We start from the raw sequence: 52,862 nt of genomic DNA, 5'->3' as shown, positions 1-52,862 counted from the left end.
CAGCAGGAACTCATCCGCAACCACCAGACGCGCTACCGCGACCAGGTCATACCCACCGCCTGACCGACAGCACCCTCAGAAGATCTGCACCCATCTTGGTTTGAAGGGAACGAGGGCGGCGTGCGTCGGCTGCGTGGGCGGCAGGCCACAAACTGACGGGCCGCTCATCGGTGATGGTCACAGGTGGTCTCCAAGAGGCGGGGTGCCGTCCCACGTAGCGCGGTGGGACGGCACCCCGGAGGGCGGTGTCAGAAGTTTTCGTGGTGCGTGTCGGGAGTGCCTAGGTCTGGCATGAGGTGCGGCCAAACGGCCCCTGCAAACGTGGCCAGTGCCTCCACAGCCGGGCCGCTCATCACGTCCGCGTCGCCGATGGACAGGCCCAGCGCGGCGGTGTCGGCGCTGCGCTTCTCGACGGGTACGAGGTAGTGGCGACCGTGCCGATCGACGACACTGGCAAACCGCTGGTGGACTCGGCCCGGGACGTCCGCCGGGGACGGTATGGAACCGCTGGCCCAGTACCGGCGAATCACCTCGTCGGCCTGCGGGCTGGCGCCCGACGTGATGGCCAGCCCTTCATAGCTCAGAGCTATGGCAACGGCGTTGGCGGTGACGGCTCCGCCGAGCAGGACGGCGGCGTCCGCGAGGGCAGTGATCACCGTGTCCGGCGGGTATTCCTCCCACAGCCTGTCCGGCACTGGGAGCTGCTGGACCGTCAAGCCGCTGCTGCCGTGCCGTTTCAGAACAAGCACTTCGACGGCCTTGCTGTCCTGGTGCGCCTGCATCGACAGGTGCGCCCGGCACGCCTCGACGATCTGGTTCTGTTCGGTGGTGGTCATGATCGTTCCCCGTGCTTTCAGGAGTCGGCTGACGAGCGGGCGGCGCTGGATGCAGCGCGCTTAGCGGTGGGGCGCCTGCGGCGCGTGATGACCGCCCCTTCCCCGGCCGTGTCCTGTTCCTCCGGCTCTGGCTCCGGCCGGGCCTGGGCCCGCTTGCGCGGTATGGCCTTCTTCTTCGGCGGCGCCTTCTCGGCACCCGGCTCGCCGGACTCCTCCGGCTCCTTGCCCTCTTCAAGGCCCGCCGCCGCCCGCAGCCGCTGCGTGGTTTCCTCGGCTTGGCCCACGACGGTCTCGGCGTCGGCCTGTGCCATCTCCTCGTCCACATACACGCCGGACAGATCCTGTGGCGCGGCCATCCGCAAGGAGCCTGCCTCCGCGCACTTGCGGATCATGTGAGAGGCCATCTGCTGCCACATCTTGGCCAGGACGTACTGGCCTTGCTTGCTGTCCCAGTACGTAGGCGCGAACTCGTCCCAACGTGCGGTGAAGGGGAAGCGACTGGCCCCGCGGAGGACGGTGACCTTGACGGCCGCCGGGGGGCCGGAGGCCAGCCAGACACCGTGGGCGCCGCCATCGGCGTCGTAGTAGACGGTGTCCTCGTAGGAGATGCGCTCCCCGGTCCGCTCGGCCGCGCGGTGCGCGATGGTGCGGAAGCCGTCAATGCCCGTCTGGATGGTCCAGTTGACAGGGTTTTCCTCGCGGTCCTCACCGCGGTTCTTGCGGCCGATCATGTAGATCTGGCGGGCGAACGGGTCCAGGCCGGAGCGGACGCAGTAGTGGAAGAACACTGCGAGTCGCGGGCGTGAGGCGTGTTGGAGGCCGGGGCTGATCAGCGACAGGGCGGAGACCTGGCGTTGGTCGAACTCGGTCTGGTCGGCGCGCAGTACGACGGCGCTCGCGGTGATGGCGCGCTCAGGCTGCCTGTCGGTGGGATCCGGTGCCTGGGCAGCGGATGCGATCCCGCCGCCATCCTGGTCGGTGGGCTGGTTCATGGGTGATTCGTCTCCAAGAGGGGTTGTTCAGTCGGTGCGTAGTGCGCGGACCTCGAATGCGGACTCCCACTGCGGGTGACGCTCGATGAGCAGCCGGACGTAGCGGGAGCGGAAGTTGTTGTTGAGGCGGAACTCGTCGCCTTCGGTGGCCATGGCGTAGCGCCAGCGCAGGACTTCGAAGAGCATTCCGATGCCGACGCGGGCGGCGCCGCGCCGGAGGTACTCGGCGGTCAGGCTTTCCAGTGCATGCAGCACCCACGGGTTGAGCCGGTGGAACGCCTCGAACTGCGCCTGGATCGTGCCTGCTTGGCCGTCGGGCTGCCGCACGGTGTGGATCACCAGGCCGGGAATCTCGTCCTGGACGCCTTCCATGCCCCACCACCCCAAGAACGTCTTCAAGTGTTCCACCTATCTTGAGTGGTGGGCGCCCTGCGATCAACCCTGCTTGCGGCAGGTGTTAGCCCGCTTTGTCGCGATCGGGTTCAGGTGCGGCCTGATCGGCCAGACCTTCCATGCGAGCCTCCCGCTCCCCGTTGACGCGGGAGACGTCCGCGAGCATGCGGACGGCGAGAAGGGCATCCGGACTCTCAAGCACGTAGCGCGACAAGGCCAGCTCCAGGACCAGCACTTCCTTCCCCTCCGCGACGGCGACATCGTCGCCGGAGGGCGTCTGCATGAATTGCGCGCCATGCCTCCTATGCGAATTACCCCTTTAGGGGGTGGATTTACCTATATCTTATTCGCATTTGAGCTCTGCGTAAAGAATTTGTGCAGGTCAGGTGCCTTTTCGCGCGTGCCGTCCCCGCGTGAGGACTTCCGAGCCGGGGCCGTTGTAGGTGCCCTCACGCAGAGCAGCCGCCACCTTCTCGTCGATGTCCCAGCGGAGGCTACGTGCGCTCGCGCGCAGCGCGGGCGCATCCTCCAGCACCGTCTCCAGCAGCCACAGCCTCGACCCGGACAGCTGCCAGTCCTCTTCGGGGAAGTTGCCTGCAGCGATACGTGCCGCCAGGGTGCCCTGCGACGGCAGGCGGAACAGCGCGATGATTTCCTGCTGCCCGACGATCGGGGGCAGTTGGTCCAGCGAGTCGGCTTCCCAGCCCTCACCTTGCTCCGCCATCAGCCGTTTCTTGTACCAGAGATCCAGCGCCTTCGGCCTGGCGGTCATCGTGCCGAAACGGCAGGCGAACCCCAGCGGCCAGTACCTCACCCCCGACACGACAAGGGCGGTCGCCGGATCCAGTACACGCCGGCTTGGCGCCAGCCACTGCGACACCATCTGCGCCTCGACGCTGTACAGGGCAGCGAATTCCTGGTGCCCCACCAGGTATGGCTTCAGCCGATGCATCGCCCTGTCCTCCGCCGTATCGCCTCGCGCCTGACCGGGCACGAGCGTATCCACACTGCTGCGCGGCCGACCGTCTCGCGATGCTGATACGGTCGGCGCCGGTCCGATTCTCCAAGAGGGCCTGTGGCCCCCGCTGCGGCGGGGGCCATTTTAGTTTCCCCAGTGGGCTAGGTTCCGCGCCGACCGGACGTGCCCCAGCAGCTATTGCGCTCCGGAAAACTTCCGCTGCGGGCTCAGCACGGCCCGAAGTCATCGGAGGGCAGGCGAGTGGGCAAGGAGCGTTACTCGGGTTTGGGAGACGGCGGATTCAACTCGGCATTTTGAGACTGGGGTGTCGTTCCTGGCTGCGGCGTGCGAAGACACTGCTCGATGTGGTCGCTTGTTCGCATGATGGTGATGTCAGTCGGTGGTGCAGGCCACGTGATGATGAGATAGTCCTCCACCGGCTCCATGCTCACCCCGTCAACGTTGAGCGCACGGCCACGGGCGTGCACCCGCATCCGGTACCAAGCAGGCCCTGCGGGGCTGAGCACCGTGGAGCCGTCTGCAGGCGGGCCGAGTTCGAGTGATTCCAGCGAAAGCTTGCCCATGGGAGCATGCACGCTGGCCTCGACGACCTCTTCCCAGTCGTCAACGGTTTGGCCTGGTGTCTGCTCGTTTGGCCCCTGGATCGTCACGCGTACCAAGCCGGTGTTGATACCGGTAGCGATCAGAGCGCCTTCGGTCATGGGAGCGACGAAGCCGTTTGACCAGTCAGCTGATTGAGCTGGGATCTCTCCCGCGTCCAGAAGACCAAAAACGCCTTCGTTGACAAATACATCGTGAGTAATAGTGACCAAGGCGATCCTTTCCGATGGGCGCCATACATGAAGGACGGAATGCCTGCCGCAGGAAGTATTGGAAGTAACGAGGAACGACGCGTCGGCTGATGTTCACGTGCATGTCCCGGGGCGTGACCGGGTGTGCCCGTGTCACGCCCCGAGACGAAGGACTAGGCTGCTGTCAGGATACGGAAGGGGTCACCGTCCAGTACCCGCTCGGCACGGTAGAACTGAGTGTTCGAACCGCCCTGGGAGTTGTTCTCGCCTTCCGGAATCATGCAGGCACTAGCGCCTGACGGCCCAGTTCTCTGCAGTACGTTGGGCAGGTCGCATCCGTCGAACGAACGGCGAGCTCCACCGGAGCTCATTCCGTTGCGAGATGTGGCGACGGGGTACTCGTCGCAGGACTTGCCCTCGACGGCAGGGTCGCTTGCCGGGCATGCCTTCAAGCGGTTGATGCCGATTGTGTAGGTGTCAGTTGTGCGTGTGAGGGGTGCGTCGAAGGTTGCGCCGGGTAGTCCAGATCCCTGAGCGAGCTGCACATGCCGGACCAGGTTGGGCGTGCGGGCCTTGCTGTACGTGAGTGCGGACGAGTACCAGGGCACCACACAGCCGACGTAGGCTCGTCCGGCTGTCGCGTTGTCGCAGCGGAAGTCACTCATGTGATATTCGGTGACGGCTGGGACGTAGGGTGCATTGGTAAAGGTCAGGTACCAGGAGGTGGTACAGGTGCCGATGTCTCCGTCATTGGTAGCGGTGGTGTCGAAGAACGCCTCGCCCAGGCTCCAAGAGTTGACGGGTGTGAGGGGCTTTGCAGGGAAGGACGCACTGTTCCTCTTGCAGTCACCGGACATGGTGGCCTGTCCGTCGATTGTCGCCTTCATCGCGTCGCCCCAGCCGCTGTATGCAGAGGTTTCGATCTGGTGCGCGAACGTGGGCAGTCCGGTTTCCCCGTAGCTGTAGTTGAGAACGAGCATGTTCGCCTCGCCGGTCACGGTGGTCACTCCGTTGACCGTCCGGCGGGTTGTGTAGGTGAGTCCGCTCCAAACACACGCGGCGGTGCGGATCCCTAGAATCTTTCCTTTGGCGTCTTCACACCACTGGGGCGCATCCGCCCCGCCGGCTGCGGTGGCACCAGCGGCGGCGCCCGAGTAGGCGGAGGTGGCTGGAGGGGCCACTGCTGTAACGCAGGATGATTCGCCGTCCTCAACCGGCTCACTGCATGACGAAGTAGCAGAGACGAAGGCTTCGGTTGAAGCGTCTGATCCTGGCTTTTCGGCCGGCTGGTCCGAACCGGGTGTCACCTCCGGCACAACAGGCTTCGTTGCCGGACCCTCAGTTGTGACAGATGCGGTGGCCGCATCCTCCCGCGCCTGCGCTGGAGAAATACCGGTCGCCAACACCATGAGAAATGTTCCCAAGGCTGCGATGTGCACAAGTCTCTTGCGTTTATGTAACACGGAGATTCCCCCTCCTGAGCCTGCATCACCTTGCGGCGCTGTGATCATCACACTATGCGATGAGATCGCCGTACGGGAGCAAATTAACGAGTGCATGTTCGGACGGTTAGGTATTCAGCCACACAAGAGCGTCCGAAAATCGTGGTTGCCACGAAAGGCAGGCATGGGGCCAAGACAGAACGACAAGCTGGGGATTTCGAAGGGGTAGCGATCGAGTGACGGGAACCGTGGACACAACGCCCACTTCCCATGCTGTTCACCCTCGGGTCAGGCCAAGCACCGTCAGCGCCACGGCCGTGATGCTGGCCAGAACCGCGATTGTCGGCAGCGGCCACCTCCCCCTTTCCAGGGAGGCAACGCGTTCCTCCAGATCTGCGACCGCTTTGTCAGTCTGGTCGCTGCGCTGCACGAGCAACGCCAGTTGGCCGTCGATGCGGGCCAGACCGACCTCCAGGGCGCTGCGCAGTTCGGCCAGGGCCAGCGCGATCTCACCCTCTGGCACGGATGCCTCCCCATGTCCAACTACGGGTCACTACTTCGGTGTGGCCGGATCGTGGTCACTGGGCAGCCAGGATGCGGTGCCAGCACGCCCGAGCACGGTGCCGAGCGTGGACTTCAGCGCCGACAGGGCCGCGGGCGCCGCGGCGACGGCGGCGGCCTGCCAGGCGGACAGCGTCACCAGGTCGGTCGCATTGGAGGCGGCCATCAGGCCCAGGAGCGACTGAAGGTAGGTGGCGATGGTGCGCTCCGCGATGTCGGCGAGGGCTTGCGGCATAGGGTCGTGCTCCTGTCCTGAGGTCGTGGTCTGCGTCGCGGCGGTGCGCGGGACATGCAGCGCCGCCCAGGTCTCCGGCCCGGGGATACCGTCGGCGGCTGCACCGTGGTGTCCACGCTTGATCTGCCAGGCGGCGTACGAGCGGCGATGTGCCTCGTTCCACACCGGGCCCGGCGGGATGTCGTAGGAGTCGCAGCCCTCCGCGATCAGCCGCTTCGCTATTGCCTCGATCACGGGCGAAGACCGGCCGTCGTAGAAGAAGCCCTCACCGGGGTACGCGGCGTACGCCGGAGCCGGCTTGGGAGTTGGCTTCGGCTCCGGGACGGGCTCGGGTGTCGGCTTGGGCTTCGGCTTGTCCGGTATGTGGCCGCTGTCCTTGAGGTGGCGGGCGACACGAGCGCGGAAGTCGTTCATGTCGATGCCGCCGGGGTCCGGCTTGCCGGGCTGCCACTCCTTGTGGCCGATGACGCTGTGCTCGTTCCAACCGTGGGCCCGGCATATGGCCGCGGCGGCGCGGGCCATCGCGTCCAGCTGCGCGGACGGCCAAGGCAGGCTGCCTGTGCTGATGCACTCGAAGCCGTAGAAGTGCCGGTTGGCGTCGGTGTCTGCTTCGTTGTCATTCGGCAGACTCTTTTTCTCGGCGATGACAGCGAGCAGGACGTCTGTATCGCCCATGCCGGCGTGGTTGGTCCGGCCGTAGCCGACCAGGTGAATCGTCCCAGAACGGTCGATCACGCCGTGGCAGAGAGGGCCGGGGAGATCCTGATAGCCGACGCGGCAGAGCTCCACCATGTCGGCCTCGGAGCTGTAGGGGCCGGTGTGGTGGATCATGACCCCGTTCACGGGGCCCCAGTTGCCGTGGGTGTTTCGGTTGTGGGTACGCCACTTGCCGTGCTCGACGACGCCGAGGCCCGCGTTTTTCAGCACGGATAGGAATGTGTCTGCACTCAACGGAGTTGCCACGCTTGCTTCGCTCTCTCCCCTGCGCCATATAGCAGTCGGCCGGGCCCTGCTGGTGCGGGCCGGTCCCTCGGGAGAGTGCCGCGAAGCGAGGGTGGAGGGTCACCCGGTTGTCATGGTACCGAGCGGCACGACGCCTGTGGTGGCGCGCGTTGCAAACCACGCCGTCCGTAATGATCACGGCGGATGCCAGCTAGCGGGCATCAACTCCAAGGGGTTGTCAGTGGTGGCCTGTAAGGTCACGGCGACTTGCGGCTGTGATCCGTCGGTTGGGGCAACGAAGGGTGAGGTAAGGCACGTTGGACTGGGCGAAGGTAAATCCCCTCACGGCATCGGGGCATCTCCGGATGCGGCCAGGAGACTTTCAGGAGAAGAGTCGTCTCGTCGAGACGCATATCGTCCACTTGATAACGGGCATGCTCGCGGGGTCGAAGGCTGCACACGTCGGCTTGAAGACCCGTAACGCTTGGAAGTGGTGTGGTCACGGATGGCGACCAAACGGTTTCTATTACTACCTGGGCGGATCGCGCCCCTGGGACAATGACCGCTTCATTGCAGAGGCTGAACGGGGTAAGCCGATCCATCTCTTCGATATGGGTGGACAGGTGTATCGATACATCGATGAATTCACACTGGAGGACGTTTGTACTCCAGTGGCCCTTACCCATCGCGACGGTAAGCCAGTAGATGTACCGGTGTTCAAGCTGCGTCCGACCGAGACTGTTGCACACGTGCCCGGCCAGCTTGAGCGCCTCTGTGATCCTGAGGTAATCACGCTGAAGTCAGTCGAGCGAAGCGACCTTATGCTCAGCAGCGGTGCAACTCGTCAGCGGCTCCGCCCTGAGAATGAACTGGTTCTTCGGTTCTGTGAGTTTCTGGCAAGGCAAGGGCACGCCACCCAGCGGATCCAGATTCGGCATACCGTCGACCACGCACCGTTGTTCACTGACATCTGGGTGGACTCCGCGTTCCTCCTTATTGAGGCAAAGGTGCGACCGGAGCGCCAGGCGGTCAGGGACGCGATCAGTCAGATGGTCGACTACACCCGCTTTCTCCCCAACCCGCAGCGCGCCATCCTCCTGTCCGGACGTCCTAAGGCCGATGTAATCGAGCTCGCGCATAGCGCACGATGTGCCGTTATCTGGCCTGCGGGACACGCCGGATGGCAGTCGAGCGTGGGATGGCTCGGCGACCTCGGCATCCGACTGGCGATGCCGTGAGAGCCTTGGAGAGCACGTACGAGGCGACCACTGCGTCCCCCTGGGGCTGAGGTGCCTACCTCGCATCGTCACCATCAATTCGGCATGAGGCACTGTCGAGACTGAGCCAGGTGGCGTTGACGCTGCCGCCGTCCTGGACCCGCAAGGTCACCTGACCCGCGGCGTTGAGGTCGAGGTGGAGTTCACGGTGCGCCGCATCGGAGGCGACCGGAACGGTGCGCGGTCCGGCGGGCCAGAAGCCCTCCGGCAGGAAGGCGACGACCCCTTCGTCCACGGCCCGGCGACCCGGAAGTCCAATCCGGCCGCTGAACTCCAGGGTGTCCCACGGGTTGGCGCGGATCTGCGGCGGCTGCGCGGCGTCAGGGACTGCCGTGTCTCCGGTCAGGGGCAGGTCCCGCCACGGCGGGTACGGCGCGCGCCGGGCCCGCTCCAGAACGGTGACCCGTCGCTCCAGGCCGACGAGGCGGCGGGAGAGTTCGGCGATCGTGTCCGGCATCTACTGCTCCTCGATGTCGTCGCCCTCTGGCCTGAGGGTGCGTTCCAGCTTCAGCGTCACGCGCTCAGGGCTCTCGCCTCCGCCCGGCCGCAGGGTCCAACCGACGATGCGGTTCCAGGCGTCGTAGGCAGTGTGCGGCTCGTCCAGCCGGATCCGTACGTCGTCGCCGACGCGCAGCTCCTGGATCGGCGCGGCGGGGTGGTCGGTGATCTCCAGCTCGGTGAGCGTCGGCAGGATCTGCCGGGCCAGCCGTTCACGGCGGGCGCGCTGCTTGAGCTTGGTCTCGTCCTTCTCGCTGGTCTCCAGCTTGGACTCCAGGCGTAGCCGCCCGTTGCGGACACCGTCAACCACGACCTTGCGCTTCGTTCCCTCGCCTGCGCCGAGCCCGATGACCCACTGGGCGTAGGTATCGGCGTCCTTGACGACGTGGGGTTCGCCGACCACGTTGGCGCCGGTGGTGAAGGTCAGGTCGTCACGGCGTCGGCCGAGGGTGGGAGCGCCCAGGACAACGCGCCGCTCGGCCTGGTGCCCGCGCCAGGAAACTGTTTCGGTCCACTCCAGGCCGTCATCGATGTCGGCTATCTCGTCCACGATCTCCCCCAGGTTGCGCGGATCGGACTTGGACGTGGCGTAGGGGTCCTTCGCCGTCCCGGTCTTCCCCTGCGAGCGCGTGTCGTCCACCACGACCTGTAGGTCGCCGCCCGGCTGCTCCTGCGCGTACGCCCACACGTCGCGGATCACCTGACACGGGTCGGCCTCGACGTACGGGCCGCGCCCGTCCAAGTTGCCGTGGAGGTCGAAGCGGCGGTGGAGGTAGCTGGTGAATCCTGACGCCTCGAAGGGGAGCTTGACGCCCTCCGGTTCCGCCCGCCACAGCAGCCCTCCCCAAATCAGCCGGGAGTTCCGTTCGACGAGGATCACTGCGTCGCCGGCGTCGTTGAGCATGTCGCTCAGCGAGGGAGCGAACGGAGGGGTCAGAGTCGCCGTGAGCGAGCCGGGCCCGGACTTCTCCGGCCCGAACTCGACCTCGGTCAACGGCAGATTCCAGTTCAGGACCTCACCGGTGGCAGCGCGGGCGAGGATGTAGCGGTAGTCGGGCATCACACCGGGCTTTCCGTGAACTGGACATCGGTGGTCACCGTGGTGCCCCTGGCCACGGTCAGGTCGCCGTCGCCGTACTTGTCGATCTGGTTGATCTGTACGGACAGGTGCTGACGGGTGCCCCGGTAGGCCGACGGCAGGGTGAGGGTGTCGGCGAGGGTGACGCTGGAGCGGCGGGTGGTGGTGCCGTCGTCGTCGACCACGGTCGGCGCGGCGTTGTGCTCGCCCAAACGGGTGCGCAACTCTGCGTAGATGTTGCCTGCCTCGGCACGCAGCCCGGAGAGCGTCACCACGGTGATGGCCTTCGTCGCCCAGGACGGGATGTCGAGTTCCCAGGCGGCTTCCTTGGGCCAGTTCGCCCACTGGCCGTGCTGAGTGGGTGCTTTCTCGGTGTCCGTCGGGTGCACCGTGTGCAGGGTGCGCTCGGTGCGCGGATTGGCGAGCCGCCGCAGGTCCGTGATCATCTCGGCGGTGACCGCGGCCGTGTTGCGGGGCAGGGTGATGCGGGCGAGCGGTATGGCCGTCATCTCGCGCAGCACGCTTGCGTCTTGGTCCATGCCCTGAGCGAGGTGGAAGTAGCCGATGTCTTCGCGGCACGGGTCGCGTTCGCCCTCGTACTCGGGGTCTTCGATGCGCAGGACGAGCAGGTCAGTGCGGGCGAAAGGCCCGGTCGGCGGGACGTCGACCACCGCGTCGCCGATGTTGGTCTGGGTGTAGGCCCCCTGCCATGGGCGCACGCCGTGGATCAGGGCGGAGCCGTTGCCGACGCGGACGCCGGGGCCGGGCGTCTGAAGCGGACGGACCTTGAGGTCTTCGGCTTCGGCGACGCCCTGTCGTCCGCGCGCCAGGTCGCGGATCATCAGGCGCATCGCGCGGGCGGAGTGGTTGCCGCCGTGCACCATCAGCGGGGGCTGGACAAGGGTCACTGGTGTTCTCCGTTCACAGGGCGGTGTACGCCGACCGCCACGACACTTCGAGGCGTGCGGTTCTGGTGAGGTCGTCGCCGCTCCAGCCGACCTCGGAGCGGCCCTGCGGGATGGTGAACAGGTCGAGGCGTGACTGCGGGGTGAGGTCGGCTGCGACGTTGGCGTTGCCGTTGCGCAGGGCCCAGCAGGTGCCCGGACGGGTCTCCATCTCCACCCACTCCCCGGCGCGCAGCGTCAGGCGCAGTTCGAGGACGTGCCCGGTGACGGTGTTCCAGACCCGCGGGTTGGCGACCGGTCCGTGGACACGGAGGCTGGGCCAGGTCGATACGTTGCCCTGGTTCGTGACCCATCCGGGGCGGTCGTCCGGGTCCGCCTGGCCGCGCCCGGCAGGTACGTACAGGACCTGGTCCGCGGCTTGGTCGCCGTTCTTGTGCTGCGCGGCTTGGTCCAGGCCCAGCGTGAGCTGTGACAGTTCGTCGTCGTACCAGCGCGGGTCGAGCCCGGCGAACTCGATGTCGAGGGGGATCCACCCGTTGATCGCCGTGGCGGTGCTGGTGGCTTCCATGCGGCGCAGCCGCCCGTACAGACGACGCGTACGGTGGCCGGGCCAGCGGCCCCGCAGCACCGCACGTCCCTCGGGCCGGGTACGGGCGGCCGGGTTGTCGACGGCCAGTTCGAGGCGGGACAGCAGGTCGGTGGCCGCGGTCGGATCGCCGGGGGTCTTGATGCCGGCCTCGAAGCGCAGGGTGCGGGGTCCGTAGAAGTCCTGGCCCGGGAACGTGCCGTCGCCGGTGGGGTTGTCCACGTCCTGTGGACGGGTGGCGGGCGAGCCGAGTCCTTCGATGTTCCCGATCGGAATGCGGGTCCCAGCGCCGAGGACGACACCGCCGATCTCGAACTGCCAGGGAGCCAGCTCGATGGATGAGGGCTGCGCTGCTGGTGGGGTCTTCAAATCCTTCCGCCTCTCTGGGCGTTGCGCAGGTTGCGCATCATCTCGTTGCCGATCTGCTCGGGCGTGGCGGAACTGTCGGTGACGGTGACGGGCATGGTGCCGATCAGCGGCTGCTGTTCGCGTACGACGACGACCTGGACACGGCCGCCCGAGCGGGCATCGACCACACGCGTTGGGGCGGAATCGCTGCTGGTGCGAAGGTCGAATGCGCGAACGACTCCGGCCAGGACCTGGGCGTTGCTTGTCTGCTTGAAGGTGCCTGCCAGCATGGGGGTGTAGTCGTAGCGGTTGCGTGCGGTGATTCCTCCGCCTGCGAACCACTCGACCTGCCCGCCGAAGCGGCCGACCACTTCCTCCACAACGGCCTTGCTGCGGTCGCGCTTGGCGGGCGTAAGCGGTACGTACGCTTCTCCGCCGGTCTCGGGCTCCGCCCAGACGCGCCAGCTCCCGGCCGGGGCGATCTGCGCGACGCGCTGTTCACGAAGGCCGGCACTGGTGGTGCCGCCCTCGGCGAAGTAGTCGACGACGCCTCCGTCCGCTTGCTTCCGCAGGTTGTCGGCCTGCTGGCGCAGCGCATCTGCGGCGCTCTTGGAGGGCTGCTGGACGAGCGTGTCGAGGATGGTCGTGTGGCGCGTGGTGACCGTGACCGTCTTCCCGTGCAGCGCGTCGATGCGCTGCTGTATGGAGTCAGCGGCCTTGTGGGCGCCGCCGGTCGGCACGCTCACCCTGACGTTCTTCGAGCCGGGAACCTTCTCAATCCGGAAGCCCAGCGCCTCCAGCTCCTTGCGTGCCTGTGTCGTGGGCGCACGCACGATGACGGACTTCGCTGAGGGAGTTGCCCGGATCTTGGCCTGTACCGCCTCCAGACTCTTGATGGCCTCGGCGGCCGGCGCGGATACGCGGACGCTCTTGCTGCTCGGCGTCCGGCCGAGTTCGGCGATCAGCCCGTCCAGGTTCTTGCGCGCCTGCTCGGTCGGCGCAGTGATCTCGATCTGGCGGGTGCCGGGAACTGTCGTCACAGCGAACCCGAGTTCCCTGAGTTTCTGCTGGGCGCCGTCGCTCAGCGAATCGACCTTGATCGTCTTGGCGTTCGGCAGCCGCTGCAGCTCCGCCTGGACCGCGATCAGGTTCGCAAGCGTGCTGTCCATGCCGTTGGTCTGGAGCAGCAGCGAGACCTTCGACGGCAGCAGGCCCAGGCTGTCGGCCACGCCCTCGGCCTGGACGCGGCTAAGCCCGTAGCCCCGGGCAGCTTTGATCGCCTCCTTGCGGGCCCGGCTCATCTCACCGCGGGCCTTGGCCAACGCCGCCGGCAGCGCCTCCCCGTTGCGCTGGGCCAGGTCGTACGTCGCCATGGAGGCGTCTGCCGCCGCATCGGACAAGGCGGTGAGCTGCGTGTAGAGCTGCTGCCCGTTCCGGGTCGTGGTGTTGAGGGTCTTGTCCTCGTTGACCAGCTGGCTGCCGCCGAATCCCTGGCCGCGGTTGGGTTTCTGGCTGCCCTCCCGTAGATCCAGCACCGCGGAGTTGACCTTCGCCTCGGCGGCCTGAAGCGTTATCTGGCCGCCGGAGAGCAGGTCGAGGGCGCTCTTGAGGGAGCGCGTGCGGGTGTCGGCGTCGGCGGTCTCGTCGGCTAGGCCGCCGACCGCGGCCTTGAGGCGATCGTAGGCTGAGGTGCCGTCCCCGGCGCCCTTGGTGGCCTGGGCCAGCTCCCGGGCGTTCTTGACCGACTCGGCCATCTCGCCCTTGACACTGCCGAGGGCGTCCGCAGCGTCCTTGTACTGCTGGCCGATGTCCGTGTAGTCGAGGACCGATGCCTTCCCGCCCGCCACGTCCCTGTACGCACGGTGCGCGTTCGCGGTGGCCAGGAGCTGTTTCTGCAGCGCCTCAAGCGATGTCCCGTGCCCCAGGTAGGCGTCTGTCAACGTCGCCAGGGGCACGCCGGCCTGGTCCAGGACCTTGGTGAGCTCGCCCTGACTGGTCTTGGTGTCCAGCAGGGCCTGGGCGGCCTGCTGGCGCACATTGCTGTCGATCTGCCCGCCGGACTCGCGCAGCGCCGAGGTGAGTGAGGAGATCCGCTGCTGGTGCTCGGCCGCGGCCTGCGCCGCACGCTGCTGGCGAGCGGCCAGCAGGCCGAGACCGACGGAGACACCGGCCATGACGACACGAACGGACCGCCGAGCGCAGTGGTGACACCGCCAAGAGCGGCGCGCAGCCCCGAGCCAGCAGCCCGGGAGAGGCCGCTCAGGGTACCGGTGAACGTCACTCCGGCGCTGTTGGCGCTGCGGAAGGCTGCCGTCATGGTGCCGAGGAACCCGACACGCGCCTGAAGGGTGGCCCAGGCGGCGCCGTACCGGGACAGTATGACGCCGGACGCGGCAGCGAGGTTCTGCTGTACCCGCATCTGCTGGGCGAAGCTCTGGAACCCGCTGCGCACCGGACCGGTGACGGTGTTCGCGATGCTGGTCAAGGTCGGCTGGACACGGCGAAACAGCAGCATGGCCAGGGCGGCGGACTGGATCGGCGCGGGCAGCGCGCCGAAGGCACTGACGAGTCCGCCGACAAGCTGTCCGACCGGGACGAGTACTGCGGAGAGGCCGGAGACCGCGTCCAGGGCCAGGTTCGCGACGGTGGCGATGATGTCGAGCGTGCCGGCCGCGGCGCCGCCGTCCTCGCCGAGGCCGGCGAGCGCGGACACGACGGGTTGCGCGCCGTCGGCCGCACGGCGCAGGACCTGGCCCAGTGTCTCGGCGGCGTTGATGAGCAGGTTCAGGCCCGTGGCCAGCGTCTGCTCCCCGAGTTCCTTCAGCGGACCGACGAAGCGTTCCGCCTCGTCGACCAGGCCGCCGAGCCCTGCTCCGGCTTTCGCCTTCAACTCGGGGCCGTACAGGACGGCGAGGTTGCGGCCGTATTCCAGCACGGTGGTCAGGTACGGGGTCGCCCCGGCCATCCCCCGGGACAGCAGCCGGGTGACCCACTCCAGCCCCGGCGCCATGCCCTCGTAGAGCGCGATCCCGGTCTGTTTCGCCTGCGTGCGCAACTGTGTCATCGCGCCGGACAGTCCCTGTCCACGTGAAGCGGTGACGCTCGCTGCGGCACCCGTCTGGCGTACGGCCATCGACAGGTCGTCGAAGGACTCGGTGCCCTGGTGCGCGAGCGCCACGGCTCCGCTGAGTGCAGGTTTACCGAAGGCGCGGGTGACGCCTGCCGCGAAGTCCCGCTCGGACATGGCGTGTTCGGCCTTGGAGAGCCCGTCGATCACGACTCTCAGCCCGCGGAACTTCCCCTGCGCATCAAAAGCCTCGATCCCAAGGTCCTTGAGCGCGCTGCGCATCTGCGGGGTGGGCGCGGCGAGGTTCGCGAAGATCCCTCGCAGGCTCGTTCCGGCCGTCTGGCCGAGGATGCCGCTCTTGCCGAGCATGCCGACCGCCGCCGCGGTGTCCTGCAAGGAGACACCGAGCGCGTTGGCAACCGGCCCGGCGTACCGCATCGAGTAGTAGATGTCAGTGATCGAACCGGAGGCGCTGTTGGCCGTGCCCGCCAGCGTGTCAGCCGCCTTGGACGCCTGATCAGCGCCGAGGCCGAACTGGTCCATGATGTCGCCCAGGTACTTGGCCGACGTGGCGGCATTCACATCGGCCGCAGCCGACAGCTGTAGTGAGGCGCGTACGGCGTCGATCGACTGATCGGCACGGAAGCCCGCTTTGCTCAGCTCGACCATGCCTTCGGCGGCGTCGGCCGCGGTCGAGCCCGGAAGGCTCAGGTCGCTGCCGAGTTCCTGCGCGACAGCAGCGGCCCGCTTCATCTGCCCTGCTGTGGCATCGGTGACCGCGCCGAACAGGTTCATCTGCCGTTGGTAGCGGTTGCCCTCCTCGATCATCTCGCCCGCACCGAGCAGCAGGCCACCTCCCGCAAGCAGGCTGGTGGTCGCGATGCCCTGCCTGCCCGCGCCGGCGACAGTGCGTTCCAGGCGGGACAAGGACCGGGCTCCGTCGTCCCCAGCCGCGCGGAGGCTGGCGCGGGCGGCCGACGCGCGGGCGGTGATCTGGTTCAGCTCGCCGACAGCCGATCGGGCGGAACGGCTGAGCGCGGTGAACTGGGTGGCGAGGCTGGCGCCGTTCGCGTCCAGACGGGCCAATGTGCGGTTGGCGGCGTCGGTGCGGCCGGCGAGAGTCCTCATCTGGCCGGAGGCAGCGCGGGTTCCCGCGATCAGGTCGCGGACCTCGGCACGCATCGCCACGGTCAGGGTGAACCCGGCCACAGCAGCCAGCCTCCTCACATCATGGTCGTTTGTGGATCGGTCAGGGGTGTTCGCGGTGCTGGGAGCGCGGCAGGAGCTGGATCTTCACGCCGTAGCCGGACCGGTCGGCGGGAACACGGTCGCGTTCCTGCTCGATCAGCTCGCAGCCGGGGCAGCGCAGGGTGCCGGTGACGTAGGCGTGGGGATCGCCGCCGCTCAGGTGGTCCCACTCCTCCAGCCGGGTGTGGCACTCCGGGCACACCGACCGCTGCCACTGCGCCCATGCCAGCGCCTTCGCCCGGTCCAGCTCCGTCCACCGTCCGTCGCCGCCGAGGAAGTACGAGTGCGGGATACGGAACCGCTCGCACAGCTCCAGCTCAGCCCGCAGCTGTGCATCACGGCTCAGCCTTTTCCCAGGTCCACCCGGCTTTCCTGCTGGACCGACCAGGCCGCCTCCCACAGCAGGCCGGCGTCCGGCGCCGACCACGTGGACAGCAGCTCATCCGCTTCCTCCACGCTCATACCGTCGAAGGAGGCCGCCGAGATCAGCGCAGCCGGAAAGGTGTTCGGATTGAACACCGCACCTTCCGACGCCTGTTGCTCCGTCGGCGGATGCCTGGCGACGAGTTCTTCCAGCACCGGGCGCGGGAGCCCGAGAAAGGTGAGGAAGTCGGACGCGTCGTCCAACGTGGTGCGCGCCGTTTCAAGGGCAGCGGCAGCGTCAGCGGCACGCTGGGCGGCCTGTTCGTCTTCGGGGCTCGCTTCGGCGATCAGGCGGGCCCGCGAATCGACCGACTCGGCTTCCTCAACGCGCCGTCGAAGCCGTTCATCGTCGCAGACACGCAGCCTGCGCTGGGGCTGGGCACGCCCGCGCAGGCGTTCCATCTTGGCCGCCCACGCCCCCTCTGCCGTCTGTCTGGCGGAAGAGGAGGACGGCGGGCGGCCGGCTGATACGGACGGCGACATGCTCAAACCTCTTCGCCGTGCTCGCGGATGGTGGCGGCGGCCGCGGTGGTGCTCACGACGGTCACGTCGACGTGCTCGCCCTCGTGATCACCATGGCCGCTCTGACCGTGGCCGTGGCCGTGGCCGTGCTCGTCGTCGCAGTCCTCGTCCGGCTTCGGGAGGGTGTGGGGCGCATCCGGTACCGGGGCATCCAGGGAGGGCTCGTCAGTGATGGTGAAGTCGACCTTGAACTTCGCGGCCTCGTTGCCGGTCGAGTACGTCGCCGCGCGGGTCGCAACCTGCACGGGGAACACGTCGACCGATCGAGAACCGGGAAGATCGCCCTTGCGGAGGAAGACGACGTAGCCCTTGGCCCCCTTGGGCAGCTCCTGCTCGATCGCGTCCGAGAACCGGTCCTCGTAGAAGGTCAGGGAACTGCTGTCGGCCTTGTCGTTGCCCGGGATCGAGGAGTTGAAGGTAGTCCCCATATCGGGGGTCTCGATCGGCTCGTTCGTCAGAGCCCAGCCCTCGATGTCGCTGACGGCCTTCGTCAGGTCGAACCGGTTGGGCTCAGTGATCTCCGTACGCGTCGGCCGCCCTGGGTCGCCGACCTTCTTGAGCCAGTAGATCTTGGAGATGCCGCGCCGCAGGAAGCGAGTCTGAGTGGAAGGCTTCTTCGCGAGCTGCTTCGTCGTAGACACAGGTCCACTCCCGTTTCCGGGGCAGCGTCCCGTGCCGAGGCCCTGCCCCTTGAAGATCAAAGGGGTTCGCCCGGCTTGGGCCTGGCGTCCGCGTGGGCCTCCGCGGTAAGGAGCCGAAGAAGGATTTCTTCAGGCTGGGCTCACGGTGATTGTGAACCTTTGTACATAGGACACGATAGCGCCTGCCGCCGACACTGAGGGGTCACCTCCAGCGTCGTGATTCAACTCCCGGTCAATCAAGCGGCCTTGTGGGAGATGCAGGTCGTAGGTCCAGCGGTCATCGGTTCGGCCGACGACGCCGGCGCGGACGCGGTCGGCCAGCCACTGCACCTGGTCCTCGCGCTTGGCAACCGAGGTTACTTGGTAGGCCCAGGCCGCGTCTGCGTGCCAGTCCCAAAACGGCGGCCCGCTGAACTCGCCAGGCAGCGAGTCGAGGATGGTGTACGGCGCAATGGCGGGCTTCCACTCGCCCGATTCATGCTGCGTACGAGGCATTTCACCCACACCGCACGGGCGGCCCGTGGCCTCCACCAGAAGTGCGGCCAAGGCGCGAGTGACGGGGAGCCGGGCCGGAGTCACAAGAGCACCCCGTCCGCCAGGGCCTGGATGAACGCCGGTTCGGTTTGGCGATACGCAGGCTCGACGTGCGGGAACGGCGGCTGCCGGTAGTGCCTTCCCGCCGAGTCCACCCCGACGAAGCCGTACTCCAGTCGTCTCGCTTGCGGAGCGTCGGAGAACACCTCAGCGGTCACCTCTCCGCTGCCGATGCGCATGCGTACGTCCCAGGAGGCTCGGTACCGTCCGGTGATCACGTTCGGGCCCGGCCTGCCGCTCGCGTTCCGCTGGATCCGGACGCGCAGCAGCATGGCGTGATGACGCGTGATCGTCCGTGTGCGGGCGCGGGTGGCCGGCCCCATCCGGGCGAGCGCAGCAGCCAGCGCAATCGGGTCTCGAAAGGCGGTCGCGTCCGGGTGAGCGTTGGGATGCGGATTCGCCGTGGCCATCAGTCGATCACCTGGATCCGGACGATGCGCACCACGCTGTACGTGCCCACGGCTTCGTCGGAAACACGGAACCGGCGGCCGACCAACTGCGGATCCCGGGGGCCCGTGGGGCGGGCTGATCCGGCGACGCGGATCACATCGTCGCGCCGGAGCACCGGGGCATCGACAGGCAGCACGGCCTGGTAGTCGGTGATCGGCGGCTCAACCACCGCAGACCCGCCGACCGGCTGCGTGATGGCCGGACGGCCGAACGGCATCACCGCCCCCAGCCCGCCCCAGACCAGTTCCGCGTCCGAGGCCCGCGGCACCAGCCTGCCCGTGGTCTCGTCCAGCACATCGCCCGTACGGCCTGCGCTGTCCCGCCATACCTCCAGCCGGTCGTCCAGGACGCGGCTGACAACCCGACGCGCACCGTCCACATCAAAGGCCACGGGCCCACTCCCCGAGCTGGGTGAGCATCGCCTTCGTCAGCGAGTACGGCTCGGAACCAAGGTCGGGCCGGGCCAATGCGGCGCGCTCCAGGGCTTCAGGGTCGATCGCGTCAAGGAAGACGGCTGCCGCCGGGCCTGGATCGGGGAGATCGGCTATCCCGACGCGGGCCATCCCGGACCACTGGGTGTCGCCTCGGTCCGCGACCTGCAGCAGCACCTCGGGCCGATCCCCGGCGAAGTGGCTGATGGAGTACGCCTTGACGGCCCGCGGCTCGATGCGCGTGCCGTCGATCCTGATGTCGGCCTGGCCGCCTCGCGCGGTGATCTCCACCTGCCGGACGGCGGACGTGTCGTTTGTCTGATCCATCCGACCGATGCTAGGACGGCTGTCGGACAACGAAGGCGGGTCCGCCTGCGACGTCTTTACTCGGGGCGGATCGTTGCCCGGCCGACGCCCATGCAGGTGAACCCGCAACGGCGGAGGTGCTGCGGGTCGAGGAGGTTGCGGCCGTCGAAGAGGAGCGGGGTCTTCATGGCCGTTGCCGCCGATGCCCAGTCGACCTCCGCCAGCATCGGCCACTCGGTCACGATGATCGCGGCGTCGCAGCCCGTGACGGCTTCGATCACGGTCTCGGTGCGCTCCAGCCGGTCCCAGGGGGCTTCGGGGCGCAGCCGGGCCATCGGGTCCCAGCCGGTGAGTTCTGCCCCTTCGGACACGAGGCGGGAGGCGATGATCCTGCTCGGGGCTTCTCGCATGTCGTCCGTACCGGCTTTGAAGGTGAGGCCGAGCAGGGCGATCCGGCGTCCGCGGAGGCCGCCGAGTTCTTCCTTCAGCCGGGCGATGGCCCGCCTGGGCTGGAGGTCGTTGACTTCGATGACGGTGCTGAGGAGCTGGAACGGCTGGCCGCTGTTGGACGCCATCGCGCGCAGGGCGCGGGAGTCCTTGGGGAAGCAGCTTCCGCCGTAGCCGAGTCCGGCCCTGAGGAAGTGCGGGCCGAGGCGGTGGTCCATGCCGACTGCGGCGGCGACCTCTTCGACGTCGGCGCCGGTCGCTTCGCACACGGCCGCGATCTCGTTGATGAACGTGATCTTCGTGGCGAGGAGGGCGTTCGACGCGAGCTTGACCATCTCGGCGGAGGCGATGCTCATCGTCTCGACCGGCCCGTCGACGCCTTTGTGCAGGTTGGAGATCAGGTGGGCGGTGGCGGAGTCGGAGGCGCCGATCACGATGCGGTCGGGGTGCATGAAGTCCTGGACGGCGCGTCCTTCGGCGGTGAACTCGGGGTTCGAGGCATAGCCGACGCCGAGCCCTGCTGCGTCGAGCGCGGCGCGTACCTGGTCGCCGGTGCCGACGGGGACGGTGGACTTCATGACGACGGCCGCCAGGCGCGGGGCAGTCTTCAGGTCCTCGATGACGGACCAGACGCGGGAGAGGTCGGCGTCGCCGGAGGGGGTGGGCGGAGTGTCCACGCACACGTAGGCAACTTCGGCGTTCTCCAGTGCTTCCCGCGCGTCCAGGGTGAAGCGCAGCCGGTCGGCGTTGGCCTCCAGCAGTTCGCCGAGGCCCGGCTCGTAGATCGGTACTTCACCTCGGCGCAGGGCGTCGACGCGCGAGGGCTGGATGTCGCGGACGGTGACCGCGTGCCCCAGCTCCGCGAGGCACGCGCCGGTCACGAGGCCGATGTACCCGGCGCCGAAGACCGTGATGTTCCTCATGTTCACTTCCCGTGTCCGTGTGTCGGCTGGGGAAGAGGGCCCCAGGCGGTGTGGTGCCGATCGTCGGCAGGTTACCGACCGGGGCCCTGATCCCAGTAACTGTGCAGGTGACGACGCCGACTTACGGAGATCCGCTCCAACTATTCGTTGTCTCGGGGCGTCTCGACGGACACCGACGCCCCGGAGCGTTCGTGCACCACGCGTACGTGCTGCTGGAACAGCCCAAGGAGGTCGGGCGTCTCACCACGGCGGATGTAGAGGTGGGCGAGTGCACACAAAGCCGTCATCGCGACGTCGAGCAGTTCGTACTCGACGTGCTCCATGTTGTCGTTGACGCCTTTGCGCGGGTTGTGGCCGAGGGCTCCGACGAGTGCGGCGATCGTCTCGCCGGCTTCTTCGCTCACCTTGGCGACGCGCCCCCAGAGGAGGGCTTCGGGGGCGCGGGCGCGGTTGGCCGGTGCGGAGTCGATCCACTGCGAGACAGCGACGAGCAAGGTGTTGGTGTCGGCATGCGCCGCGTTCATGACGTCTCCGGCCGCTGGGCGACGGCGAGGATGTGCTGTGACATGCCCAAGATGGTGGGTTCCTCCTCGATGCGCCGTTGCACGTCGAGAACGTGCCGACGACGCTCGGGATCGGTCATGTGATCCCCGATGGCGGAGAGGAATTTGGCCGGACCCTCCACGGCGATGAGCGCCCGCACGGTGAGACCGGCTGTGCGGGCCTCGGCGGCGAGTTCGTCGGGCGTATGGAAGTAGGCCGTGGTCCAGAGCCGTTCGTCGCCGCTGGGGTTGCGGTACTCACCGGTGGTCATCTGGGTCTCCAGCGCCTCGGCGACACCGGGCAGCGGCATGTGGCCCGCGTCGAGGGCCTGCCAGCCGGAGTAGAAGCGGGACACGGCGGCGGCGACAACCACTCCTCCGGGGCGAAGGCAGCGGCGGGCTTCCTCCCAGGTGCGTGCCCGCTCGTCGGCCGCAGTGAGGTGGTAGAGCGGCCCGAGCATGAGCACCGCGTCGTGCTGCTCATCGACGGGAAGGTCTCGGGCGTCTCCGCACAGGGCGCGGTGCAGTCCCCGCTCCTGCTGCCGGGACGCGCGGGTGGCCTGCTCGACGTGGAGGGGCACGGGGTCGACGAGGGTCACGCGGTAGCCGTCGTCAGCCAAGGGCAGAGCGTAGGCTCCGGGGCCGCCTCCGATGTCCAGGACGGTGCCCGGCGGACGGGGGAGGTGGCGGGCGAGGATGTCGCGGGTGCGCCAGAACTCCACGGAGCGGCGGGCATCCTGGAGCCGTTGCTGTTCGAGGCCGAGGCCGTAGAAACCGAGGATCGCGGGATCGATCACTGGTGGACCTCCGGGACAGGGGCACGGCCGGTCAGCACAGTGCCCATGCGGGTGAGGTAGGCGTCTTGGAAGGCGCGGCGCTGGGCGAGGAGTGCCTCGTCCATGACGGGTCCGTTGTGGCGGTCGATGACGGAGGCGACAGCTCCGCCGACGGCGGGGGCGTGGCCGACGTAGCTGAACAGCTTGAGCTGCATCACGAGGAAGACGGGGGCCTCGGGCAGCGCGGGACCCACCGGGGTCGGCGTCAACAGGGTGAGGTTGTAGCTGAGGTCGGCCAGGGTCAGGCACCGGTTGGCGAACGCACGATGGTCGCGCAGTAGGTGCAGTTCCCGGTCGGTGACATCGCGCAGGACCCTCCGCAGGCGCATCAGCGAGATGCGGGAGACCGGCGACAGCCACGTCAGGCGGCCGAGTTGGTCACTGACCTGCTCGGGTGGAAGGAGCGTCGGCCTGGTCCATGGTGGCGTGGGCTCCGGGGAACCGGTGAACGCCCTTCGAACCTGTCGATACGCGCGGTCGGCTGCCTGGTGGAGGGTACGCAGGAGGTGCCGCCCCTCGTGAGTGGTGAGGAAGTGCCAGCCGGGCAGCTTGAGCTTGAGGCCGACGGGCAACAGACGGGCGGCGTCGTGGTGCGCGCTGATGGGCAGCAGCCGGGTTCCCCGAGGCAGAACGAACTGCTTGAGCGCGTCCCGTACAACGTGCTGCGCGAGGTAGGCGACAGGATCGACCAGTGAGCGCCGCAGACCCTCGTCCGAGATATCGCCCAGCGGCACCGGCCGCACTGCCGCGCGTACGGGCTCGGGGTAGAGGTTGAGGTGCCAGTGCATCGTCTTGTCCCACCACTGGCCGTTGTCCCGGTCGAGCGTCCCGTCAGCGTTCCAGCCGACGGTGACCTGTCCGCCGCCGAGCCGGAAGTTCTGGGCGGTTTCCGGCTCGGAGACGAAGCCGACGTACGTGACGGCGCCCTTGAGCAGGGTGGCGAGCACCGCGTCCGGGGTGTCCTCGACGTTGGTCCGTCGGCCGTGGTCACTGGCGACGAGGAGCATGATGTCGGGCAGGGTGTGAGGCCACGCCTTGTCGATGACGGCGACACGATCCGCGTCGCAGCCGTCCACGGCGTACTCCGCACGGATGTTGGGACCGTAGTAGTCCCGGTAGTTCCCCTCGTTGGACCGCTCGACCGGAGGCGACGGCAGGCGGGGAGCCGGAAGGCTGGGGTTCACCGGGAGGGCGAGCGCGCTGGACGGGTAAAGGCTGTCCGGAGTGCCGGACACCGTGCGCTTCACTGCCCCGCTCCGGCTGGAGTGGTGGGCTGCCCGGTGGCGATCGCCCGGGCGGCGGCCATGCCCATCATCGCCCCTTGCACGATGCCCTGAGCGATCCCCGCGGCGTCCCCGACGACGTACACCGGTAAGCCGGGGACACGGCAGCCGGCGTCGAGCGCGGGCTGCTCCCAGACAAACTCCAGCTCCGGTGCCACGACGAGGACTTTGTCCGCCAGGTCGCGCAGCGGGACGGCACTGCCGCCGTGCCTCAGGATCGAGCCCAGGACGCGGTCGAGCCCGGCGGTCAGGCTTGCGTGTTCTTCCGGCGTGAACAGCTCGTGGACGGGACCAGTGGTCAGATCGAGGACAGAGGGCTGGAACGGAAGGCTCGGCTCCAGCTCGGGCCAGGGCCTCCTCTCCGGAGCGCGCCCCAGGAAGCTACCCAGGGTCTGGGCGAACGGTCGACCGTCCGCGAGCTTGCGGTAGGTACCGAGGAACGACGCCTGCGCCTGACCGGCATCACCGCGGCCCTGGACCTGGCACAGGAGACCGAAGTTCGCCGCGAGCGGCCGGCCCGAGACGAGGCGGTCGGTCGTCTCGTGCCCGTCCAGCGTGATCACCGCTGGCCCGAAGGCGGTGTGGTAGTGCGTGAACTTCAATCGCCCACCGTTGGGCCCACCGCAGAAGCAGAAGGTCTTGACCTTGTTGGCGACAGTCGTGTCCCGCTGGCTGATTTTCAGGTCGGGGTGCTCGGCGCCGATCGCGGCCAGCAGCCGCGCGTCCATCTCGAACCGGACCCCGACGGAGAGGTCCGGCGGTGTCATCGGCACGCCGAGCCGCCGCAGCAGCGCAGCCGTGGCCGTCACCCCGCGACGTCCGGTCGCCATGACGACCCGCCCCGCGTGCACCTCCTCCATCCCGTCGTGCGTCCTGACGATGGCCGTCATGCCGCCGCCGGGGTACGGCCGGGCGTCCGTGAGTTCGCTCAGGTACCAGCGTTCGGCGGCCAACCCGTCGTGGCACGCCTCGATGACACGCTCAAGGTCACGCTCACCGACGACGGCGACCGGGTACTCGCGAATGGACAGGCCGTACGCGTCGAAGGACGACACGGCCCACCGGGAGAGGTCCCGTCCGGCCAGGACCGGCTGCCGGGGCAACCCGGAGGTGAGCCAGGCGTAGGCGTCCGCGCACAGGCGCTGTGCGACGGGTTCACCGAAGTGAGTGATCAACCGGCGCCCCGAAGGCAGGAGGCTGAGCTTCGCGCCGTCGCCGAAGTGCATGCTGCCACCGAAGCCGGAGATCACGTTGCACACTCCGCCACAGCCCGTGCACCGCAGCCCTCGGTCGACGGGGCACGGTCGCCGCCGGAAGGCTCGTCCCGCTTCCAGGAGGAGCACTCGAAGGTGAGGTGCGCTCGCTTGAAGTGTGTGCGCGCAAGCCAGGCCCGCGGGCCCGGCGCCGGCGATCACGACGTCGTAGTGGTGTTCCACAGTCAACCCCTTCGGTTTCCGCCGCCCCCGCTCCGCCGGGGCTCCAGCGACAGCAGTGGCAGACTCGGCACGGCAGTTGATGGATCAAGCGGAGTGGAGCGACATGGCGGCACAGCAGCTGACGTATGCCGAGTGGCTGGACTCGATGGCGCGCAGTACCTCAGCCGCGGCGGTCGTCTTCCACGACGCCGATCTCCGGCTGCTGTTGCTGCACGCCACCTACGAGGACTCGTGGCAACTGCCTGGCGGGACCGTCGAACACGGTCAGGACCCCTGGCAGGCCGCCGTCCGCGAAGTTTTCGAGGAGATCGGCCACCGGCTCAGCGACGCTCCCCGGCTCCTGGGAGTGGACTGGTACCGCCCGGACGGTCTCGACCCGTACGCCCAGTTCCTGTTCCGTGGCCCGCGCATCGACCACGAGACCTTCTCGGTCACGCTGTCCGACGAGCACGATGCCTGGGGACTGCACACCGTGGAGGAGTGGGAACCGCTGATCGGCCCGGCCCAGGCGGCTCGCCTCCGGCTCGTACGCGAAACCCTGCTCAGCGGTGAAGCCCTGTACCTCCAGGACGGGGCTGCCGTACGTTCGTGACGGTTCCGCCTGGCCCGGTGTTCCGCGCTCACCTGTTGCTCCCCCTCCTTCAACCCGGATGGCGTGTGCGGGGGACAGGCCAGGGTCCCCCGCACACGGCCCTTCCGATGACGGGCCTTGTGCCAGGCCCGTCGCCGGGTCTGGCGCCCTGGCTGTAACGCGCAGCAGCTGGGGCGCTACCCGCTCGTGGTGTGTGACGTCCCGAGCGGGAACCACGGGGTCAGGCAGCGGTCTGGTACTCCCGAGCGGCCCGGTCGAGGGCGGCCACGACGTCGATCCTCTCGTCGTGGTGCCGCTTCTCCTGACGGACGTAGGAGGCGCCAACGACGGTGATGGTGCCCGATATGGCGACACCCACGAGTACGACAGCAGTGGTGATCTTCACTCTTGAGCCCTTTCGGCGGTGGATGGTTGGTGACCGGGTGGAACAACTCTTCGTCCAACGCGCAGGGGCCCTTGGAGCAGGCGGGCAAGGTTCTGCGTCGGCCGGGCGAAGACGGCAGGTATGGGGGAAGGGCAGGAAGGATCGGCGAGGGGTCGGCGGTCATACGGCATCCCCCGCAAGATCGAGCAATTCGAGACAGGACGCGGCCAGGCAGGCAGTTCGCCACAGCCGACCGCTGGACTCCCCGGGCAGGACGGCGAGCGCGGTTATCGCGGCCCGCTGCAACACGACGTGCGTCCCGGGGACTTGTGGATGCCGGCGTGCGGCGAGCGGGAGGAGGTATGCCACGACGGCGGTCAGGGCACGGTGCGTGTGGCGCAAGGTGTCGGGGTGCGGGATGGTGCGGGTGTTCCACCAGGCGTGAGCGCGTCGGCAGGTCTCGCGAATACCGCTGTAGCTCGTGTCTGCGTCGGGCAACGCCTTCACCCCCAGCCGGGGCAGCAGGCCGTCCGGGTCGGGGGCCTCCGCGACCGGGAAAGGAAGCTGTCCGCGTACGACGGCGCGTGTACCACGCTGTACGAAGACCACGCCTTCGTCGTGCAGGAGATGCAAGGCATTGACGAGGACGGGGGCAGGGATCGCCAGAGCACGCGCCATGACGCCCTGGGTCGGAAGGGCCGTGTTCGGGGGGTATACGCCGGCCTGGATGAGTGCTTTGATCCACTCGGCAGCTTGGACGCCACGGTCGGACAGAGTGGCGCCTGCAACGCGGATCTGGCCTCCGGTCCCGATCGTGACGAGCCCTTCGGCTTCGAGGTCGCGAGCGGCCAGGACTATGCGGCTCGCCGACGCCGGGCCACAGCCGTTCTCGGCGGCGATCCTTCCCGCACTCAGGCTGGCACCAGGCGGGTAGACGCCGGTGGTGATGGAACGCCGCATCCGCCGTGCGATCTCCTCGACACCGGGGCCCGGTCGGCTCGCTTCGTCGAGCGCGCGCAGGAGACGGCCGATGGAAGCACACAGCTCCAGCAGCGGCGGTTCAGCGGCACCGTCGCCCACAGGCTGAACCGCCGCGATCAGATCGTGCCACCGCTCCTGGGCCGCCAGAGACGTGACAGCGCCCCGGAGACGGGTCTCAGCGGCGGGCAGCCAGCAGGCAATGAACCGGTGCACGGCCTGCCGGTCGTCCGGCTGCTCGGGCCGGGACTCGAAGGTGTTGACCAGCCGGGTGAGAGCGGACCGGCCACCCCTCAACTCCCTGTGACTCGGAAGGTGTTCGGACATACCGAGGGAGTCGTGCGCGGAGGGAGTGGTGTCGGTGGTCATGATGGCGCTCCGGACCTGACGTTGGTCGGCTGAGGGGCGATGCCGCACGGATTGGCGAGCGGGAGGCAGGCGACGCGATGCACGGTCCACGTCCACCGCTCGGTAGGGGCATCGGCGTAGAACACGTAAGGCTCGCCGCGCCGCAGAAACTCAACCGCCGTACGGAGAACGGTGGGGTCGCCGAGCCACGCCCACATGGCGTGGAAGGTGTCGCGGTCGAAGGACACGCTCGTGGATCGGACCGCCTCACGTACCCACTCGATCGCCGGGCCGGGCAACGGGACGGTCAAGTCGGTGAGCAGGACCGGCAGCGGCGGGTCCGCATGACACCAGAACGTACGGGGCAGCGGGCCGCTCACGACTCGTCCTCCGCTGTCGTCAATGTGGTCGAGGAGTTCGGACGCGGCCATCGCCAGCAGGCGCAGATGTGCCCGGTCTGCTACGAACTCGCCCACAGGTTCACGTCCCCGTAAGGACTCGGCGCGAGTGACGGCCGCGGTTACGTCCGGGTACGACGGCCACGCGCGGTCCCGGGCGATCTCCACGAGCTGACCGAGCAGCCGGTCCAGCCGAGTCATGCTCCGGCCCAGCTCGAGAACTTCTGCGCTGTCCGGTTCCGGAATCTCCTCGACCGGCGGCCAGCGGCGCAGCACAAGGCCGTGCTTCTTGAGCCGGTGCTTCGGACCGGCCACTCCGATGGGCCCCGCCATCGCCCCGAGAACCGCGTCGAGATCGTCCTCCAGGTCCTCGTCGTGGAGGAACGCCGACCGCAGCGAGTCCAACAGCGCGGTCGCGCCCTGAGCAAACTCCGCCTCGGGAAGTCGAGCCGGCAGGAGGATCACTTGGCCTCCCGTGCCGTCTCGCACCGGAAGATCGCCCAGGTCTCTTGGCCTGTGCTGCCCCAGTCGTCGGCGAACGCCTCGACAAGCGCCATACCCCGGCCGTTCTCATCGTCGGCCCCCGCCCGCTTCAGGACCGCTGGGGCGGGATTCCCGTCGGTCACCGAGACGGAAAGCACGCCCTCAACAGCACGGATCGCCAACTCGACCGGGTGGTCGCCACCGTACTGAACCGCGTTGGTGACCAACTCAGACACCACCAGCACCACGTCGTCGGCCACCGGCTCACACACCCCCGATCGCACCAGGAATCGAGCCGCCGACGCACGCATGTCCGCCACCGCCGGCGGGTCGGGCAGGAAGGCCGCCTGAAAGGTGTGCGCCTGTATCTGTGCGGCAGAGTCTTGGGGCCAAGCTGCTGTGCGCGGCTCGACCAGGCGCCCCGGGCAAGTACGAGAGGTGGTGCTCTGGCTCATGACGGCCTCGGCTTCGTGGGGAGTGCTGACCGGGCCTCGCCATCTCAAGACGGACTGACAGAGACGTCGAGGGGAGGTCCAGGTTTCCCCTGAAGTGCTAGGCCGACCATGTCACCGGAGGTATCACCTGCATCTCGTCGGGTGACCTGGGTATCACCGACATGTCATCTGGACCCCACTTGCATTCAAGATCTCTACCGAGCAAGCAAGCTGAGCAATAGTTGGAAATAGGGCTTGCTGCCCAGGCCGATACGGGTCGGCCCATCGATACCGGCCAGAAGGGAGCCGTTGCAAATGGAAGCGCGGACACTGCTTCAACTGCTGGTCTGGGAACGCGGCTGGGCGTACCCCCGCTTCAGGCGAGAGTACGAGAAGGCCGCACGGGAGTTATCGGCCGCGGCCGGCCAGCGTCCTTCCACAGCAACAGTGGAGGAGCAGACCTTCCGCCGATGGACCGCAGGGCGAGTGAAAGGACTCCCCAACCAGCCTGCACCCGAGATCCTTGAGCACATGTTCGGCCACAGTGCCCGGGCCCTCCTCAGCCCGCCTGTTGGGCCGTCATCCAGTGCTGGCTGCGCACCTACGATCGATGAGAGTGATCTTGTAATGACTGCTCGTGATGCCGCTTCTCACGCAGGGGACGCCGCGTCCCTGAACGTGCCGGACATGACACTCGACCAGCTTGGCGACGACATCGTCGCCCTGGCACGGGAGTACAACCGAACGTCTCCCTTCGAGGTCTATCGCAGGGCCAAGGATCTGCTGGGCATCGCGCAGTCGCTGCTGGAACGAACGCAGGTGCCACGTCAGCGGGAGCGTGGATACCTGGCGGCGGGTCAATCGGCTGCCGTTCTCTCCGCAATCTGCTTCGACCTGGGATCGCTCCCCGCCGCGGTCTCACTGTCTCGGACGGCTGCGCTGTACGGCCAGGTGATCGAGCACGGTCCACTCCAGGCGTACGCGCACGGTGCGCTTGCGTTTCTGGCCTTCTGGGGCGGTCGCCCGGCAGACTCCGTCCGCCTCGTGCGCACGGCGCAGCAGTTCGGCGGGCTCGGCGACACGGCCAGGACACGGCTGTTCGCGATCGAGGGCCGTGCCCACGCGCACCTGCGTGATCAGGCGGCAGCGGAGAGGGCGGTACGGAGCACGCTCGACCAGAGCACCGGTTCGCGAGACGACCTGCACGACGGCGTTGGCGGGGAGTTCGGGTTCCCGAGGGACCGAGTCGCCATGAGCAATTCCACTACCTATCTCCTGCTCGGAGACGCCGACGGCGCCGAAGAAGCCGCGGACCAAGCCCTTCAACTTCTCAGCGCCAAACCCGAGGATCAGCGTCCCCTGCTCATCTCGACCCAGGCGCATGTGGACCTTGCCCGCGCCCGACTTCTGCGAGGCGAACTCGACGGGGTTCAGGCGGCCCTTGAGCCCGCCTTCAACGTGCCGACCGAATGGCGCGGAGCCGGAACACTCGAACGCATGGCGGCAGTTCGCGTCGGCCTCTGCCGGCCGGAGTTCCATGGGGCCGCCGAGGCGATCGCGCTCGGGGAGCGGATCGAAGAGTTCACAGCAGCCGCATCGGCACAGCGGCTGGGTGGAACACCGCCTCTCGCCATCGAGCCCTGACCGTCACGAGCCAACCTTCGCGAGGATTTCCTCCTCCTTCTCCGTCGAGATACCGTGCTCGGCCCAACGGGGGTGTTCGACCGGCAGGCCACCCGACTGCATCCACTCCCAGGTGTCAGCCACGGTCTCGGCCAGCGGTCGGCATCGCAGCCCAGCCGCCTGCGCGCGAGACGAGTTCACGTTCCATGCGCCCGCGTTGGTTCGCCAGAGCGGAAGTTCCGTCCACTGCTGCACCTGGTGCTCGATCAGAAGATCATCCGGCGCCCAGACCAGTCGGCCCCCGCTCCCGGTGGCATCGAGGCAGGCCGTGAGGAAGCCGCCCATCGTCTCGCGGCCCAGGGGCGCGGTCACGTTGAACTCCCCGCCGACCGAGAACGCCGCCTGATCGAGCGCGAACTCCGCCACATCCCGGACGTCCACCGGCTGGATCGACTTCGCAGGATCTCCGGGGGCGATGATCGCCCCACCCTTGGCAGTGCGTCGTAGCCACCAGGGAAGTCGGCCGACGTACTCTCCTGGGCCCAGGATCACCCCCGGGCGCAAGATTGAAACCCGAGGAGCACCGAACACAGAGGTGGCGGCGCGCTCGGCACCGGCCTTCTGGCGCCCGTAGTACCAGTCGGGCCCGTCCCAGTTTGTTGGCAGTCTCCCGTAGTCCGCGTCAGCGTCGGCGGGCGCGTCCAGCAGTTCGGAAGACTCCGTCAGCGGCTCGTTCGGCCACCCGCGGTAAGCGTTCACGGTCGAGACGTAGACGTACCTGCTCGCCACAGGCTCCAGCACCCGAGCACCGGACAGCACATCCCGCGGAGCAAGCTCGGAGGCCGAAGTATCGATCACGGCGTCCCAAGGGCCCTGCTGCCCAAGCCGGAGCAGGTCCTCGCGCACAGTGCGGTCTCCGTGAATCTCACGGGTCCCGTCCGGCACGGTACCGGACCGTCCCCTGTTGAAGGCAGTCACCGACCACCCACGCTCAAGGGCGGTCTGGGCAACGGCCCGGCCGAGGAACCAGGTTCCGCCGAGAACCAGAATCTTCATGATGCCGATTCTGCCCGCTCGCTCACCCTCAGTGCCACAACTCCCGAGGCCAGGATCCTGCGGTGTCGGGCGTTCTCGCGCGGTGGCTGCCTTCGCTGTCACCGGTAGCCGCGGGTGGGTGTCAGCCAGGCGACTTGGATCAACTGTCCGCCGTCCTCCGCGTCGTCGCCGGGCTCGTCTGGAGCCGGAGCCTGCCGTACTCCCTCGATCTGTCGCTCGATCCCACGAAGGTTCTCCTGGAGGTCCATCGTCACGACGCCGTCGACGGTGACCTTCAGCGGGTCCGCCAGAAGCCTCGCCCGCCGCTCGCCCAGCACCTCCAGGGCGACGGCACGCACCGACCGCAGCCGGAACAGACGGCGCTCCAGGTCAGCCGGGTCGGAGTCCGGTCCGAGTTGCGCCAGTAGCCACGATCGCTGGAAATCGTCCACCAGGTCCTCCTTCGCCAAGAACCAGGACGACCCGGCACCGGAGACATCCCGGTGCCGGGTTGTCCGGAGCGCGGTCCTATACCGGCTCACTGAGGTAGGGAAATTCCGGGCGCAGCGTGCCGGTGCCGGAGTCGGCGTCCAGCCCGCCGTCCACCGGCTTGTGCAGAACCAACTCGTACATCTCCTCGGCGATGTTCTCGACGAGGTTGCGTCCGTTGCGCCGACCGCCGGTGAACTGTGCGCTGGTGCCGATGCAGTAACGGAGGATGTCCGGCATCAGGATGTCGCGGACCTCGGCCGCGTACTTCTTGGCGTTGCCGTTGTACCCGTTGGCGCCGACGGCTGTGGCGATCTTGTTCTGGATCTGGTCGCCCCAGGTGGCGTCGTCGAGGGCGGGCTCGGTGGCGGCGTAGGCGTCGGTCTCGTTGAGGCCGAGGATCGTGGAGGTCAGGGGGATGGCGGCGCGATCGGTCTGGCGCCAGGCACCGCCGGCGTCGGTGGGTACGGCGATGGCTCCCCAGAACCCGATGGCCATGCCTCGGAAGAGGTAGTCGGGGATCTCGACCACGATGGCGTGGACGTTGCTGTCAGCGAAGAGGTTCCTGGCCCGGTCCGGGTTGTAACTGCCCAGGTCCAGGGCGCTGGCGTTGACCACGGAGGTGCGGACCGCGGTGACGACGGAGGGCTCGATGTAGAAGGGGTCACCCGCGACACCCGCCCAGAACCGGATGCCGCCCAGGCCGGTGGTCTCCCTGCCCGTCTTGGTACGGGCGAGAACGACACCGTCGGCGTCGCGGTTGCAGGCGTCGGGGCCAGGCAGGAGGGAAAGGGTGGCTCCCTGCCGACCGCGCCAGTCGTGATCGCTGAAGGTGGCGCGCAGGGTGAAGTCTTCGCGCCCGTCACCGGTGACATCGATCTTGAGTTCGTAGACCGCTTCGTGGTGGAAGCCGTTGCTGCCGCCCGGATTGGTGTTCATCACGAACACCGTTCCGGTGGTGCCGCGGAAGAGATAGACGTCGCTGATGTCCAGGCGGGGGTCGTTCTTGGCGCTAAGACTGTCGAGATGGTCAGACATGCGAACTCCATGGCAAATGGTCAAAAACATGGGGGCGGACGGAGACGTGGCTCCACGTCATGGCCGTGCCTCCGCCGCGCAAGGGGGCTACTCGGCGGCGGACCGTGCCCGGCGCTGCGTCGTTCTCTTCGCGGCGCCCTTGTCCGCGGCCTCGGCGGTGTCGGGGGACTGACCGGCGTCAGGCATGGGGGTGACGGGGACCGGTTCCTCGGCCTCTGCTGCCTCCGGACCCTCCGCACCCGGTGCGACGTCCCACGCGTCCGGGTTGGTGATCAGGGCGGCAATCTGCGGATCAGGGCGCTGGCCGGGCAGGAGGACCATCTCCTCCCGGGTCTGCGGGTGCCGCACGTACACGGCCGCGATCAGACGAGGTACCGGCATCACAGCACCTTCGCCACGATGTGCGCGTCCGGCGTGTGCATCACGGGCATGCCGACAGCGGCGCCCTTGGTCCAGATCTGGACCGGGTCATCCTGCACGCCACGGGTGATGATCAGGCCCGGCGCGTCCTCCCGGACGATCTCCGGATTCGAACCGCGGGACAGAACCAGCGCCTCGGCCGTCACGCCGAACATCGTCTGCGCCCACTTCTCCCGCTCCGGCGGCACCAGGATCCACAGGTCCTCCGGCAGCACCTTGCGCGGCTTGCCGTCCACCCGTACCTGCGCCTTGTAGAACTGGATGGGCGGCAGGCTGTAGTTGCCGCGCACGACGTTGATCTGCTGCGGGGTCAGCGTCGCCGTCGGCGTGGTGGACGGGTTCACGCTGCCGTAGTACGCGGCCCGGTAGGCGTTGTTCGCCGCGAGGAAGCTGAACGCCTTCCGGCTGGTGAGCACCAGCTCCGGCTCCGGGGCGCCGATGTCATCGAGGTGCTGGATCCACCGCAGCTCGTCCGCGATCGGATCGGAGGCCGGATCGGACCACGGGCGCGCGGCGACGGGCATGTTCTCGGCGGGAACGTTCCAGTCCACCTCCAGCGTCAGCCCGTTCTCCTGCACCAGAGTGAACTTCCCGTCCACGAGCACGTCACCGGCGGCCAGCTCCAGCCGGGACCGGATGGCCTCCACGTGCCGTTCGACGTCGTCGTACAGCAACTCGATCAGCCGGTCCTGGTCCGCACCGCGGGAAGCCTCCAGCAGGATCTGCTCCTGCTCGCCGACCACGAGTTTCTGACCGAGCGCGGGCAGCGCACCCTCACGGGAGGTCTGCCACGCCTCACGGGTCGCGAACGGCACACTCGCGTCGAACGCCCGGTACTTCGCGACGTTCACGTACCGGCCGGAGTCCTTGACCCGCCACTTGACCTCCGGCAGCACCATCGTCGGGAAGATCGTCTCGGTGAGCAGGAAGTCGGCCGGGGTGGGGATCGCGCGGGCGAACGTCGTCAGGTCAATGGCCTGGACGTCCTTCAACAGGTCCTGAATGGTCACAGCTCAGCCCCTGCTCACGCGAAGCGGACCTGGGCGGCCCGCGGGTGCCAGACGAGCTGCGACACGTCGATGCCACCGGGGATCAGGGACGCCTTCACCGATCCGTGCCACAGCAGCGCGGCCGGCACCCGGGTCTGCCCCGGTGCGAACGGAGCCTCCGTGAAGACGAAGCCGCGCAGAACCTGGCGCCCGCAGGTGGCTTCCGGGTCGTAGGGGCCGTACAGCTTCGACTCGCTGACCAGACCGACCGGAACGCCGGAAAGGACCCGGCCGTACGGCTCGCAGTCGTGGCCGCACTCGTAGTGGACGCCCTCGGTGAAGAGGTTCAGGTCGAGGGTGATCGTCACCGTGGAGTCGGTGCCGTGCAGTGAGGTCAGCCACTCGCGGTTGGCGGTCAGATACTCGGACTTCGAGACCGGCTGGATGGTCATTCTGTAGCTCCATGGACGTTGCGATCAGCATGCGCGCACCGCCCATGGGGGCAGTGCCGTCCACGGAGTTGAAAGGGGCGTGGTCCCCGACGTTCGTGTGCCCGTAGGTCAGCGGGAGTCGCTGAATGTGGCAACGAGACCGCGGCGACGGGCCATCTCCAGCCCGGCCGCGCCTGGCTTCGGCGGTGGCGTCGTCCGTGTCGGCCCCCGCCCGGCCGGTGCCCCGGCCGGAGCCGCTGGCACCGGCGGCGTACGGACCTCGCCGAACAGCTCCGGCCGCCGGGCACGCAGCGCCTCGGCCGCTGCCTGGATCTGCGTCTCGTCCGCGTCCTCGTCAGTGGCCAGCAGACGCTCCGCGTCGGTCAGGTCCTCACCCGACGCACCCAGCGCCACCAGAGCCCCACGGCGCAGGGCCGCCCGCTCCCGCTCGGCCGCCGCGTCCTCACGGCGGGATGCCAGTAGCTCCCGCTCAGCAGCCTGTTGTTCGCGGCGGTCCACCTCCGTCAAAGCGGCCCGCTCCGCCTCGCGCTGCGCGGTAACGAACTCCGACAGGGCCTTCGGCGTATCGAACCCCAACGACGCCAACAGACGCTTGACCGCGGCACGTTCGCCCTGGGCCTTCTCACGTGTCAGCATCTTGCCCAGACGTTCCTGGGTGACGGTCACCTGCTGTTCGGAGACGCCGCTGTCACCCGCGTCGTCCAGATGATCGTTCGTCTCGTCCTCCGATGAGGCACCGAGAACCGGGTAGATCGGCCGCCCGTCACGGCGATAGCCGACAGGGTGACGAGCGGGCAGGGGCCGGACCATACAACTCCTCCAGTGCGCGCCCCCGCGCTGCCGATCAGTGTAGCCAGCTCTCGCACGCCACTAGAAGGCCGATCTCTACCGCACAATCCCAGAACCCGTCACCAGCCGACTGCCCTACACGTACTCTGACCTCGTGCCACGGCACGGCGACCCCTCTGCCACATCTGTCCCTAGAAACCGGACAATTCAGTGGAGGAAGCCGATGCGACGGCACTTAGGTGAGCTGGTAGAGAAGCTCGGACGACGCGAACTGGCCTTGATCATCGTTGGTGCGATTGCCTCAGCGGTGGCGGCGAAGTTGTTGGACGTGCTGCTGTAGCTGGCGACCCTGGCGCTCTAATCGCCGGGGTCGCCAGCCGCTCGATGGCCGCTCCCCAAGGGGCCCTGCTCGGTTCACCGGGCAGGGCCTCGCAGGCTTCGAGATCCTGCTGACCATGCGTTTTGAGGTGAAGGTTCGGGCCGTTGGCAGTCAATCCCTCGGGCCAGTCAGTGGTGGCGTAACTGGTCTCTAATCAACTTGGCGGCAATGAAAGCTTAGACGATCCAGGGACGCCGGGTAAGTTTCTAGCGACGTTGGCCCCGCTAGCCTCTGCGGACGTCGGACTGATTAAAGGTCAGCGATTGCGGATCAGCAGCAACTACGCTCACCGTGTCGCGAAGCCGAACGCAGTCTGCCTTCTCTGTTGCTCCTGGCTGTCTCTCTGGTTGCTTGGGTCTTCTGTTGTCTCCGCAGACGGTTTCGGTTCGACGACTGGCGTATCTTGCCGACCCGCCTCCCGGATGCGAGCCACCTCCTGAGAGACGTCGTCGATCGGGTAGCCAGCATCCAGCAACATCTGCACGGCCGTCTCCAGCGAGATCACCCGCGCCCCGTACGCCGTGACGACCTCCTCCAGCACCGCAGCGCGGTCCGTCGGTGTATGAGGCGCCCACGCCAGCCTCGCGGAGAACGACTCCCCTTCCATCCACCCGGCCGCCCGGCCAGCTTGGTACAGACGCTGCACGAACTTCAGCAGCAGCCGGTACTTGTGCTCCCTGGCCAGCCGCATCGCCCCAATCAGCGCATCCAGCGGCGCCAGCGCCAGCTGGAACGCGTACCCCGACGGCACCTCCGAAGCATCCAGCGTGCCCAGCCCCGCCGCAGTGATCCGCGAGTTCGCCGCAATCCGGTCCAACAAGTGCTCCACCCGGGCCCGCAGTTCCGCCAGCTGCGGCGAAGTGTCCAACGCATCCATTCGCCCGCTGTCGCCGAGCTGCCACACCGCGCCGGCCTCCACTTTCAGCTTCTCCGGCCTACCCGTCGCCCGGTCCACCGGCAGCCGTGCCCCCGCCAGCCCGATGATCGGCGTTCCCGTGGTCGCCGAGGCCGCCGAACTGTCCGAATCGGTCGCTGCCAGCTCGTCCAGGCCCTGAAGAACGTGGGCCAGAGCCGATCGCCCCCAGTGCTCCCCACCCTCCGGGATCGTGTTCGTGATATGGACGACCGGCACGAAGTCGATCATCAAGTCCAGCCGGTTTAGCTCCGTGCCGTCCGACCGCACCCGGAAGACGGCCCTGTCCATCGGCAGCCGATCCAGTGTCTCCCCGCGCTTCAGATCCTCCAGCAGCCACTCGGCGTCCGTCAGGTAGCACGTCACGTTCGAGGAGCGGCCTGGCTCCCACGGGTATATTCGCGTGGCGTTTCCGTCTTCGGAGATCGGGCCCAACTCGTACGTCACCCGCCGTACCCGGGCCTTCAGTCGTTCATCCGGATCCTCTGGCAGCTCCCACGCCAGATGCACACAGGTCGGGTAGTCCTGGTCCTGGTCGTCGTCCCACTGGGGGAAGAAAAAGCCCGGGTCGTAGACCCGCAGCGTCGGCCGCTGCTTCTCCGGGCTCCACGCCAGCACGTACACGCTGTCGCCCAGCAGCACGGCCGTACGCTCCGCCTGCTGGATCCGCAGCGTCAGCAGCTCCTTTTCCGCCCACACCCGCAGCCGCTCCTGGACCGCGGCGGCCTCCACCGCGCCGGGTTCCGGCGATTCCTGGTCGGCATGCTCGGCACCGGACACCGCGATCTGTTGGTCGGACCCGAGCAAATAGCCCAGCGCCGTGTCGACCAGGTTCGCCGCATCGCCCAGCTCGCGCCGTTCCAACGCGGCCTCGTCGCCCGCAGCCGCCGTGAGCTGCCCGGCCTGGTTGTTGTCGTACGACGCAAGCACCTTGTACGCGGCCAGCCGCCGCAACTCGTGCGGCGGCACCCACGTCTTGGCCAGTTCCGGAAACGCGCGGCTGCTCGGACGCCCAGCCTCGGCCATCACGGGCTTGTAGTTCAGCCACGACCACGCGTCGATGGCGAGTTGACGCAGGCCCACATCCACTCCTGGAAGGTCGACCCCGCGCCAGTTCCTCAGCCTATCCCCGGGCCAGCCCCGAACCGCTAGTCCGTACCGGGAAGGTTCCTAGGTGCTGGTCAGCAGGCCCAGGGCCACAAAGACCGCACCCGCAACGGCAAGTGTGAAGGCTCGGGTTCGCGACAAGCGCGGAACCTCGACTTCACTGATCTTCAACCCTTCCCCGACGAGCGCGATGAGGATGCACAGAGCACCGACCACTTGCAACGTCACGACTTCAGCCCCCAATAGTCGTCAGACACGAGGGTCAGACTACCCTTGGAAGTGGGTAAAAGTACACAGGTGGAAGAGGTGGGCTACTCGAATGGTGCTAGGTGCTGGCCTGATGCCATCTCGCGGAGCCGCGGGAGGTCAGTTACAACCAGTTTGCGGTAGCCCGTCTCAATCACACCCTCCGTGCGAAGGGCCTTCAGCAGCTTCACGATGGACTCGCGAGAAGCGCCGACGCGCGTCGCCAAGTCAACCTGAGAGAAAGTCACGTCGATCACCGTTCGCCCACCAACCTCCTCGCCAGCTTCGGCAGCCAATTGAGTCAGGAAATATGCAAACCGCGCCCTTACTGTCAGACGAGCAAGACGACTCCTTTCCTCATCCGCCTCGCGAAGCCGAGTAACGAAAAACCGAAGCACATGAGGCATAAGGTCGTGCTCCTCAATGAAGTGCACAAACTTTTCAGACGGAACATCAAGCACCGTGACGTCGCTGGCTGTTCTAACCCTGGCGCCCTGCGTTCCAGTTGACAGCACACTTTCCAACCCCAAAGGCTCCCCAGGCCCACGGTAGGCCAAAACCACCTCGGCACCATCTTCAGCAGCGCGGGAAACCGCCACATGGCCGCTCTCGATAATCAGCACCGAATGAACGGGCTGCTGCTCGACAAAGATCACATGTTGTAGCGGAAAGTGGACCCGAGTACCCATACTCTCAAGCTCTTGCTGCAACTCGACACTCAAGGCCGCCATGAAAGATCCACTCATGCATTGAGTGTAGTTCTCCCCAGATGACTGTGGCCAATTACTCTCGGTTCGATGCGTCTGGTCATCGCCGTCCATGGAGACGCTGGTCGTCCCCTCCACGCGGTGGCGGCATCGTCGGATCCAGGAACAGGTCCCACAACGCCCACACCGCCGAGTCCAGCAGGTCCGGAGAGTCCTCCGTTTCCCCCTGCCCGACGAACGTCGTCATCTGTTCCTCCAGCTTCGCGAACGGCCGGGCAGGACCGACGTGCGACACCCGAGCCTGCTCGTACAGCTGCGCCGCCGGGGCCGCGCGTGCCCGCTTACCGCGCGTGGCGTGGACGATCCGCCAGTTCACCGTCGGGTCGACCTGCTCCAGCAGCGCGGGCAGGTAGTCACCGCCGTTGTTCGCCTCGATGACCACACAGTCCGCCCGGTGCTCGTGATACAGCTGCGCGACTCGCTTCATCGCCTGGGTCGGCGTGTGCCGGTCCTGCTCACAGTGCAGCAGATACCCGCGGGGCCGGTCGTCGCCGAACATCGTCTCCACCGGATAGCCGCGCCCTGCCACCGTGAAGGCCGTCATGTCCGCGTTCTCGTGGCTCTTGGTCGCCGGGTCCACCGCAACGACCACCCGCTGAAGGTCCGGCAGGTGCTCGGGCCGGGGACGGAAGCCCTCGACCTCCAGCATCCAGCCTTTCCAGAGCGCACCCTCCACATCCTCCAACAACTCCCCGGACAACTCCTGCCGACCGAGACGGGTGCCGGCGTACTCCTCCTCCAGCTCCGCCCGCGCGGCTGGGGACAGGTTGGCGTCGTTCTCCCGCATGTGGCCGCGCGTCAGCACCACCCGCGGCGGCTCCCCGCCCTCCCGATGCGCCTTCTCCTGGACCCGGCCGCGCTCGACCAGCTTCTTCACGTGCGGCAGCGGCTTCGGCGTCGTGGAGATCACCACCTGCGGGCTGTCCGCCTCCCGCAGGCAGAACCACAGCATGTCGTAGACCTCCTGCGCGGTATGCCGCGACCAGGCCGCGTACTCATCGCACCACGCCTTGTCGAACGCCCATCCACGCAGGTTGTCCGGCGTCTCCGCACCGAACCCACGGATCAGCGTGCCGTTAGTCAGCCGCAGCGTCGTCTCACCGAGCGACGAGTTGTACTTCGCCACCTCCTCCGGCGGAAACACCGACAGCAATCCCGACTTCGGAGACTCGAAGCAGATGTCCCGGACCAGCGTCGCGTTCTTCGCCACCACGGCGATCTGCAACCCCGGCGTCTTCGCCCACTCCCTCACCGCCTCCGCCGCCGTCCGACTCTTGCCCCAGCCACGACCGGTGAGCAGCATCCACACCGTCCACAGCCACAGCGGCCGACGCTGCGACGCGCGGGCATGGTGGTGCAGCCACCCCTCGTGAGGTAGCCCATCGCAGTCCGGGACCTCGCACGCCCACCGGCGTGCCGATAGCTCATCGGCCCGGAGCAGCTCCCGTATCTCGGCCTTGAGCTGTTCGTCGCTCATCACCGCCGGGTCGACGAACTCCTCGACGATCCTCCGCTTGGCTCGTCCCCGGGTCACTGCACGTTCTCCGACAACCGGCGCTCCAGCTCCCGGCGTAGCTGATCCATCCGGGCCCGCCGCTCCTCGTCCGACAGGGCCGACACGTCCGCGTCCGGATCCCGGTCCTCGGCCGTTCCGGCCGCCGGGGCCTCGCCCACCGCCCGCCGCTCGATCTCCGCCGCGACCTGGATGTACCGCAGCAGCTCCGACGGCGACAGCTCTCGCGGGTCGAGGGTCTGGAGCCGCGCGACCGCTTTGCTCTGCACGGCCTGCGCCAACTTCGCGTGCCTGCGGGCCACTTCACGCCGCGCCTGGGACTGCTCCGCAAGGAACAGCCGGTCCTGCTCCCGGTCGTACGCCGTGGCCCGCAGTACCCATGCGAACCGCCGCGACCACCGGCCCACCAGCGCGCGGGATTTATCCAACTCTCGTGCCACCTTCGTGACACTCCGCGCGGGACCAAGATCGCGGTACACAGCGAACGCCGCGAAAGCCTGCACGGACTCATGGTCCTGGCGCTCCCAGGGATCGATGAGGCCCCGGACAACCACCGGTCAGCCTTCCTTCTCCCCCTGTGCCAACGATGCCAGCCACCATAAGTCACATAAGAGCAGTCAGTCGGTCTGCGCAGGCGGAACGGTCTCGGCCGGAACAACCGCGTCGACACCCACAGGTGCGCTTCAGACCAGGGCCTGACGGACCCGGTCGCGGGTGCTGACGGCCGCGGTGGCACCGGTCGCCGCCAGCAGCAGAATGACGACGATCACCGCGTCAGTCACGTCGCACCACCCGGAAGTCACCGGACAGGGCCCGCGAGGCGATGACGTTCCCGCAGACCAGCAGCGCGCCGATGGCCATAAATTCCACCATCGCCCGGCTCGGCTCGGTGCCCGCGCACAGGACGAGCACGACCGCCGCGCCGAATCCCGCGGCGCCCCAGGTCACCGCCGCGGCGCGCGGCGGATCGTCCCCGAGGTCGTTGGCGAGCAGCCGGGCGAAGAAGAGCGCCGACCGGGCCCAGCAGGGCGAATAGGACAGCGAGATCGACGTACGAGGGACGCTCGTAGCCCTGGGCGAGCAGGAGCAGGTCAGGCGGACGACGGAGGTGGACAGGTTGTGGGTCACGACCCGGCGGCGCAACGGTCCAGTGCACACGCCCCACAGGACCGCCCCCGCTCCCAGGCCCAGCACGACGGTCGACGCCAGGATCCAGCCATTCACCACCGACTCACCGCCCTTCGCGCGGCATGCACCGCAATCCCGCCCAGGCTGCCGCACCAGCACCGACCGTCAATTCCAGGGTGTTCGCGGTGCTGATGAACACCAGCCACAGCAGGGCGAGCCCGGCTCGCCATGCGGACAGCTCACCCGCGGCGAGAAGCGTCCTGCGGCAGGTCATGGGCCTTCCTCCTCGGGCCGCTGCGGGACGGTTGTACGGCGGGACGTCCGATATGCCGCTTCCGGCATCCAAGCACCGCCGGGACCGGAGAGGGCAGCGGCACACGTATGCAGATCCGGAGTGCCCCGGGAGGGACTGAGCGCCTGCCGGCTCTCTCTCACGAGGGCCGCGCAGCGTCTCGACGAGCTGGCATGACATGGCGGGGCCGAAGTGACCGACGGGACAGGTACCTGGATGACGCGCACCGGCTCGGTACGGCCCGGAAGACCGCGTCGGCCGACCGCCGCCACGGCCCGTTCCGGGAACATCCGAGTGAAAGGAGCGGAGCCGGGGACTTGGCATGCAAGCCAGGTTCGGCAGCCTTCCCCCGGGGGCCGGGCCCGGTCGAGGCCCCTCTGGTTCGGACCATGAGCCGGAGGGGTCGCTACGCGGTCAGGACGGGCTGCCCCGCTCGCAGACCAGCTGTGCGACCTCACGGAGTTTGACGTTCTGCTCCTGTGAATAGCGGCGCAGCACGTCGAAAGCCTGATCTTCGGTGAGGTTGTGGCTGCCCATGAGGATGCCCATGGCCTCGCCGATGACATGGCGGGTGGCGACAGCGTGTTCCATCTGAGCGTGGCTGCGAGCACTGGAGAAGGCGACCGCGGCGTGGGAGGCCAGCAGCCAGCCGGCCAGCTCACTGGCCTCGGTGAAGGCCCCGGGCTTACCGGAGTAGAGGTTCAGAGCACCGAAATCCTCGTCCTCGGTGTACAGCAGGAAGCCCATCATGCTGCCCACGCCGAGCCGGTGTGCCCTGCGGGCGTAGGAGGGCCAGTGCGGCTGCTCCACCGTGAAGTCCGGGATGCGGAACACCCGCTCGCCTTCCTTGATACGCGCCGCGTCAAAGCACGGTCCCTCCTTCAACCGCTCCTGCAAACGGTCACTCTCGATCACCAGCTTGTCGGTGGGGGCAAGCGTCTGAACCTTGGCACCGTGCAGCACCAGAATGCCGGCCGCGTCGCAGCCCTCCACCAGATCGATGGCCGAGTCGGTGATCCTTTCGAGGGTGGCACCGACCGACGGTTGCGCCAGAAGATCCCTCGCCATCGATGCCATTTGCTGCGCGAACCGCGCCCACTCCATCGCTCCGCCACCTCCGGTCCGTCCCGGTGGTCCCGTATACCCAGCATTCCACGGACCACCCACCGCCTCGGTACGCCCAGAGATGTTTGCCTGACTCACATTCCCCGCGGTAAGGCGCCTGCGTCGTTGGTTGGTCTGGGACGCCGCCCAGGTGTTTGTGCGCCAGGTCGGCGGGGACTCGACGTGCAGAACTTAGAACAACTGCTCCAAGGACCGCCGAGAGGATACGGACGCACGAGGGACGGCGGGCGCAATGGCCGCCTTTCTGGGCTTCAACAGCGTAGGCCCGTGTCGCTTCGCCCTCTGAGAATCCGAACTCATGACCGCCGTGCTCGTGCGGCCCGGATGTGAGGCGGCATGTCGAACACAAACGGCACTTCGAAGCCACATGATCCGCAGCGGGGCAGCTCTGCGCGGACCGCGCACCGCTCCACCGAGAACTACAGGGCCAGCGGTCGGCGCAGGCCCCCGGAACTGCTGCGTCAGGCACGTACCCAGTTCGCTGAGCTCACCGGCATGGATGCCGAGACCGTGTCGTCCTTCGAGCAGACGGAGGACGGCTGGTCCCTCGAAGTGGAGATCCGGGAGCTCGCCCGCGTGCCCGACACCATGAGCCTGATGGCGAGCTACCAGGTCGATCTTGACACCGAAGGGCAGCTCACGGGTTACCGACGCATCCGCCGCTACGAACGCGGCAGAGCCGACCCGCGCGGGCCGGGCGGCGGCCGATAGGGCACTCCCGCGACCCGCCCCACGAAACTTCACAACGGACAGGGAGGAAGAGGCGCATGACTGTAGTACCGGCACAGCAACCCGCCGGAGGCACCAGCAGCAGCCTCTACGACGTGCTGGAACTCGTACTGGACCGGGGTCTCGTCATTGACGCGTTCGTGCGTGTGTCCCTGGTCGGCATCGAGATTCTGAAGATCGACGCCCGTGTCGTCGTCGCAAGCGTCGACACCTATCTGCGCTTCGCGGAGGCATGCAACCGCCTCGACCTGGAGGCGGGACCGCGCAAGAGCCCCGGGCTCCCGGACTTGGTGGGAGAGATCACCGAGTCCGGTGCGCGGGGCAAGTCGAAGGGTGCACTGTCCGGAGCCGCCGAGACCGTCTCCGACGCCTTCCACGAAGCGCGTGAGGAGCATGCAGCCAAACAGGGCGAGCCCCGCCCGCGGCCCCGTAAGAGCACCGAAGCGCGAAGGAAAGAGGAGCGGGAGTGAATACCTACGTCTACGGGATCACGGCTGCCTCGCACCCCGCGCCGCCGAAAGGGATCGCCGGCGTCGGCGACCCGGCCCGCCTGGTCCGGACGCTCACCGAGGGTAATCTGACGGCTGTTGTCAGTGATGCACCCGAGGGTCTGCGCCCCAAGCGGAAGGACCTCTTGGCCCATCAGAACGTGCTCACCGAGGTGGGCACGGCGGGCTGTGTGCTTCCCATGCGGTTCGGTAGCGTCGCCCCCGATGACGGCACCGTCACCGACGTGCTCGCGCAGCGGGCGGACCACTACCAGGAGCGGCTGCGGGCGCTGAGCGACACGGTCGAGTACAACGTCAAGGCCATCCCCATCGAGGAGGCCGTACTGCGCCGCGTGGTCGGCCGGAACTCGGAGATCCGGGATTTGGCGGATGCCAACCGTCGTGCGGGCGGCGGCAGTTACGAGCAGCAGGTTCGGCTCGGCGAGATGATCGTGTCCGCGGTGCAGGCTCAGCAGAGCGAGGACATCGCAGCGGCGACGCGGGCCCTGGAACCGGAGGCCGTCGCCGTCAGCGCCGGTCCGGAGTCGACGGACTGCCTGGTCAACCGGTCCTTCCTGGTCGGGCGGAACTCCGCACAGGCATTCCTGGCGGCCGTGGAGGACGTTCGGAAGGAACTTTCGCACCTGGAACTGCGTGTCAGCGGTCCGCTGCCGCCGTACAGCTTCGTGGAGCTGGGCCCGGCCGAGCCCGCGCACCGTACGCCCGACAGTGCCCACCCAGGAGCGAGGTAGCGCCATGGAATGGATCAGCGAAGCGCGGCCATGTGCGTGGTCGACGAGAAGGAGTTCGGTCGGGACACGGCCTTGGATCCTCGACCTAGTGAAGATCGGCCTGCACTGCGAGGCAGGCCCAGGCGATAGGACGGCGTGATGAACCGAGTGGGACTCGGCCTGGCCCTGGGGGCCGGATACGTCCTCGGACGTACGAAGAAGATGAAACTGGCGCTCGCCATCGGCTCGCTGATGGCCGGCAAACGATTGAATCTCGGCCCACGGATGGTCACTGACCTGGTGAACCAGCAGCTGCGGGACAACCCGCAGTTCAAGGAGATCGGCAACCAGTTGCGTGGGGACCTCCAGGGCGTCGGCAAGGCAGCGTCGGGCGCGATGGTCGAGCGACAGATCAACGCGCTGGCCGACCGTCTCCACGGGCAGACCGCCCAGGTGCGCGACCAGCTCGCCGGCGTGTTGCCGGACGTCTCGGCCCCCGCCGCCGACGAGGGCGAGAACGAGGAGCCGAGCGAGCCCGACGAGGAGACCGAGCCGGATCGCAAGGAAGAACCAGAACGCAAGGAAGAACCGGAAAGCAAGGAAGAAGAGGCGAAGGGGCCTGCACAGAGAGTTGCCAAGAAGGCGCCGGCCCGGACGCCGGCACGGAATGCGGCAAGGACGGCTCCCGCCAAGAAGGGGGCTCCGAAGAAGACCGTGGCCAGGACGACAGCCGCGGCCGGTAGCGGTTCCACCGGCCGGGCCCGGCGACCGAAGGGTGGCGGAGGACGATGACCGAGACCCTCGGCTCCGCGACGTCCGCCGTGGGCGGCGCTCGTACGGGAGCGAAGGACAACATGCTGAGCGGCCTGGCGCACAGCGAGGCCGCCGACCGGCTGAAGGCGGAGGCACAGGAGTTCCTTGCGGTCCAGGCCCAGCGGGCGCTGGTCGGCGTCGGGCAGCAGCTCGGCAAGGCCACAGGCAAGCTCACCGACATCGCCGAAGGCAACAGCCCGGGCCTGATCAAGCTGGCCCTGGAGGGTGGCCGCAAACTCGCGGAAGGAAAATCCCCGTTGCGCTCGGCCCTCGAAATCGGTACTTCCCGCGCCAAGGACCGTGTGATGGGCGCCCTGAAGAACCTGGGTGGCCGCAAGGGAAAGGGGAAGGGAAAGGGCGTGGGCAACAAGCCCACCACCATCATCGAGCAGATCGATGTCGGCGTACCCCTGCGCACGGCGTACGACCAATGGACCCAGTTCCAGGACTTCAGTACCTTCGCCAAGGGCGTGAAGAGCGCCAACCGCGCGGACGACACACATTCCGACTGGCAGATGAAGGTCTTCTGGTCCAACCGCAGCTGGAAAGCACACACGACCGAACAGGTCCCGGACGACCGCATCGCATGGACCTCCGAAGGCGCAAAGGGCACCGCGAAGGGCGTGGTCTCCTTCCACCCCCTCGCCGACAATCTCACCCGGGTCCTGCTGGTCATCGAGTACTACCCCAGCGGCCTGTTCGAGAAGACCGGCAACCTCTGGCGAGCCCAGGGCCGCCGCGCACGACTGGATCTGAAGAACTTCGCCCGCTTCATCAGTCTCAAGGGCGAGGCGAAGGACAGTTGGCGCGGTGAAATCCGCGATGGCGAGGTCGTCCTCAGCCATGAGGACGCGCTCGATCAGGAGGAGCAGGAGGCCGAGTACGGCGAGGAAGAGGAAACAGAGGCCGAGTACGAGGGCGACGAAGGAGACGAAGAGGAGGAAGAGGAGGAAGAGGAGGGGAATGAGCCGTACGCGGAGGACGAAGGCGACTACGAGGAAGAGGGCAAGGGAGGGTACGAGGGGGACGAAGAAGAATCCGAGGACTCCGAGGACGAGGAGTTGGAGAACGAGTACGAGTACGCCGGGGAGGGAAGCCGTCGACAGCGATGAGCAGGGTGGCAGTCGCCAAAGCACCGACGGTATGGCCGACCGGACCCGCGGAGGCCGCGGGTCCGAGGCCGCGGCGTCGGTGCTGTCGCCGGCGGCTTGACCTCAACGCACTAGGCAGCAGCATCCTCCAGGACTTCCTCCCGGAGCTGTCGGCAGCACTTGTTGAGCAGCCGTGAGACGTGCATCTGCGACAGCCCGAGTTGCTCGGCGATCTGGCTCTGTGTCATGTCCTCGAAGAACCGCAGGTAGAGAATGGCCCGTTCACGCTCCGGCAGAGCCTGCAGACGGGGCTTGACTCCCTCACGGTCCACGACCGTGTCCAGTGCGGTATCGGCTGCACCGAGAGTGTCACCGAGACAGGAACCGTCTCCACTGGGCATCTCGGCATCCAGGGACAGGACGCTGAACGTGTCCAGCGCGTCCAGGCCGACCCGCACCTCCTCCTCACTCAGATTCGCGCATTGGGCGATCTCGGGGACACTGGGCAAGTGGTCCGACACGCTCCGGGACAACTCCTGGCGGGCGGACCGGACCCGGTTGCGCAGTTCCTGGACCCGGCGCGGCACATGCAGGGTCCACATGTGGTCACGGAAGTGCCGCTTGATCTCCCCCGTGACCGTGGGCACGGCATAGCTCTCGAAGACTTTCCCGCGCACGGGGTCGTACCGGTCGACCGCCTTGACCAGCCCGAGGGCCGCGACCTGGCGCAGATCCTCATAGGTTTCACCCCGGCCGGAGAACCGGCCCGCGATGCGGTCGGCCATCGGCAGCCAGGCTTCCACGATCTCGTCACGCAGCGTGTCATGCTGTCGGCCAGCCGGGAGTTCGGCAAGCCTGCGGAACGCGTCCGCCGTGTCGGGGGCGTCGTCGTGCGGGTGGTGTTGCGTGCTTGCTCGGGTTGGCATGGTGCGTCGCCACTCTCATGTGTGGATGGACGATCTCCATGGGAGTGCGACCGTGTTCCGGACAGTCGCGGCCGGGTGAGCCGACGTCGCTCCCACGGGCGTGCCTCTGGTCCGAAACACCTATTTGTCCCATATGCCCCCCTCGCCGGAACGCAAACTCCGGAAGCGGATTTCCGGCAATCCACAGCATGATTTTTTCGGTGCTGTCGCCACAACCGCCGACAGGCGGCCCGTTTCCGCCGCCCTCCACGCACGGCTACCTGGTCAGCGACCAACCGCTTTCCGCTGCGGAGGTGACCCGCCATGCCGGGCGGTGATCGGCACGCTCCCCGAAGCCGTGTCGGCGTTCGAGACCACGGTCATGTATCCGACCAGGCCCCGACCGGCGTGGCTCTTTCGGCTTCTACCGCACGAAAATCCCCCAACTCCCCCGGAGTGACCGCCGACGCCCATCCGGTTCGCAGCTCGGCAGCGCCCGATTCCGGGCACGCCATGGGCCCAGCCGGCCGACATTCGGACATCCGAAACTCGTACACAGCGACCCCGCTGGACCCATAGCCCCTCACTCGCACCCGTCACATGTTCTTGCGGGCCTTGCCCTTCAGCTCTTCCGCCTTGCCTTTCAGTTCTTCCTTCGTCCCACGCGCGGTCTTGGCCGTCTCACCGACCACCTCGCGGGTCTTTCCCTCGACACGGTCCCGAACGCCCTTGAGGTGCAGGCCCTCGTCACCGACGATGTCTCCGGTCGCTTCCTTGGCCCTGCCCTTGAGTTCCTGGGCCTTGCCATGAATCTTCTTTCCCTGTCCAGCCACGGGTATCAGCTCCTCCATCGACACATTTCGTTCTCGCCTACGACTACCTTCGAGGAGCGAGTCAAAACCTCACATATGCACCTTTTGCCCGGTCCGGTGGTCGCCGGTGAAGACCGGATGGGTATGAGCCGACGGCGCAATGGACTCCGATGCCCCCGATCAACGCCGGTCTGCTCGGCGCCCCTTCCAAACCAGGAAACGGGCCACTGCGTCTTGTCTCATCGAGGAAGCAGCGGGCCCAGTGGACCGAGGTCCAGGTTGAGGTCCTCGGGCTGCAACCCGTAATGATCTCGGAGTTCAGCCATGCGTTCCTCAAGGAGCATGAGCGTGAGGCCGATACGCTCCTCCTGGTCCTCGCTGAGAGTTCCGCTCTCGAAGCGGCGCAGTGCTTGGCGTTCCATCAACTGCCGCAGCAGTTCCACCACGGTCAGGACGAGCTTCACCAGATCGCGTTCCACGGTCTCGGGTTCGAGTTCGAGACGTTTCGTCATGACAGTTCCTCCGGTCCAGCCGTGCCTTCTGGCCAGGGCGCGGGGATCTTCTGATTCACCGAGCTGATCAAGGCGTTGAGGTCGACGCGTACGAGGTCGACGTCCGCGATGTTCAGAGTGAGGTTGCCGACGACAACCACACCGCCGGCGAGCAGCCGGTCCAGGATGTCGACGAGGCTCACCTCCCTGCCCTCCACGACGGTCATCGCCTCGTTCCTCCCTCCCCTTCTCGCCGCTCGTCCAGCCGTAGTCCCTCGTCACCGCTGAAGGAATAGGCCGCCCAGGGACCCGTGAGTTCCACTCGGAGCCCTTGCGGACCACCGGTGATCGCCACGGTCTCGTCCTTCTTCTTTTCGACGATCTTGGTGAATTCGCGAGATCTCACCCGGTCGACCAAGTAGGCGGCGTTCAATACGTTTCTCCCCCGGACACCGGAAAGGACGGCTCCCTGAGGGCGGTGGAGCCGGGTGGCCACCGCGTGTCGGGCCAGTTCTGCGTGGAGCGTCTCCGAGACACCCTCGGCCTGCTGCCACTGCGTTTCCTGCGCCGTGTGCCGGTGGGACCGCTGCCGGAGGTAGTCACGCCCGGTGGCGGCCCTTTTCTGCTCTGTTTCCGGCGCTGCCTCCGGGAGATACATGTAGACCTTCACCCCCCATTCAACCCGGCCGTCCACCCGGTCCAGCAGCTCCAGAAAGCGATCCTTCTGCGTCCGGAGCATGGTGCGCACCCCGTCGTCGTCGCGGAAGACGGTCCCGAGCCGCAACGGCAGCGGACTGGTCACCGTCATCAGCGCGGCGACGACGGCCTCGTGGGCGCGTGCCGTGCTGCTGACCCAGTCGAGGTCTTCCAGACGCTTGTGCAGTGCCGATTCGGCGAAATCCTCTTCTCCTACGTCACCGACGATCGCGACAAGGCCCTCACCCGCCAACCGCCGGGGCGGAGCGCCTGCCACGCCGGCGAGGGCGGGCACAGGCGCGTCGAAGGGCAGGCACACGGCATAGACGTATCTCAGCTCACCCACCGTCTTCTCCTCCTCGCGTTCCGCTCACCGCCGCCCCTCCGTCTCCTCCAGTTCCTGAAGGCGTTCCCGCAGTCGTGCGTTCTCGCGGGACAGCTCGTTGCGCCGAGCACTGGACGACAACGCGGGATCGGTCTCCCACCAGTCGATTCCCATCTCCTTGGCCTTGTCGACGGAGGCGACGATGAGCCGCAGCTTGACCGTGAGCAGCTCGATGTCCAGGAGATTGATCCGGATGTCGCCCGCGATGACGATGCCCTTGTCCAGGACCCGTTCGAGGATGTCGGCGAGGTTGGAACCCCCCGGCGCGGACCGGTACGGCTCCGGAAATCCGCTGGCGGTCGTCATCGGAACTCCCCGCCGATGGGTGCGGCTGCCTCCAGTCGGTCGAGCAGTTGCTCCTCCAGACGATCGAAAGTCCCCTCGTCGATGTCACCCGCCAGGAGCCGCTGCTCAAGCTCCGCCAGTTCCCGTCGAATGGTCGCGGGGTCGTAGTGCTGGCGCTCGGCCTCGGCCGCGATCTGTTGCAGCACCCACAGGCTGCCGCGGACCGGCGCGAGGGGGAGCAGCAGAATTTCTTCGAAAAGTCCCATGACCTCACCTCAGGCGGACTCTGTGTCGGCTTCGGCACCGGCCCGGCCGACCGGTACGGGCTCGACGAAGCTGTACGGCGGCAGTGGACCGTTGACCTGTCTGTCCAGGTGCGGGTTTTCCTTGCGGACCCGCACGACTACGGACAGAAACTTCTCGACGGACGCACGACCGACCAGGAAGGAGACGTTCACCAGCCACGCGGTGCTTTCCGGGCCGACGCTGACCGCCTCAGTCAGCGGCATCAGTGCGAGCCGCAACTGACGGGCATCCTCGGCTTCGCCGTCTTTCACAGCAGCCGCTACCAGCTCACCGAGACGCATCCGCTGCTGGTGGCCGTCACGGCGCGTGCCTGGGTTCGCGTCCAGCAGAGTACGGAACTCCGGATGGTCGGCCAGGACGCGGTGCAGCACCGACTCCGCCAGATGCGCGGCCTTCACGTTGTACTCGGCTCTGCCGTCGAGCACGTGCAGCCGTTCGATCAACTGTTCCGCGTACTCGGCGAGGGCTGCCATCACCGCCGCGTCGTCCGCGCTGACGCCGCCGAAGCGCATGGGCAACAGAGGAACCGACGCCGCTGACTCGTGGACGAAGGTCTGGTGAGCCCGCAGATCGTTCCTGCTCGGCCGGAGCGGGAGGGGTGCGTCGCTGACCACCGCCGCGAGATCACTCTCGGTCACGACACGCACCGCAGGAGGCGGATCTCCCACACCGGGCAGCCCCTCGGGCGCGGAGAGACCGCGCTGTCCGGTGCAGTACACATAGGTACTCATGTGCCTCCACCTCCTGCGTACGCCTTCTTGCTTCCGGCGACTGGTGGTGGACCTGCGGCGCGGGGTGGCGCCAAGTACTGGGGCCGACCGCGTGCCGCCTTCCTGATCGCGTACGTGCCGACCCCGTGGCCCCGCCAAGACGTCGAATTCCGCTCACGTCGCTCATCGAGTGACCCCGACGGCCACGGGCAAACGCACGACGCCGTACGGCCGGAAAGGGCCTGGCCGTACGGTCGGTGAGGGCTTGCGCAGCCTGTGTGGAGCGCCCGAGGAAAAGGGTGGAGCGCCTGGGGGAAAGGGCTTACTCTGCCCTACCCCACGCGGGCAGGGCGTCGTCGCAGCAAGGCAGCCGATCACGGCCCGCCCGCGACCGGCGGCCGACTCGATCCCTCAGGACTGCTGCGCGAGGCGGACGTCGACGGTTCCGTCGGAGGACACCCGGCAGTCGAGCCGCGGCTGCGGTGCCGTCGCCGGCCCCTGGACGTTCGCACCGTCCGACAGCCGGAACTGGCTTCCGTGCCAGGGGCATTCAATGCAGCCCTCCAGGACCTTGCCGGCGTGGAGCGGCCCGTCCATGTGGCTGCACCGGTCGGCGAGTACGTTCAGCACCCCGTCCTCGTCCCGCACGACGACCAGGGCCACCTCGTCGGCTATCCGCCGTACAGGCTCGCCCATTGGAAAGTCGTCCAGCGTTCCGACCCGGTGCCAGCCCGGCTCGACCAGCACGGGGACGGCTTCCGCATGGTTGACGCCGGCGGCCTGCCGATAGGCGAGGTGGCCGCCGAGCAAGCCCCCGGCCGTGGCGATCGTCAGCCCGCCGAAGCCGAGCGTGCGGCCCAGTGCCGGACGCACCTTCGTCCGCGCCGACAGCGAGGCGGCGTATGCGGTGACCGCGGCGACGTTCGCCGCGGCGTGAACCAGGCCCACACGGGCCTGCCGCGGGCGCTGCTCCGCCCAGTCCACCCAGCCGGCCAGGGCGGCCGGTCCCGCGGCGGCCAGGCCAACCGCCACCAGACGGCGCGCGGCCCGGCTCTCACCCGGGAACAGGTCCAGGACCGCGGCAGAACTCCAGGCGCCGATGGGCAATTGAACCAGGACGGGGTGAAGGGGATGGCCGAGCCAAAGGCCCCGCCACACGTCTCTGCTCTCCCCCAAGGGAAGCGCGCGAACTGCTTTGCGCATCCATCCGGAGATGCCGTCGAGCCGTTCCTGCCCTTCGAGGGCGTCCATGACGGTCGTAAGCGAACGGCTCAGCGGTCCGTGTGATTCGGTCGTCAGTCTCATGGGTCTCATAGATCTCATGCGGACCGACTTTCCCTTCTGAAACACAACAAACCGGAAGAACGTGACGTCCGGTTCCGGTCGCGAGCGGCGCGAACAGGAGCGGCGGCCCGCGCACATCTCCGGCGCCCGGCGGGCGCCGCCCCGGCGCCGAGCCGCGGCCAGCCGGCGCGGCGGGGGGATCCGCGGGGGGTCGGGGGCGGG

General features: G+C 67.7%; 60 protein-coding genes and 2 pseudogenes. 8 read left to right on the top strand and 54 right to left on the bottom strand.

Annotated elements, in window-relative coordinates:
* Window positions 1-248: 248 nt before the first annotated feature.
* The 9 genes and pseudogenes from ACFC09_RS38090 to ACFC09_RS38050 all read right to left on the bottom strand — a co-directional run.
* Window positions 249-836 carry a hypothetical protein gene (locus ACFC09_RS38090; RefSeq protein WP_376536251.1) on the bottom strand — a complete coding sequence of 196 codons (588 nt, stop codon included), beginning with the start codon at window positions 834-836 and terminating at the stop codon, window positions 249-251.
* Between the two features lie 17 nt (window positions 837-853).
* A complete protein-coding gene (locus ACFC09_RS38085) occupies window positions 854-1,828 on the bottom strand; it encodes a recombinase RecT (protein WP_376536249.1) in 975 nt (324 codons plus the stop codon).
* 27 nt (window positions 1,829-1,855) lie between these two features.
* Window positions 1,856-2,227 (bottom strand): hypothetical protein, encoded by a 372-nt coding sequence (locus tag ACFC09_RS38080; RefSeq protein ID WP_376536247.1) that lies wholly within the window; start codon window positions 2,225-2,227, stop codon window positions 1,856-1,858.
* A gap of 58 nt (window positions 2,228-2,285) precedes the next feature.
* A complete protein-coding gene (locus ACFC09_RS38075; protein WP_376536245.1) occupies window positions 2,286-2,504 on the bottom strand; it encodes a hypothetical protein in 219 nt (72 codons plus the stop codon).
* A gap of 99 nt (window positions 2,505-2,603) precedes the next feature.
* A complete protein-coding gene (locus tag ACFC09_RS38070) occupies window positions 2,604-3,173 on the bottom strand; it encodes a hypothetical protein (protein ID WP_376536243.1) in 570 nt (189 codons plus the stop codon).
* A 281-nt stretch (window positions 3,174-3,454) separates the two neighbouring features.
* Window positions 3,455-4,012 (bottom strand): hypothetical protein, encoded by a 558-nt coding sequence (locus ACFC09_RS38065; protein ID WP_376536241.1) that lies wholly within the window; start codon window positions 4,010-4,012, stop codon window positions 3,455-3,457.
* Between the two features lie 152 nt (window positions 4,013-4,164).
* Window positions 4,165-4,998 carry a hypothetical protein gene (locus tag ACFC09_RS38060; RefSeq protein WP_376536239.1) on the bottom strand — a complete coding sequence of 278 codons (834 nt, stop codon included), beginning with the start codon at window positions 4,996-4,998 and terminating at the stop codon, window positions 4,165-4,167.
* 712 nt (window positions 4,999-5,710) lie between these two features.
* Window positions 5,711-5,956: a hypothetical protein gene (locus ACFC09_RS38055; RefSeq protein WP_376536237.1), complete on the bottom strand. Its 246-nt coding sequence runs from the start codon at window positions 5,954-5,956 to the stop codon at window positions 5,711-5,713.
* Window positions 5,957-6,271: 315 nt separating this feature from the next.
* Window positions 6,272-7,192 (bottom strand): annotated as a pseudogene (locus tag ACFC09_RS38050) (peptidoglycan-binding protein); the annotation flags it as partial.
* Between the two features lie 296 nt (window positions 7,193-7,488).
* On the opposite strand from ACFC09_RS38050, the gene ACFC09_RS38045 reads away from it, so the two are divergent.
* Window positions 7,489-8,409 (top strand): hypothetical protein, encoded by a 921-nt coding sequence (locus tag ACFC09_RS38045; RefSeq protein WP_376536235.1) that lies wholly within the window; start codon window positions 7,489-7,491, stop codon window positions 8,407-8,409.
* 55 nt (window positions 8,410-8,464) lie between these two features.
* On the opposite strand, the gene ACFC09_RS38040 is transcribed toward ACFC09_RS38045, so the two are convergent.
* From ACFC09_RS38040 to ACFC09_RS37955, 18 genes and pseudogenes are all read right to left on the bottom strand, one after another.
* Entirely contained in the window at window positions 8,465-8,905 is a 441-nt protein-coding gene (locus ACFC09_RS38040; protein WP_376536233.1) for a hypothetical protein, read from the bottom strand.
* On the bottom strand, window positions 8,906-10,006 hold the full coding sequence (locus ACFC09_RS38035; RefSeq protein WP_376536231.1) for a hypothetical protein: 1,101 nt from the start codon (window positions 10,004-10,006) through the stop codon (window positions 8,906-8,908).
* The gene (locus ACFC09_RS38030) at window positions 10,006-10,932 is read right to left on the bottom strand and encodes a hypothetical protein (protein ID WP_376536229.1); all 927 of its coding nucleotides are present in this window, start codon (window positions 10,930-10,932) and stop codon (window positions 10,006-10,008) included. The genes ACFC09_RS38035 and ACFC09_RS38030 overlap by 1 nt, the downstream gene beginning before the upstream one ends.
* Before the next feature lie 13 nt (window positions 10,933-10,945).
* Window positions 10,946-11,884, bottom strand: a complete 939-nt coding sequence (locus ACFC09_RS38025) for a hypothetical protein (protein WP_376536227.1) — start codon at window positions 11,882-11,884, stop codon at window positions 10,946-10,948.
* 1,915 nt (window positions 11,885-13,799) lie between these two features.
* Entirely contained in the window at window positions 13,800-16,139 is a 2,340-nt protein-coding gene (locus tag ACFC09_RS38020; RefSeq protein WP_376536225.1) for a phage tail tape measure protein, read from the bottom strand.
* A gap of 40 nt (window positions 16,140-16,179) precedes the next feature.
* On the bottom strand, window positions 16,180-16,578 hold the full coding sequence (locus ACFC09_RS38015; RefSeq protein ID WP_376536223.1) for a hypothetical protein: 399 nt from the start codon (window positions 16,576-16,578) through the stop codon (window positions 16,180-16,182).
* Entirely contained in the window at window positions 16,521-17,003 is a 483-nt protein-coding gene (locus tag ACFC09_RS38010) for a hypothetical protein (RefSeq protein ID WP_376536221.1), read from the bottom strand. Before ACFC09_RS38010 ends, ACFC09_RS38015 begins: the two co-directional genes overlap by 58 nt.
* An 83-nt stretch (window positions 17,004-17,086) precedes the next feature.
* A complete protein-coding gene (locus tag ACFC09_RS38005) occupies window positions 17,087-17,764 on the bottom strand; it encodes a hypothetical protein (RefSeq protein ID WP_376536219.1) in 678 nt (225 codons plus the stop codon).
* Window positions 17,765-17,893: 129 nt separating this feature from the next.
* The gene (locus tag ACFC09_RS38000; RefSeq protein WP_376536217.1) at window positions 17,894-18,310 is read right to left on the bottom strand and encodes a hypothetical protein; all 417 of its coding nucleotides are present in this window, start codon (window positions 18,308-18,310) and stop codon (window positions 17,894-17,896) included.
* Between the two features lie 29 nt (window positions 18,311-18,339).
* On the bottom strand, window positions 18,340-18,768 hold the full coding sequence (locus tag ACFC09_RS37995) for an HK97 gp10 family phage protein (RefSeq protein WP_376536215.1): 429 nt from the start codon (window positions 18,766-18,768) through the stop codon (window positions 18,340-18,342).
* The gene (locus ACFC09_RS37990; RefSeq protein WP_376536253.1) at window positions 18,768-19,187 is read right to left on the bottom strand and encodes a DUF6093 family protein; all 420 of its coding nucleotides are present in this window, start codon (window positions 19,185-19,187) and stop codon (window positions 18,768-18,770) included. The genes ACFC09_RS37995 and ACFC09_RS37990 overlap by 1 nt, the downstream gene beginning before the upstream one ends.
* Window position 19,188: 1 nt before the next feature.
* Window positions 19,189-19,566, bottom strand: a complete 378-nt coding sequence (locus ACFC09_RS37985) for a hypothetical protein (RefSeq protein WP_376536213.1) — start codon at window positions 19,564-19,566, stop codon at window positions 19,189-19,191.
* 56 nt (window positions 19,567-19,622) lie between these two features.
* A complete protein-coding gene (locus ACFC09_RS37980; protein WP_376536211.1) occupies window positions 19,623-20,915 on the bottom strand; it encodes a UDP-glucose dehydrogenase family protein in 1,293 nt (430 codons plus the stop codon).
* A gap of 140 nt (window positions 20,916-21,055) precedes the next feature.
* Entirely contained in the window at window positions 21,056-21,439 is a 384-nt protein-coding gene (locus ACFC09_RS37975) for a MazG-like family protein (protein ID WP_376536209.1), read from the bottom strand.
* Window positions 21,436-22,254: a class I SAM-dependent methyltransferase gene (locus tag ACFC09_RS37970; protein WP_376536207.1), complete on the bottom strand. Its 819-nt coding sequence runs from the start codon at window positions 22,252-22,254 to the stop codon at window positions 21,436-21,438. The genes ACFC09_RS37975 and ACFC09_RS37970 overlap by 4 nt, the downstream gene beginning before the upstream one ends.
* Entirely contained in the window at window positions 22,251-23,540 is a 1,290-nt protein-coding gene (locus tag ACFC09_RS37965; protein WP_376536205.1) for a hypothetical protein, read from the bottom strand. The genes ACFC09_RS37970 and ACFC09_RS37965 overlap by 4 nt, the downstream gene beginning before the upstream one ends.
* Complete coding sequence (locus ACFC09_RS37960) at window positions 23,537-24,826, bottom strand: DNA polymerase subunit beta (RefSeq protein ID WP_376536255.1); 1,290 nt, start codon at window positions 24,824-24,826, stop codon at window positions 23,537-23,539. Before ACFC09_RS37960 ends, ACFC09_RS37965 begins: the two co-directional genes overlap by 4 nt.
* 78 nt (window positions 24,827-24,904) lie before the next feature.
* Window positions 24,905-24,991: pseudogene (locus ACFC09_RS37955) on the bottom strand (NAD(P)-binding protein); the annotation flags it as partial.
* A 124-nt stretch (window positions 24,992-25,115) separates the two neighbouring features.
* On the opposite strand from ACFC09_RS37955, the gene ACFC09_RS37950 reads away from it, so the two are divergent.
* Entirely contained in the window at window positions 25,116-25,604 is a 489-nt protein-coding gene (locus tag ACFC09_RS37950) for an NUDIX domain-containing protein (RefSeq protein ID WP_376536203.1), read from the top strand.
* A 220-nt stretch (window positions 25,605-25,824) separates the two neighbouring features.
* Here ACFC09_RS37950 and ACFC09_RS37945 read toward each other — a convergent pair whose 3' ends face one another.
* The 4 genes from ACFC09_RS37945 to ACFC09_RS37930 all read right to left on the bottom strand — a co-directional run bounded on the left by ACFC09_RS37945 (window position 25,825) and on the right by ACFC09_RS37930 (window position 28,630).
* On the bottom strand, window positions 25,825-25,989 hold the full coding sequence (locus ACFC09_RS37945) for a hypothetical protein (RefSeq protein WP_376536201.1): 165 nt from the start codon (window positions 25,987-25,989) through the stop codon (window positions 25,825-25,827).
* A 159-nt stretch (window positions 25,990-26,148) separates the two neighbouring features.
* Window positions 26,149-27,315, bottom strand: coding sequence for a GntR family transcriptional regulator (locus ACFC09_RS37940; RefSeq protein WP_376536199.1), 1,167 nt, complete (start codon window positions 27,313-27,315; stop codon window positions 26,149-26,151).
* Window positions 27,312-28,157, bottom strand: coding sequence for a DUF6415 family natural product biosynthesis protein (locus tag ACFC09_RS37935; protein ID WP_376536197.1), 846 nt, complete (start codon window positions 28,155-28,157; stop codon window positions 27,312-27,314). Before ACFC09_RS37935 ends, ACFC09_RS37940 begins: the two co-directional genes overlap by 4 nt.
* Window positions 28,154-28,630, bottom strand: coding sequence for an ATP-binding protein (locus tag ACFC09_RS37930; protein ID WP_376536195.1), 477 nt, complete (start codon window positions 28,628-28,630; stop codon window positions 28,154-28,156). The genes ACFC09_RS37935 and ACFC09_RS37930 overlap by 4 nt, the downstream gene beginning before the upstream one ends.
* A gap of 666 nt (window positions 28,631-29,296) precedes the next feature.
* Between ACFC09_RS37930 and ACFC09_RS37925 the strand changes: the two genes are divergently transcribed.
* Window positions 29,297-30,253 carry a hypothetical protein gene (locus ACFC09_RS37925; RefSeq protein WP_376536193.1) on the top strand — a complete coding sequence of 319 codons (957 nt, stop codon included), beginning with the start codon at window positions 29,297-29,299 and terminating at the stop codon, window positions 30,251-30,253.
* Window positions 30,254-30,256: 3 nt separating this feature from the next.
* On the opposite strand, the gene ACFC09_RS37920 is transcribed toward ACFC09_RS37925, so the two are convergent.
* The 14 genes from ACFC09_RS37920 to ACFC09_RS37855 all read right to left on the bottom strand — a co-directional run bounded on the left by ACFC09_RS37920 (window position 30,257) and on the right by ACFC09_RS37855 (window position 42,893).
* Entirely contained in the window at window positions 30,257-31,288 is a 1,032-nt protein-coding gene (locus ACFC09_RS37920; RefSeq protein ID WP_376536191.1) for an NAD-dependent epimerase/dehydratase family protein, read from the bottom strand.
* 98 nt (window positions 31,289-31,386) lie between these two features.
* Window positions 31,387-31,719 (bottom strand): hypothetical protein, encoded by a 333-nt coding sequence (locus ACFC09_RS37915; RefSeq protein ID WP_376536189.1) that lies wholly within the window; start codon window positions 31,717-31,719, stop codon window positions 31,387-31,389.
* A gap of 76 nt (window positions 31,720-31,795) precedes the next feature.
* Window positions 31,796-32,794, bottom strand: coding sequence for a DUF4331 family protein (locus ACFC09_RS37910; protein WP_376536188.1), 999 nt, complete (start codon window positions 32,792-32,794; stop codon window positions 31,796-31,798).
* A gap of 87 nt (window positions 32,795-32,881) precedes the next feature.
* A complete protein-coding gene (locus ACFC09_RS37905) occupies window positions 32,882-33,175 on the bottom strand; it encodes a hypothetical protein (protein ID WP_376536186.1) in 294 nt (97 codons plus the stop codon).
* Window positions 33,175-34,224 (bottom strand): major capsid protein, encoded by a 1,050-nt coding sequence (locus tag ACFC09_RS37900; protein ID WP_376536184.1) that lies wholly within the window; start codon window positions 34,222-34,224, stop codon window positions 33,175-33,177. Before ACFC09_RS37900 ends, ACFC09_RS37905 begins: the two co-directional genes overlap by 1 nt.
* Before the next feature lie 14 nt (window positions 34,225-34,238).
* Window positions 34,239-34,655, bottom strand: a complete 417-nt coding sequence (locus tag ACFC09_RS37895; RefSeq protein WP_376536182.1) for a head decoration protein — start codon at window positions 34,653-34,655, stop codon at window positions 34,239-34,241.
* Between the two features lie 108 nt (window positions 34,656-34,763).
* Entirely contained in the window at window positions 34,764-35,465 is a 702-nt protein-coding gene (locus tag ACFC09_RS37890) for a hypothetical protein (protein ID WP_376536180.1), read from the bottom strand.
* 644 nt (window positions 35,466-36,109) lie between these two features.
* Entirely contained in the window at window positions 36,110-37,825 is a 1,716-nt protein-coding gene (locus tag ACFC09_RS37885; RefSeq protein ID WP_376536178.1) for a hypothetical protein, read from the bottom strand.
* A 329-nt stretch (window positions 37,826-38,154) separates the two neighbouring features.
* Entirely contained in the window at window positions 38,155-38,835 is a 681-nt protein-coding gene (locus ACFC09_RS37880; protein WP_376536176.1) for a Crp/Fnr family transcriptional regulator, read from the bottom strand.
* A gap of 61 nt (window positions 38,836-38,896) precedes the next feature.
* A complete protein-coding gene (locus ACFC09_RS37875) occupies window positions 38,897-40,390 on the bottom strand; it encodes a terminase large subunit domain-containing protein (protein WP_376536174.1) in 1,494 nt (497 codons plus the stop codon).
* Window positions 40,387-40,797, bottom strand: a complete 411-nt coding sequence (locus ACFC09_RS37870; RefSeq protein ID WP_376536172.1) for a hypothetical protein — start codon at window positions 40,795-40,797, stop codon at window positions 40,387-40,389. The genes ACFC09_RS37875 and ACFC09_RS37870 overlap by 4 nt, the downstream gene beginning before the upstream one ends.
* Before the next feature lie 346 nt (window positions 40,798-41,143).
* On the bottom strand, window positions 41,144-41,593 hold the full coding sequence (locus tag ACFC09_RS37865) for a hypothetical protein (protein WP_376536170.1): 450 nt from the start codon (window positions 41,591-41,593) through the stop codon (window positions 41,144-41,146).
* 7 nt (window positions 41,594-41,600) lie between these two features.
* Entirely contained in the window at window positions 41,601-41,771 is a 171-nt protein-coding gene (locus ACFC09_RS37860; protein ID WP_376536168.1) for a hypothetical protein, read from the bottom strand.
* 432 nt (window positions 41,772-42,203) lie between these two features.
* Complete coding sequence (locus tag ACFC09_RS37855) at window positions 42,204-42,893, bottom strand: GAF and ANTAR domain-containing protein (protein WP_376536166.1); 690 nt, start codon at window positions 42,891-42,893, stop codon at window positions 42,204-42,206.
* Window positions 42,894-43,250: 357 nt separating this feature from the next.
* On the opposite strand from ACFC09_RS37855, the gene ACFC09_RS37850 reads away from it, so the two are divergent.
* The 5 genes from ACFC09_RS37850 (at window position 43,251) to ACFC09_RS37830 (ending at window position 46,787) form a co-directional block, all read left to right on the top strand.
* Complete coding sequence (locus ACFC09_RS37850) at window positions 43,251-43,625, top strand: gas vesicle protein (protein WP_376536164.1); 375 nt, start codon at window positions 43,251-43,253, stop codon at window positions 43,623-43,625.
* A 56-nt stretch (window positions 43,626-43,681) separates the two neighbouring features.
* Window positions 43,682-44,113 (top strand): gas vesicle structural protein GvpA, encoded by a 432-nt coding sequence (locus tag ACFC09_RS37845; RefSeq protein WP_376536162.1) that lies wholly within the window; start codon window positions 43,682-43,684, stop codon window positions 44,111-44,113.
* The gene (locus ACFC09_RS37840) at window positions 44,110-44,883 is read left to right on the top strand and encodes a GvpL/GvpF family gas vesicle protein (RefSeq protein ID WP_376536160.1); all 774 of its coding nucleotides are present in this window, start codon (window positions 44,110-44,112) and stop codon (window positions 44,881-44,883) included. The genes ACFC09_RS37845 and ACFC09_RS37840 overlap by 4 nt, the downstream gene beginning before the upstream one ends.
* Window positions 44,884-45,021: 138 nt before the next feature.
* Complete coding sequence (locus ACFC09_RS37835) at window positions 45,022-45,654, top strand: DNA primase (RefSeq protein ID WP_376536158.1); 633 nt, start codon at window positions 45,022-45,024, stop codon at window positions 45,652-45,654.
* Window positions 45,651-46,787: an SRPBCC family protein gene (locus tag ACFC09_RS37830; RefSeq protein ID WP_376536156.1), complete on the top strand. Its 1,137-nt coding sequence runs from the start codon at window positions 45,651-45,653 to the stop codon at window positions 46,785-46,787. The genes ACFC09_RS37835 and ACFC09_RS37830 overlap by 4 nt, the downstream gene beginning before the upstream one ends.
* A 110-nt stretch (window positions 46,788-46,897) precedes the next feature.
* Here ACFC09_RS37830 and ACFC09_RS37825 read toward each other — a convergent pair whose 3' ends face one another.
* The 9 genes from ACFC09_RS37825 to ACFC09_RS37785 all read right to left on the bottom strand — a co-directional run bounded on the left by ACFC09_RS37825 (window position 46,898) and on the right by ACFC09_RS37785 (window position 52,463).
* Window positions 46,898-47,692: a SigB/SigF/SigG family RNA polymerase sigma factor gene (locus ACFC09_RS37825; RefSeq protein WP_376536154.1), complete on the bottom strand. Its 795-nt coding sequence runs from the start codon at window positions 47,690-47,692 to the stop codon at window positions 46,898-46,900.
* A 575-nt stretch (window positions 47,693-48,267) separates the two neighbouring features.
* Window positions 48,268-48,522, bottom strand: coding sequence for a CsbD family protein (locus ACFC09_RS37820; RefSeq protein ID WP_376536152.1), 255 nt, complete (start codon window positions 48,520-48,522; stop codon window positions 48,268-48,270).
* Between the two features lie 200 nt (window positions 48,523-48,722).
* Window positions 48,723-48,995, bottom strand: a complete 273-nt coding sequence (locus ACFC09_RS37815) for a gas vesicle protein K (protein WP_376536150.1) — start codon at window positions 48,993-48,995, stop codon at window positions 48,723-48,725.
* Complete coding sequence (locus ACFC09_RS37810; RefSeq protein ID WP_376536148.1) at window positions 48,992-49,201, bottom strand: gas vesicle protein; 210 nt, start codon at window positions 49,199-49,201, stop codon at window positions 48,992-48,994. The genes ACFC09_RS37815 and ACFC09_RS37810 overlap by 4 nt, the downstream gene beginning before the upstream one ends.
* Entirely contained in the window at window positions 49,198-50,016 is an 819-nt protein-coding gene (locus ACFC09_RS37805; protein ID WP_376536146.1) for a GvpL/GvpF family gas vesicle protein, read from the bottom strand. The genes ACFC09_RS37810 and ACFC09_RS37805 overlap by 4 nt, the downstream gene beginning before the upstream one ends.
* Window positions 50,017-50,040: 24 nt before the next feature.
* Window positions 50,041-50,361: a gas vesicle protein gene (locus ACFC09_RS37800; protein WP_376536144.1), complete on the bottom strand. Its 321-nt coding sequence runs from the start codon at window positions 50,359-50,361 to the stop codon at window positions 50,041-50,043.
* The gene (locus tag ACFC09_RS37795) at window positions 50,358-50,606 is read right to left on the bottom strand and encodes a gas vesicle protein GvpG (protein ID WP_376536142.1); all 249 of its coding nucleotides are present in this window, start codon (window positions 50,604-50,606) and stop codon (window positions 50,358-50,360) included. The genes ACFC09_RS37800 and ACFC09_RS37795 overlap by 4 nt, the downstream gene beginning before the upstream one ends.
* A gap of 9 nt (window positions 50,607-50,615) precedes the next feature.
* Complete coding sequence (locus tag ACFC09_RS37790) at window positions 50,616-51,377, bottom strand: GvpL/GvpF family gas vesicle protein (RefSeq protein WP_376536140.1); 762 nt, start codon at window positions 51,375-51,377, stop codon at window positions 50,616-50,618.
* Window positions 51,378-51,767: 390 nt separating this feature from the next.
* A complete protein-coding gene (locus ACFC09_RS37785) occupies window positions 51,768-52,463 on the bottom strand; it encodes a Rieske (2Fe-2S) protein (protein ID WP_376536139.1) in 696 nt (231 codons plus the stop codon).
* Window positions 52,464-52,862: the final 399 nt, after the last annotated feature.

The sequence above is a fragment of the Streptomyces sp. NPDC056161 genome, assembly GCF_042268025.1.
Classification (GTDB): domain Bacteria; phylum Actinomycetota; class Actinomycetes; order Streptomycetales; family Streptomycetaceae; genus Streptomyces.
The sequence above is the reverse complement of the archived record's forward strand: the minus strand, read 5'-3'. Positions and strand labels throughout refer to the sequence as shown.

Bases quoted from the DNA above. Each gene is read 5' to 3' on its own strand.
- ACFC09_RS38090 (WP_376536251.1), bottom strand. From the start codon at position 836: ATGACCACCACCGAACAGAACCAGATCGTCGAGGCGTGCCGGGCGCAC.
- ACFC09_RS38085 (WP_376536249.1), bottom strand. From the start codon at position 1,828: ATGAACCAGCCCACCGACCAGGATGGCGGCGGGATCGCATCCGCTGCC.
- ACFC09_RS38075 (WP_376536245.1), bottom strand. From the start codon at position 2,504: ATGCAGACGCCCTCCGGCGACGATGTCGCCGTCGCGGAGGGGAAGGAA.
- ACFC09_RS38070 (WP_376536243.1), bottom strand. From the start codon at position 3,173: ATGCATCGGCTGAAGCCATACCTGGTGGGGCACCAGGAATTCGCTGCC.
- ACFC09_RS38040 (WP_376536233.1), bottom strand. From the start codon at position 8,905: ATGCCGGACACGATCGCCGAACTCTCCCGCCGCCTCGTCGGCCTGGAG.
- ACFC09_RS38035 (WP_376536231.1), bottom strand. From the start codon at position 10,006: ATGCCCGACTACCGCTACATCCTCGCCCGCGCTGCCACCGGTGAGGTC.
- ACFC09_RS38010 (WP_376536221.1), bottom strand. From the start codon at position 17,003: ATGGAACGCCTGCGCGGGCGTGCCCAGCCCCAGCGCAGGCTGCGTGTC.
- ACFC09_RS37995 (WP_376536215.1), bottom strand. From the start codon at position 18,768: ATGGCCACGGCGAATCCGCATCCCAACGCTCACCCGGACGCGACCGCC.
- ACFC09_RS37985 (WP_376536213.1), bottom strand. From the start codon at position 19,566: ATGGATCAGACAAACGACACGTCCGCCGTCCGGCAGGTGGAGATCACC.
- ACFC09_RS37980 (WP_376536211.1), bottom strand. From the start codon at position 20,915: ATGAGGAACATCACGGTCTTCGGCGCCGGGTACATCGGCCTCGTGACC.
- ACFC09_RS37975 (WP_376536209.1), bottom strand. From the start codon at position 21,439: ATGAACGCGGCGCATGCCGACACCAACACCTTGCTCGTCGCTGTCTCG.
- ACFC09_RS37950 (WP_376536203.1), top strand. From the start codon at position 25,116: ATGGCGGCACAGCAGCTGACGTATGCCGAGTGGCTGGACTCGATGGCG.
- ACFC09_RS37940 (WP_376536199.1), bottom strand. From the start codon at position 27,315: ATGACCACCGACACCACTCCCTCCGCGCACGACTCCCTCGGTATGTCC.
- ACFC09_RS37930 (WP_376536195.1), bottom strand. From the start codon at position 28,630: ATGAGCCAGAGCACCACCTCTCGTACTTGCCCGGGGCGCCTGGTCGAG.
- ACFC09_RS37925 (WP_376536193.1), top strand. From the start codon at position 29,297: ATGACACTCGACCAGCTTGGCGACGACATCGTCGCCCTGGCACGGGAG.
- ACFC09_RS37920 (WP_376536191.1), bottom strand. From the start codon at position 31,288: ATGAAGATTCTGGTTCTCGGCGGAACCTGGTTCCTCGGCCGGGCCGTT.
- ACFC09_RS37910 (WP_376536188.1), bottom strand. From the start codon at position 32,794: ATGTCTGACCATCTCGACAGTCTTAGCGCCAAGAACGACCCCCGCCTG.
- ACFC09_RS37905 (WP_376536186.1), bottom strand. From the start codon at position 33,175: ATGCCGGTACCTCGTCTGATCGCGGCCGTGTACGTGCGGCACCCGCAG.
- ACFC09_RS37895 (WP_376536182.1), bottom strand. From the start codon at position 34,655: ATGACCATCCAGCCGGTCTCGAAGTCCGAGTATCTGACCGCCAACCGC.
- ACFC09_RS37890 (WP_376536180.1), bottom strand. From the start codon at position 35,465: ATGGTCCGGCCCCTGCCCGCTCGTCACCCTGTCGGCTATCGCCGTGAC.
- ACFC09_RS37880 (WP_376536176.1), bottom strand. From the start codon at position 38,835: ATGAGTGGATCTTTCATGGCGGCCTTGAGTGTCGAGTTGCAGCAAGAG.
- ACFC09_RS37860 (WP_376536168.1), bottom strand. From the start codon at position 41,771: ATGACCTGCCGCAGGACGCTTCTCGCCGCGGGTGAGCTGTCCGCATGG.
- ACFC09_RS37855 (WP_376536166.1), bottom strand. From the start codon at position 42,893: ATGGAGTGGGCGCGGTTCGCGCAGCAAATGGCATCGATGGCGAGGGAT.
- ACFC09_RS37850 (WP_376536164.1), top strand. From the start codon at position 43,251: ATGTCGAACACAAACGGCACTTCGAAGCCACATGATCCGCAGCGGGGC.
- ACFC09_RS37845 (WP_376536162.1), top strand. From the start codon at position 43,682: ATGACTGTAGTACCGGCACAGCAACCCGCCGGAGGCACCAGCAGCAGC.
- ACFC09_RS37835 (WP_376536158.1), top strand. From the start codon at position 45,022: ATGAACCGAGTGGGACTCGGCCTGGCCCTGGGGGCCGGATACGTCCTC.
- ACFC09_RS37830 (WP_376536156.1), top strand. From the start codon at position 45,651: ATGACCGAGACCCTCGGCTCCGCGACGTCCGCCGTGGGCGGCGCTCGT.
- ACFC09_RS37825 (WP_376536154.1), bottom strand. From the start codon at position 47,692: ATGCCAACCCGAGCAAGCACGCAACACCACCCGCACGACGACGCCCCC.
- ACFC09_RS37820 (WP_376536152.1), bottom strand. From the start codon at position 48,522: ATGGAGGAGCTGATACCCGTGGCTGGACAGGGAAAGAAGATTCATGGC.
- ACFC09_RS37815 (WP_376536150.1), bottom strand. From the start codon at position 48,995: ATGACGAAACGTCTCGAACTCGAACCCGAGACCGTGGAACGCGATCTG.
- ACFC09_RS37810 (WP_376536148.1), bottom strand. From the start codon at position 49,201: ATGACCGTCGTGGAGGGCAGGGAGGTGAGCCTCGTCGACATCCTGGAC.
- ACFC09_RS37800 (WP_376536144.1), bottom strand. From the start codon at position 50,361: ATGACGACCGCCAGCGGATTTCCGGAGCCGTACCGGTCCGCGCCGGGG.
- ACFC09_RS37795 (WP_376536142.1), bottom strand. From the start codon at position 50,606: ATGGGACTTTTCGAAGAAATTCTGCTGCTCCCCCTCGCGCCGGTCCGC.
- ACFC09_RS37790 (WP_376536140.1), bottom strand. From the start codon at position 51,377: ATGAGTACCTATGTGTACTGCACCGGACAGCGCGGTCTCTCCGCGCCC.